The organism is Aurantiacibacter sp. MUD61 (assembly GCF_027912455.1).
GTDB lineage: Bacteria > Pseudomonadota > Alphaproteobacteria > Sphingomonadales > Sphingomonadaceae > Alteraurantiacibacter.
On sequence record NZ_CP115446.1, the window covers coordinates 283,440 to 341,110 of the forward strand.

35 protein-coding genes, 1 tRNA gene and 1 pseudogene (2 of these 37 cut by a window edge) are annotated in these 57,671 nt (G+C 58.6%); 19 read left to right on the forward strand and 18 right to left on the reverse strand.

Annotation, left to right across the window (positions count from 1 at the left end; genetic code table 11):
- The 3 genes in view from O2N64_RS01365 to O2N64_RS01375 are tightly spaced (at most 26 nt apart) and all read right to left on the reverse strand, a layout consistent with a single transcriptional unit that may run on beyond the window.
- On the reverse strand, positions 1–1,058 hold the 5' portion of the coding sequence (locus O2N64_RS01365; RefSeq protein WP_271078507.1) for a spinster family MFS transporter. 220 nt of this gene lie to the left of the window's left edge; the window shows 1,058 of its 1,278 coding nt (coding positions 1–1,058); its start codon is at positions 1,056–1,058; its stop codon lies beyond the left edge, outside the window.
- A complete protein-coding gene (locus O2N64_RS01370; protein ID WP_271078508.1) occupies positions 1,055–1,915 on the reverse strand; it encodes an alpha/beta fold hydrolase in 861 nt (286 codons plus the stop codon). The genes O2N64_RS01365 and O2N64_RS01370 overlap by 4 nt, the downstream gene beginning before the upstream one ends.
- A gap of 26 nt (positions 1,916–1,941) precedes the next feature.
- Positions 1,942–4,284 carry a TonB-dependent receptor gene (locus tag O2N64_RS01375; protein WP_442866737.1) on the reverse strand — a complete coding sequence of 781 codons (2,343 nt, stop codon included), beginning with the start codon at positions 4,282–4,284 and terminating at the stop codon, positions 1,942–1,944.
- Between the two features lie 100 nt (positions 4,285–4,384).
- Between O2N64_RS01375 and O2N64_RS01380 the strand changes: the two genes are divergently transcribed.
- Entirely contained in the window at positions 4,385–5,005 is a 621-nt protein-coding gene (locus O2N64_RS01380) for a TetR/AcrR family transcriptional regulator (RefSeq protein WP_271078510.1), read from the forward strand.
- Positions 5,006–5,035: 30 nt separating this feature from the next.
- On the opposite strand, the gene O2N64_RS01385 is transcribed toward O2N64_RS01380, so the two are convergent.
- The 7 genes from O2N64_RS01385 to O2N64_RS01415 form a co-directional block, all read right to left on the reverse strand.
- Complete coding sequence (locus tag O2N64_RS01385; RefSeq protein WP_271078511.1) at positions 5,036–7,690, reverse strand: hypothetical protein; 2,655 nt, start codon at positions 7,688–7,690, stop codon at positions 5,036–5,038.
- Entirely contained in the window at positions 7,690–13,296 is a 5,607-nt protein-coding gene (locus O2N64_RS01390; protein WP_271078512.1) for a hypothetical protein, read from the reverse strand. Before O2N64_RS01390 ends, O2N64_RS01385 begins: the two co-directional genes overlap by 1 nt.
- Entirely contained in the window at positions 13,293–16,622 is a 3,330-nt protein-coding gene (locus O2N64_RS01395; RefSeq protein ID WP_271078513.1) for a hypothetical protein, read from the reverse strand. The genes O2N64_RS01390 and O2N64_RS01395 overlap by 4 nt, the downstream gene beginning before the upstream one ends.
- On the reverse strand, positions 16,619–20,029 hold the full coding sequence (locus O2N64_RS01400) for a DUF6603 domain-containing protein (RefSeq protein WP_271078514.1): 3,411 nt from the start codon (positions 20,027–20,029) through the stop codon (positions 16,619–16,621). The genes O2N64_RS01395 and O2N64_RS01400 overlap by 4 nt, the downstream gene beginning before the upstream one ends.
- Positions 20,019–20,432, reverse strand: a complete 414-nt coding sequence (locus O2N64_RS01405) for a hypothetical protein (RefSeq protein ID WP_271078515.1) — start codon at positions 20,430–20,432, stop codon at positions 20,019–20,021. Before O2N64_RS01405 ends, O2N64_RS01400 begins: the two co-directional genes overlap by 11 nt.
- Positions 20,429–22,564 carry an aldehyde oxidase family protein gene (locus O2N64_RS01410; protein WP_271078516.1) on the reverse strand — a complete coding sequence of 712 codons (2,136 nt, stop codon included), beginning with the start codon at positions 22,562–22,564 and terminating at the stop codon, positions 20,429–20,431. The genes O2N64_RS01405 and O2N64_RS01410 overlap by 4 nt, the downstream gene beginning before the upstream one ends.
- 241 nt (positions 22,565–22,805) lie before the next feature.
- Positions 22,806–24,005 (reverse strand): nucleotidyltransferase domain-containing protein, encoded by a 1,200-nt coding sequence (locus O2N64_RS01415; protein WP_271078517.1) that lies wholly within the window; start codon positions 24,003–24,005, stop codon positions 22,806–22,808.
- A 392-nt stretch (positions 24,006–24,397) separates the two neighbouring features.
- On the opposite strand from O2N64_RS01415, the gene O2N64_RS01420 reads away from it, so the two are divergent.
- The 6 genes from O2N64_RS01420 (at position 24,398) to O2N64_RS01445 (ending at position 29,194) form a co-directional block, all read left to right on the forward strand.
- Complete coding sequence (locus tag O2N64_RS01420) at positions 24,398–25,330, forward strand: hypothetical protein (protein ID WP_271078518.1); 933 nt, start codon at positions 24,398–24,400, stop codon at positions 25,328–25,330.
- The gene (locus O2N64_RS01425) at positions 25,327–26,169 is read left to right on the forward strand and encodes a sulfotransferase domain-containing protein (protein ID WP_271078519.1); all 843 of its coding nucleotides are present in this window, start codon (positions 25,327–25,329) and stop codon (positions 26,167–26,169) included. The genes O2N64_RS01420 and O2N64_RS01425 overlap by 4 nt, the downstream gene beginning before the upstream one ends.
- A gap of 136 nt (positions 26,170–26,305) precedes the next feature.
- Entirely contained in the window at positions 26,306–27,298 is a 993-nt protein-coding gene (locus O2N64_RS01430; protein WP_271078520.1) for an ASPIC/UnbV domain-containing protein, read from the forward strand.
- Positions 27,295–27,906, forward strand: coding sequence for a 2OG-Fe(II) oxygenase (locus tag O2N64_RS01435; protein ID WP_271078521.1), 612 nt, complete (start codon positions 27,295–27,297; stop codon positions 27,904–27,906). Before O2N64_RS01430 ends, O2N64_RS01435 begins: the two co-directional genes overlap by 4 nt.
- 395 nt (positions 27,907–28,301) lie before the next feature.
- Positions 28,302–28,838 carry a hypothetical protein gene (locus O2N64_RS01440; protein ID WP_271078522.1) on the forward strand — a complete coding sequence of 179 codons (537 nt, stop codon included), beginning with the start codon at positions 28,302–28,304 and terminating at the stop codon, positions 28,836–28,838.
- A 62-nt stretch (positions 28,839–28,900) separates the two neighbouring features.
- Positions 28,901–29,194 (forward strand): PqqD family protein, encoded by a 294-nt coding sequence (locus O2N64_RS01445; protein ID WP_271078523.1) that lies wholly within the window; start codon positions 28,901–28,903, stop codon positions 29,192–29,194.
- Between the two features lie 82 nt (positions 29,195–29,276).
- Here the strand turns inward: O2N64_RS01445 and O2N64_RS01450 are convergent, their stop codons facing one another.
- The gene (locus O2N64_RS01450) at positions 29,277–29,438 is read right to left on the reverse strand and encodes a hypothetical protein (protein WP_271078524.1); all 162 of its coding nucleotides are present in this window, start codon (positions 29,436–29,438) and stop codon (positions 29,277–29,279) included.
- A gap of 226 nt (positions 29,439–29,664) precedes the next feature.
- Here O2N64_RS01450 and O2N64_RS01455 point away from each other — a divergent pair, with 226 nt between their 5' ends.
- The 3 genes from O2N64_RS01455 (at position 29,665) to O2N64_RS01465 (ending at position 33,648) form a co-directional block, all read left to right on the forward strand.
- Complete coding sequence (locus tag O2N64_RS01455; RefSeq protein ID WP_271078525.1) at positions 29,665–31,641, forward strand: asparagine synthase-related protein; 1,977 nt, start codon at positions 29,665–29,667, stop codon at positions 31,639–31,641.
- Positions 31,642–31,777: 136 nt separating this feature from the next.
- Entirely contained in the window at positions 31,778–32,524 is a 747-nt protein-coding gene (locus O2N64_RS01460; protein ID WP_271078526.1) for a 2OG-Fe(II) oxygenase family protein, read from the forward strand.
- Positions 32,521–33,648: a 50S ribosomal protein L11 methyltransferase gene (locus O2N64_RS01465; protein ID WP_271078527.1), complete on the forward strand. Its 1,128-nt coding sequence runs from the start codon at positions 32,521–32,523 to the stop codon at positions 33,646–33,648. Before O2N64_RS01460 ends, O2N64_RS01465 begins: the two co-directional genes overlap by 4 nt.
- Before the next feature lie 111 nt (positions 33,649–33,759).
- Here the strand turns inward: O2N64_RS01465 and O2N64_RS01470 are convergent, their stop codons facing one another.
- The 4 genes and pseudogenes from O2N64_RS01470 to O2N64_RS01485 form a co-directional block, all read right to left on the reverse strand.
- Entirely contained in the window at positions 33,760–33,936 is a 177-nt protein-coding gene (locus O2N64_RS01470) for a hypothetical protein (RefSeq protein ID WP_271078528.1), read from the reverse strand.
- Positions 33,937–34,124: 188 nt separating this feature from the next.
- Complete coding sequence (locus O2N64_RS01475) at positions 34,125–41,981, reverse strand: hypothetical protein (RefSeq protein ID WP_271078529.1); 7,857 nt, start codon at positions 41,979–41,981, stop codon at positions 34,125–34,127.
- A 233-nt stretch (positions 41,982–42,214) separates the two neighbouring features.
- A complete protein-coding gene (locus O2N64_RS01480) occupies positions 42,215–43,312 on the reverse strand; it encodes a TIGR03032 family protein (protein WP_333781569.1) in 1,098 nt (365 codons plus the stop codon).
- A gap of 146 nt (positions 43,313–43,458) precedes the next feature.
- A pseudogene (locus O2N64_RS01485) lies at positions 43,459–44,175 on the reverse strand (IS6 family transposase).
- 95 nt (positions 44,176–44,270) lie between these two features.
- Between O2N64_RS01485 and O2N64_RS01490 the strand changes: the two are divergent.
- Complete coding sequence (locus tag O2N64_RS01490; RefSeq protein ID WP_271078530.1) at positions 44,271–44,732, forward strand: hypothetical protein; 462 nt, start codon at positions 44,271–44,273, stop codon at positions 44,730–44,732.
- Between the two features lie 164 nt (positions 44,733–44,896).
- On the opposite strand, the gene rtcR is transcribed toward O2N64_RS01490, so the two are convergent.
- Positions 44,897–46,483: an RNA repair transcriptional activator RtcR gene (gene rtcR, locus O2N64_RS01495; protein ID WP_271078531.1), complete on the reverse strand. Its 1,587-nt coding sequence runs from the start codon at positions 46,481–46,483 to the stop codon at positions 44,897–44,899.
- Between the two features lie 268 nt (positions 46,484–46,751).
- On the opposite strand from rtcR, the gene O2N64_RS01500 reads away from it, so the two are divergent.
- The 7 genes from O2N64_RS01500 to O2N64_RS01525 all read left to right on the forward strand — a co-directional run bounded on the left by O2N64_RS01500 (position 46,752) and on the right by O2N64_RS01525 (position 54,617).
- The gene (locus O2N64_RS01500) at positions 46,752–48,311 is read left to right on the forward strand and encodes a vWA domain-containing protein (RefSeq protein WP_271078532.1); all 1,560 of its coding nucleotides are present in this window, start codon (positions 46,752–46,754) and stop codon (positions 48,309–48,311) included.
- A gap of 746 nt (positions 48,312–49,057) precedes the next feature.
- Positions 49,058–50,284, forward strand: coding sequence for an RtcB family protein (locus O2N64_RS01505; protein WP_271078533.1), 1,227 nt, complete (start codon positions 49,058–49,060; stop codon positions 50,282–50,284).
- Positions 50,285–50,327: 43 nt separating this feature from the next.
- Positions 50,328–51,122 (forward strand): nucleotidyltransferase domain-containing protein, encoded by a 795-nt coding sequence (locus O2N64_RS01510; RefSeq protein ID WP_271078534.1) that lies wholly within the window; start codon positions 50,328–50,330, stop codon positions 51,120–51,122.
- Positions 51,119–52,135 (forward strand): RNA 3'-terminal phosphate cyclase, encoded by a 1,017-nt coding sequence (gene rtcA, locus O2N64_RS01515; protein ID WP_271078535.1) that lies wholly within the window; start codon positions 51,119–51,121, stop codon positions 52,133–52,135. Before O2N64_RS01510 ends, rtcA begins: the two co-directional genes overlap by 4 nt.
- A gap of 220 nt (positions 52,136–52,355) precedes the next feature.
- Complete coding sequence (locus O2N64_RS01520; protein WP_271078536.1) at positions 52,356–53,942, forward strand: ABC-F family ATP-binding cassette domain-containing protein; 1,587 nt, start codon at positions 52,356–52,358, stop codon at positions 53,940–53,942.
- 248 nt (positions 53,943–54,190) lie between these two features.
- On the forward strand, positions 54,191–54,427 hold the full coding sequence (locus O2N64_RS14405; protein ID WP_442866738.1) for an AAA family ATPase: 237 nt from the start codon (positions 54,191–54,193) through the stop codon (positions 54,425–54,427).
- Positions 54,390–54,617, forward strand: a complete 228-nt coding sequence (locus tag O2N64_RS01525) for a hypothetical protein (protein ID WP_271078537.1) — start codon at positions 54,390–54,392, stop codon at positions 54,615–54,617. Before O2N64_RS14405 ends, O2N64_RS01525 begins: the two co-directional genes overlap by 38 nt.
- A 351-nt stretch (positions 54,618–54,968) precedes the next feature.
- Here the strand turns inward: O2N64_RS01525 and O2N64_RS01530 are convergent.
- Positions 54,969–55,059, reverse strand: a tRNA-Ser gene (locus O2N64_RS01530).
- A gap of 145 nt (positions 55,060–55,204) precedes the next feature.
- Between O2N64_RS01530 and O2N64_RS01535 the strand changes: the two genes are divergently transcribed.
- Complete coding sequence (locus O2N64_RS01535; RefSeq protein ID WP_271078538.1) at positions 55,205–56,167, forward strand: peptidylprolyl isomerase; 963 nt, start codon at positions 55,205–55,207, stop codon at positions 56,165–56,167.
- Between the two features lie 7 nt (positions 56,168–56,174).
- Here O2N64_RS01535 and O2N64_RS01540 read toward each other — a convergent pair whose 3' ends face one another.
- Positions 56,175–57,671, reverse strand: partial view of a RelA/SpoT family protein gene (locus O2N64_RS01540; protein ID WP_271078539.1) — the 3' portion only. The gene runs 585 nt beyond the window's last position; only the last 1,497 of its 2,082 coding nucleotides appear in the window; the start codon falls outside the window, past its right edge; it ends in the stop codon at positions 56,175–56,177.

Below are 57,671 nucleotides of genomic sequence, written 5' to 3' on the forward strand. Positions count from 1 at the left end.
GCAGCTGGCACAACAAGATGCTGGATTGCCGAGAGAACCGGACCGAGCCAGATATAGGCCAGCGCCTGTGGCAACAGGAATAGCACGAAGGCCAGTTTCCAGTCGGCGCTCGTAATTCCGGCAGCGAACAGCGGCGCGCCGAGGAAGAATGCGACGCCCGGCACCCAGGAGTAGAACGCCCGGTCGCGCCCGCCCAGCCGGTCCGCCAGAAAGCCACCTGCGAGCACACCAATCACGCCGCCGATCAGCAGGATGGCTCCGAAGAATTGCGAGGCCCCGACCAGGTCAAATCCGAAGCTGCGGATCAGCAGGCTCGGCAGCCAGAAGGCGATGCCATAACCGAGCATGGACGACATCGCCGCGCCGAAGGAGAGGAACCAGAAGCTCTTCTTGCGTGCGAGCACGCCTGCCGTTTCCTTCAACGCTGGCATGGGCGCGATATCGTTCGAATTTTCCGCGCTAACCTTGGGTTTCTGCTTGTCGCGCACCAGCCATTTGAAGATCGGAACAATCGCAACGCCCAGCAGGCCAACCGTGAAGAAGGCCGTGCGCCAGTCGACGGTCGACGCGATATAACCGCCGAGCAACACGCCGAGGCCGGAGCCAATGGGTATGCCGAGTGAGTAAACCGACAGCGCCCTCGCCCGCTGTTCGCTGGGAAAATAGTCGCCAATAAGTGCGTAAGATGGCGCGACGCCGCCCGCCTCGCCGATGCCGACACCAAGCCGCGCGAGGAAGATGTGCCAGAAATTCTGTGCCAATCCGCAAAGCGCGGTGAATCCGCTCCAAGCGGCGAGTGAGACGGCGATGACCCAGCTGCGGCTGGTGCGATCGGCAAGCGCAGCCAGCGGCACGGCCATGGTCGAATAGAGCAGCGCAAAGGCGAAACCGCCGAGGAGGCCCATCTGGCCATCGTCCAGCTGCAGGTCCGCCTGAATAGGCGCGGCGAGGATCGACAGGATCTGCCGGTCCACGAAATTGAAAATATAGACCACCAACAGCATCGCCAGCACGGTATTGCGATTGGGATCTGGCCTTACAGAGGCTTCCGCGCTCATGGCAGATGCTCGCCGAGAAACGCTGTAATCGCGGAGACCGCTTCGGGCTCATCAAGCAGAGGTGCATGGCCGCGCGAGGGAATTTCGGCACTAGAAAACGGGCCGCCATGCCGCTCTTCCATCAACGCGAGCGTCTCACGCGTTAGCAAATCCGACAGCGCGCCGCGGATTACGAGAACCGGTGTCTCATCAAGCATCTGCCAGAGCGGCCAAAGGTCAGGCTGCGGCGTGTCGCCCAAATTTGAAAAGCTGCTCGCAATAGCTGTGTCATAGGCGAATGCAATCCGGCCATCGGGTAGTTCACGACACGTGCGCCTCGCCCATTTCTGCCAGTCATCGCCTGTGAAATCCGGGAAGGCATCGCCATTGGTTTTGGCGCAAGCGGCCGCGGCCTCGTCCCAGTCCGCGAAAGTCGTATCATTCCCGACATAACCCGCAATCCGCTCCAGCCCTGGCAAGGACAATTCCGGCCCCACATCGTTGAAGACGATCGCCGGAAACGCGCCGGGCTGCATCGCATTCATCGTCATGGCGATCAGGCCGCCCATTGACGTGCCGATGACGCCGGGGGAGGCGATATCCAGCGATCCCAGAAGCGCGAACATATCCTGCGCATAGATGTCCGGCCGGTAATTAGACGGGTCCGGATCATAGTCGGACAAGCCGCGCCCCCGCTGATCGGGGACGATCAGACGGTATTCGGGCGCAAGATGCTCTGCCAATGGCCCGAAGTCGCCGCTATTGCGCGTCAGCCCATGCATCAGCAGCAGCGGCTTGCCCTGCCCGCCATAGTCGCGTGCGAACAGGCTGAGCTGCCCGCACGCGCTCTGGTATCGGTGTTCGCGATAATCGCGCATTGTTCCGGCCTGACCCTCAGGAGGGATCAGAATTCGATCGTCGCCGTCACATAGACCTGGCGCGGGTTGCCGTAGAATGCCGTCAGCGTGCCTTCGGTGCCGAGGTTCGGCGTAGGCTCACCATCGGTCAGGATCGGCGCACCCGTGGTCGGGTTGATGGCGATAAACGTATAACCCGATGTGCGATATTCGTGATCGGTCAGATTGCGTCCGTAAAGGCCGATGCTGAAGCCGCGATCATCATTGTAGACGATGCTGGCATCCCACAGCGCATAGCCACCCTGATCAAGAAACGGGTTGGCGATTTCGAACTGCGTCGTCGCGCTACGGAAGGACACTGTGTTGCCGAGATAGAGATCGCCATTGCCGACGGGCGTGGTGTAACCCAGCGTCGCACTCCCGCTCCATTCGGGCGTGTTCTGCACTTCGCGGAAGTCGGACACATCGGTGGGTACGCCGCCGATATTGGTGATGTACTCGGTGTATTCGGCATCAATCCAGCCGAGCGAGCCGATAAAGCGAAGCTCGTCGCCCGAGCCCAGCAGGTCTTCCGCAAGGCGGGCGTTCGTTTCGAATTCGACGCCCATGAACTCGGCCGAGCCAGCATTGGAAACCACCCCGCAGAAGGTCTGGATGCCGCCGACATTACAGGCGACCGAGCCGGGTATCTGGACATCGGTGTAATCGGCGTAGAAACCGGCGAGAGCGACATAGACCGCATCGCCAAACAGATTGCCCTTGTAGCCGATCTCGTAGCTATCGACCGATTCAGGAGCGAAGCTGAGGAAGTCGGCGACTTCGGCATCGGTCGGTGCGCCGGGCGTTGCCGCCGGAGCATTCACACCCACACCGCGCGGGTCGAAACCGCCGCCTTTGAAGCCCTGCGAATAGCTGGCGTAGATCGTGTGATCGGGAGTCGGCTGGAAGCTGAGCGACGCGCGCGGCGTGAATTTGTTGAAATTCTCGCTGCCCTGGAAATTTGTGCTCGGCGCGCCAAAGGCAATGCCTGCGCCGCCGAAAACCGGCGAACCGCCACCCAAATAGTTCTGACGAAGGATATCGGCAGAACGTTCATCCCAAGTATAGCGCCCGCCGAGCGACAGGCTCAGCTGTTCCGTAATGTCGTAGGTAAAATCGCCGAAGATCGCGAAGGTCTCCGTATCGACATCAGCCTGCGTGAAGGCGGTAAAGCCAGCGAAGGTGGTGAACAGGCGTACGTCGAATGCGGTATCGGCGCTCGCGTCGAGGTAATACCCGCCGAGCAGGCCGGTGAAAGGCCCGCCATCGTCCCAGATCAGCTGGATTTCCTGGCTGACCTGTTCATTCGAATAGAAAGCGGGCACGTCCAGATCAACCGCCGGAAGAGCATCGAAGTCGATCGGCGATGCGCTGTCATCGGTGCGGTATGCGGTGATCGAGCGGATCGTCAGCGCGTCCGACACGTCGAACCGCAGATTGGCTGCAAGGCCGTACGCCTCGACATCCTGCGCCGGATCGACAAGCCCACCGCGCGTATCGAAGACATTGTCGAGGATAGGCGCACCCGACGCGACGCCTTCGATCAGGCGATAGCCACCGCGCGCATTGCTGCGATCATGCGTATAGTCACCGGAGAAGCGCAGCAGGTATGGCGCGCCATTGCCGCCCACTTCCAGCGTGCCGCGCATGGCCCAGATATCTTTGTTGTAATTGTCCTCGCCCGTGGTCAGGTTTTCACCGAAACCACCACGCGACAAGCGAGCAACAGAAGCGCCCACGCGCACTTCATCGGTGATCGGCGTGGAGGCTGTGATTACACCCTCGGCGCGGTCGTAAGATCCGAACGTGCCGCGCAGACGCAGCGACGTTTCGTCCGGCAATTCGCGGGTCACATATTTCACCGCGCCGCCGATTGTGTTGCGACCATAGAGCGTGCCTTGCGGTCCACGCAGCACTTCGATCCGCTCCACATCATAGATGTCGAGCACGGCAGCCTGCGGGCGGTTCAGGTAAACATCGTCCAGGTAGATGCCGACGCCTTGTTCGAAGCCCGAAACCGGATCCTGCTGGCCGATGCCGCGGATGAATGCCGACAGGGTGGAGTTGGTGCCGCGCGATTCCTCGAGCGTGGTGTTCGGCGTGATCTGCGCGATATCGGTGATGTCGACCGTGCCGCGGCGCTGCAATTCCTCTTCGCCAAAGCTGCTGACAGCCACGGGAACATCGATCAGCCTTTCTTCGCGGCGGCGCGCGGTGACGAAAATCGTGCCGGGCTCGGCTTCTTCCGCCTCTTCATCCGACGGATCGGCCTGCTGCGCATGCGCAGGAATAGCCATGGCGCTGACGGCCAAAATGGAGGCAGCACAAAAAAGGTTGCGAGCGTTTGTCATGTTTTTCTCTCCCAAGAATTGTTGCCCGTATATTGAGAGTTGAACCACCTTTCAACTTTTTTCTTTGCCCCGTCCCCAATTTGCGGTTAGCGAGATGTCCATGGCTTTGACGCAACCAGCTTCGCCCGCAGCGCAGGACAAGACACCGCGCACCGAAAGAGGGCGCAAGACGCTGCGCAAATTGCTCGATGCGGCGGCCAAGGAATTCGGTGAGAAGGGATTTCACGAAGCGTCGATCAGCGGCATTACTCGCCGCGCCGGAACCGCTTTGGGCAGCTTTTACACCTATTTCGAAAGCAAGGATGCGATCTTTCGCGCGCTCGTGAACGACATGAGCGCACAGGTCGCCAGCCACGCACGTGAAGGTGTGGAAGGAAAAACCGATCCCTTCGAAGTGGAACAGGCAGCCCTACAGGCGTTCCTTGAATTCGCGAGCGATAACAAGGAAATATACCGCATCATCGACGAGGCCGAATTTGTCGATCCCAAGAGCTTCCGCCAGCACTACGAAACGACGGCCGCGCGCATTCTCGAACGGCTGAAAAGCGGCGAGGCCGAAGGCGTGTTCCGGGAAGGCATGGAGGAAGCCCACGCATGGGCCCTCATGGGAATGAACGTGTTCCTGGGCTTGCGCTATTCGGTCTGGGCCGAGAACAGCGACACCGAACGCGTCGCGAGCCTCGCGAATGCGATGCTGCGTAGCGGCATCGGCCGCGACTGACCCGATATCAGCTCTCCGGCACGCGGAAGGTCACGGGTGAACGTGCCCGCCGCCAACTGCCGGGCCGCCCTCACCCACGATGACTTCGACCTCTGACTCTACAGGGGTGCCATCTTTCACATAAGGACGATGATCGTTGGTGAAGAGCGCCACTTTGATTGTGTGCGTGCCGCCTGCGAGTTTCGGGAGGTAATGCCACTCGCCATAGACGCGCGCGGCTTTCACATCGTTGATATAGACATGCAGGTGACCCTCACCCGGAACATGGGCGCCGCCCGCATTTTCCGCACTGACAGTGAAATTCTCTGTCAACATGTGCAGGTTGAAGCCGGAAGCTGCATCGGGGTTGACCATCAGGGTGACCTTGGGAGCTCCAGGATCGCTCACGACCTCCTCGCCCATGGGATGCATGTGCGCAGGCACGGGCTGCTGTTCTATCTCGACGCTCGCAGAAATGCGCGCACCACCGGTTGCAAGCGCAGCATGCGTATTTGCACTCAGCTCGACAGCCACCTCATGCTTGCCTGGGATCAGCGCGGGAAGGTGGAACCAGCGCTCGTACAGCCGCGTGACTTTGATGCCGTTGAGATAGAGGTGCATATGCCCTTCTCCCTCAACATGTGCAGAAGACGCGTTCTCGGGGGTGACGACATGGCCTGTGGAGGTCACTTCCATATTCCAGCCGGACACCGGATCGGGATGCGCGGCGAGCGAGATCGTCGGCGGGGGATCGGCCGTCACTTCGATCGGAGCATGACCGACAGGCGGCACCGGCGCGTTTGTTACCGGCTTCTGCACCTTTTTCGGCACCAGCTCATCAAAGGCGAGGCCGCTTGATCCTTCGCCGCGCCCGGTCCGCTTTTGCACGCCTCTCCAAATGAATGTCGCGCCATTGTACCAGCGCGTCCGGCGGAAACCGTCAAACACCTGCAGTCCGCCGCGCGGCACTTCCTCGTTCTCGACAAACATCGGTTCACGCGGGATCTGGTCGAGCCCCTCCCGGATCAGTTGGGTACGTGGCCGGATCCGAAACGGCGGATTGGGATCGCCTTCGATGAGGCGTGGCATGGCGGCACGCTGCAATTTCGTGCGGCGATTATCGCCATCCTTGTGCACCGGCACGAACGGTATCCATTGCTCGGGAACGCGCGTCATCAGATCGTAGCGATACGCAGCATCGGTCGCTTGCGCCGCAGCTACGGGTGCGCCGATACGATCGACAAAATAGCGCCGCGTCTCCATCGCCAGCTCGGCGCCGCGCGCGAATGTGCCTGCCGCCGTGCAAACATGTTGCTCGATCGCCCAGACATTGTTCGCCATCTCGTCGCGAATGAACATCTGCGCTTCCTGCGACTGTGCATCCTGAATTTTGGGCGCGGTGGGCAACACGGTGACATGCCGATCGTTGTTGTCGAGGATGTCATCGGTCGCGCTGTTGGCGAAGAGGCCCCATCCCTGCCAATTCTCGCTGTCCTTCGCACCCGAAGCCTGCAGCCAGAAGCGCTCTCCGAACACATTGGTAACCGTCAGGCCGCGCACCAACGCATTCGAACCGGCGCGAACGGTGTAGGGGAACATGTACCAGTCATTGGCATAGAGCAGCACATGTTCGAGGAAGAGCAGCTTGCCGATATCGCTGGTCGCTGGGTCAATTGCGCCGAAATTGGTCGCTCCTTCTTCAAATTGCCACCAGCGCGGATGCGGCATGCCGCCAAATTCCAGCGGACTGGGAATAAACACGGTCGGGTCTACCGTCAGCTCCTCGGGGTTCGGCTGGACCGACGGCGGCTCTCGGTCGAAATGGTACCAATCGAGCCTGCCATCATAGATTTCATCGGCGACAAGATTTTCGTCTTCGAAATGTGCGGGGCCGCCTGGACTTTCGGTGCGAATTTCCGCCGCATACTCAAGACGTTCTTCACGCCAGCCATTCTGCTGCGCGTCGGGTTCGCCCACAAGAGCGCGCGCCCAGGCGACGAAATCGGGGCCGAGCAAGTCTATCGTGGTCGCGTCGGCGGCATCCAGTCCGGCAATTCCCGCCGATGCGACATGCGACGCGTCCCTCTCAAGGAAGGCAAGCAAAGCGGCGCCATCCATTAATCGCCCGGCAGCCATAGCCACGCGCTGATGCACCTTCGAATGTGCGGTGATATCCGCATCGGCCGGATCATCTGGATCGGGTCGGTCGACGGGATACGCGGTCACGAACTTTGCATATTCGGCGACCAGGCCATTTGCAGCGAGCAGTTTGCGCCACCGCCTGCCAAGCGCCAGACGCATGTCGAGATGCATCTTTCGGTCACCGTGTGACCAGTTGAGCGGCTGCCGCTCGACGCGATACTCCAGCGGTTCGCTGTCATCGAAAGGCTGCAGCGGATTGTCTCCGGCGGCGAACTGTTTGAAGCTCGATTGCTCGATATGGATGGATGCCTGCGCCGGACTGCCGGCATCTTCGCCGATGAATTCACCAACCTGCCACTGCTTGCACAAATTCCACAGCGGATCGCGCACTTCGGCACGGATCGCCTGGTCGAAATCGCGCGCGCGTGGGCGAACTTCAAGCCGGTTCCATCGGCGGATGAGCGGGATCTGCTGTGCTTCGAGACTGGCAGCCAGAGCGACAGGCGTATCATAGGCAAATGTCTGTCCCTGAATGGTGGCGACGAGATCATCACGTTTGGCCATCAGTTCACCTCCTGCGCTTCGACGCGGGCGAAATTGTTCACGACCGCATAGTTGAGCATGATCGACAGCGGGTGGTGCAAGGTCGAGGCGATCGTAGCCGGAACGAACAGCGCGTAAGGCGTCTGGTCGATATGCTCGGGCTCCACCGCACGGCGCTTGGCAGCATCAAGCGTTTCATTGAGACCGTCGATCACATCATCCCACGTCCATCCCCCGCGAAAATCGGTGGGTGTCATCAGCAGGAAGCTTTGCGGAGGCTCGCTATTGGGCTGATCGAAATGGAATGCGACACCGGTGGTGATATTCTCCGTCGGGATGACCTCGGTCCATTCGTCGATCAGAATGCCCACTTGCGCCGTGGCGGGTGCGAAGGGAACCGAATGCACCGCCTGGAAAAGCAATCGGTCGCCATTGATCGCATATTCGGGCGGGTACGATGCCCCCACCCAATGCGCATCGGGCTCGTGCGGCAATTGCCATGCATCGAGAGCGACATCGCTGCCGGTCAGCGCTTCTCTCGCCATCGACAGATATTCAAGGGATGCCATCTGATCGCGGACGCGCGCCACCCCATGCCACCATGTATCGATGGGGTCCGGGTCGCCGAGCGTATCGCGTTCATGGCGGATAAGACCAACCTTATCACCTTCACAGAGCGCCAATTCCGCCTGTTGTTCTGCCGTCAGCGTGAAACTCGGCAGCGCGACGAACTCTTCGCCAAACACAGCTTGCAGCGCCGCGATGACCAGCTTCGCCTGTGCATCGGGCTGGGCGCTTGCAAGCGAGTCCAGTTTTGCCTGTGCTGCACCTCGCCGCTTCGCAGCGGCAACCAGCAGCGCCTCAATCCCCGCTACCATTTCGCCAGTCGGCGCAGCAAAAGCCATTTGCGCCGCAGCTATGTCGAAATCTTCAGGCACGAAATCCGTCAGCGGGAGAGCGGCCTCCAGCTGGGTCAGATACTGATCCGCATCATCGGTGCCCAGTGCCACGACTGCTTCAAGCTCGGCCAGCTTCGCTTCGAACAGCTGTACGCGCGATGCCAGGTCTGCCCGCATGGTGGCCGGATCATCCGGCATGGGCGATGTGACAGTGGTCGAAATCTGCCGTTCGGCACGCTGTAGCGGCAGGAAGACATCATTGAATGCAGCACCCGGCGGGACAGCATCGAAGCGGGCAATATAGCCGTGAAAATCGTCGAGCCGGCGATGCCAATCGGCAATCAATTCCTGCAAGCGATTGTCGAGGTCGGTAAACCACTGGCGCTTCCAGCGGATACCGATCATCGCATCCAGCTCTTTGAAACCAAAGGCTCTCGCCCGCTGAGCGAGGGGTGCAAAATCCGACAGGCGCAATGCGAAGTTGGCGCGAAGGGATGCCTCATTGGCGACAGGATCATCCAGATCCGGCGTGATCGCAGCAGCAAAGGATTGCGCGTCGCTTTCCAGCGAAACGAGCGCAGAGAGGGCATCGTCGGCGCGCGCGCGCGGGAGTTCGGGCGCGCCGCCCTCGCGTTCCGCGCGGCTGTCGTTATTGAGCGCGATATCGCTGGAACGCAGCTCCCTCCCCTTCGTGACGAGCTGGCGCGCACTTTCGAACAGTGGTGCGAGTTCGAACAGGCTGATCTTGTCGGCAGGGGCCTGATCGTAATGGATAGTAACGCTATCGCGCGGCCCGACCGGAGCCTGCGTGCGGCGATAGTGCTCTTCGATCAGGACATCGAGCGTCGCAAGAGATTGCCGGTCATCCAGTTTCAAATCGTAGAACCAGTCGAGCGGCTGTAGGCCCAGATCAGCGAGCGAAATGTCCGTCTCACTCACCGCAGTTTCATTACGGACCCTGACGAACACGTCATCAGGTTGGGGGCAGAGGCTCGCGAGCCAATGACCGATTGCAGGTTCGGCTGCGCCGCGCACGGTTTGTGGAAGGCCCGGCCAGGCAGAGCCTGCGGCTGGCGCGGGATCGAGGAAGATCGCAGTGCGCGATGTGATCGCTATGCCTTCGCGCGGAGTAGCCACGAATTCGGACACCGGCGGGAACAGTCCAGATCCGTGCGCATCGAGCGTGGCGGCGGCACTATCGGGCTTGCCTTTCAGTGCCTGATGCACGCTTTCCGCCATCGCCAGGTCTGCGACCGCGTCGGCAACGTTGCGCAGCCGGTCAACCGCGCCATCAATCTTGGCAAGCTGGGCTGCGCTGGCGGCAGGCATATCGGACAGGCCGAAGGGATAGCTCTCATCACCGCTATCCTCGATGTGCTGGATCAACCTCTCGCCATCGACGACATTGCGCGCCTCGATCGTTTCGATGCTCTCGCCCGGCTGAAGATCTTGATACGACTTGGTATTGCGATTGGCGACCAGCGGGAAGTGGCGCCGCAATGCGAAGATATACTCGTCGGTCTCGGCGAGTTCGAAATTGTCGTGCAGCTCGCGTTCCAGGCGGTATCCGAGCAGTTCGCCAAGGCTCTGATCATTGCGCAAACCTTCGAGCACGGTCATCGCCTGCCGCACCCGCCAGGATGTGAGATTGACCCCGGTGGTCTTGGCATTCTCAGGATCGGCATTGTTCACATAGGTGCTGCGCAAAATCGCCGCAGTCTGGGCCTGATCGAGCGAAGGGGCGTGAATATAGCCGAGGTTGTCTGGGTCATCGACCACGGGGCGATTTGCGATATCGAACGCAGTTCTCAGCTCAGGTGGCACATTGGCCGGTGCCAGCTGCGCTTCGCGCGGTCGCACATTTTCCAGCCAGCCATATGCGCCGAGATAAATGCCGCGCGACGTATCCCCAGCCCGGTTCGTTGCGGGAACATTGCCTGCATTCGTCGCGACCGGTGCGGGTCGCGAGCCAAGCTGCGTCCGCATGAATTCCAGCTGCATCTGGAAAACGCCCTGCCGCCATGCATCGAGGCGATAGGTGCACAAGTCGAGATGCTCGATCAGCAGCCGCTCAAGGCGTGCCGTCGGCGTATCGACAAGCATGCGCAGGCCATCCAATACTCCGCGATATTCCTGCGCTTCGCTCGCATGATTCCAGACACTTGCGATGTGATCGAGCAGGAATGTATTGGGATTACCCGTGATAGCAGGCGCCGGGCTGTAGAGTTCCCGGTAACGGCTTGGGCTTTGCGCGTCCGATTGCGCAATATGCAGAAAGCTAGGCTCTCGCCGGGACAGATTGGCCGCCTCTGCCGGGCCGCTTGCACTCGCCTGCAAGCGCATGCCGACATCCCAATAGCTCAGCTGCAGAGAGTGGCGTGCGAGATGATACAGCAGCGCGCGGGGCAATTCGTCATCGGTAAAGCCATCCTGTCGGCGCAGCGCCTCCAGTGAATCCTCACCCGCGTCGAGCAGCCATTTCAGGTAATTCTCACCACTATCGGTATAGGCGCGGATCGGCAGCGTTTCACTCAGATCGACATCGTCGACCAGAATGTGGCTTAGCGGTTCTTGTCCGTCGTGAAAGATGAATTTCAAGATTTCGGGAGTGTCGCCGCTTTTCCAGCCGAAGCTCTGCAACAATTGTCGTCCGGCCTCGGTGGCCAGATGGACACGGAACATCTCGAACAATCCGCCCAGCCCCTGCGCCCGCAGGAGATTGAAATACTGATCGTGCGAGTCTGCATTGCGGCGGTAAAACTCGAGCGAATTTGGTGCGAGACCCAGAATATCGAGAAGCGTCTGATGCAGATCGCCTTCCCGCTCGACATGGGCCGTCTGGCTGACCAGTTCGGCAAATTGCTCATCTGCCTGCTTCATTATTCCGACCAGTCGCAGGAGAAAGAACCGGTCACCCGTCCGGCTTTCAAGGAATTGGAAAATCTCCCTGCCCAAGCGGCCAGCGTTGTCATCATCCGTGTCGTGACGGGGCCGATACCAGCGCTGTTTCGACCATGCGCCTGCGGGCAGGATGCCATAGGGCTGATCATCGATGCGGATCTGCGGTATGCAATCGCGCGCCTGTACGTAATTCTCGAAATATCGGCGCGTCTGGTCGACCGTGTTCTTGCTGAGAATATCGTCCATCAGCGTATCGAGCGAATAGCCGATTGTGGCAGGCCACAGCAGCTTGTTCATCGCCCGCGCCTCTGCCTGGTCCTTCCCGCCTGCGAAAGGCAAATGCGCGATCGTGGCGGTATCCATTCCAAGCCATTCTGCCAGCCATTGCCCGTCGCATTTCTCCAGATCGTCGGACTTGCCAAGGTCTGTCTGATCGCTGCCGAACATCCGCTCGAAGGCTTCTTCAACCTCGTCACGGTCGGAATACCCACTTGGCTTGTTGCTATTGTTCGTGGGGGTGCCCTGCGGAAGAAGCGAAATGCCGCTGCCGCTGTAATGATGGTGCAAAAACAGGGTCTCGAGTGCCTGACGGCTTTCATCTTCATCGTCACGCAGCGATACGCCGCACACGAGGATCCGGTCGAAGCCGGTCTGGCGCTCGCCATCGCTCAGCGCGATCTTGAAGCCCAGCCCCATGGCGACCGCCTTGTCGAAATCGAAAATCCACTCCATCGCCTCGGGCAGTTTGAGAACGCCGTCCACCTGCTCGATCTGTTCCGCATCCGGCGCACTGGGATCGAAGCCGAGCGTAACCGTGCTGGGGATCACATTGCCGATTTCGCTGCGAGCGGTGCCCCCGTCGATCAGAGTGACGACCAGCCGCTCCGGCAGGATGTCGCTGCGCGCTGCCTCGGTCCAACTCGCTGCCTTGAGATCGTCATCACTCAGGTTCGGCCATTCGATCCAATGAAGAACCAGGAGTGTGCTGCTGCGATCGACGTCCGGTCGTGGTTCGAGAAGGCGACGTGGCTGCGCCTCCGCAGCTTCATCTGCCGCCGCATCGCCGATAGCTGTCTTCAAATCCGCCAGAGCCGACTGCGCGGCAGCAGCATCGTCGGGCTTGCTCCAGACGGTCTGCCAATAGGCGGTGATGGCATCCACTTCGGCCTGCGGTGGCTTCGTGCCTTCAACAATCAGCAGCAGCTCGTCAGCCGCAGGCGGCGCGGGCTCCTCGCCTTCATTTGCGGGGCGAAAACTCGTCGCAATCCATTGCGCGCGGCCCGTGCCGTGACTGGCAACCAGATTACGCCACGCTGCAACCTGCCGATCGCGATTACCCGCAGCGCCCCAGAAATCGGCCCAGAAGGTTTGTCCGCTTGCGAGTTCTTTCTCGCTTAGCTTTTCCTCGAAACCGTCGACAGCCCAGGCATCGGGATAGACCCGCACCCACAGCTCATCGGCATCGGGCGCAAAGCGGGTCTCGATGCGCAAAGGCATCATCAGGATGGGATAGGAATCGTCGAATTGATCGATGTGATTGCGCGGATCGAGCTGCGGACCAAGCGCAGCGAGCAATCGCATTTGCTCTGCGTGCCGTTGGCCGAATGCGCTCCAGGCCTGCCCGGCCTGGGCGCCCGCAATATCGATCTGCTGGTCGATCTGCCCTGCTGTCGCGGCGTCAACTGTGCGCTTGGAGCGCGTTTTTTCGCGGCCAAGTTTCTGGCGGTCCTGCGTTGCGGCATAGGCCTCGCGCCGCGCCTGATCAGCTTCGGAACGGGCCTGCTTGAGCGGCGCCAGTTGCGCCGTAAATTCTGGTGTGCGGCTCACGATGAATTTCTCGGCAACATATCGGCGGCGTGGACTGCGACCATCACCGGCAATTGATAGAGAACATAGGCGAGGTCGCCTGCATGCGTGGTCGGCGTCCAACTGACGTGCTGGTCGTCCTCCCACTGCTCATGGCGCTCATCGGTCGCCGCAGGCTCGGTCAGGGAATGAGTCTGTTCTGCGGTGAGATAGCGAGAGCCTGTTTCCAGCGAGACGTCGGTCCATGCAAGATCGCTCCAGTTCGCCACCGTCACGCCAGCATCACGCTCAATGTCGAGGCCGAAGCGCGGCTCGCCGGGGCGCTCCTTGATGACGAAGAACCACCCCGGATCATCGCCCGCATTGTCACCGCTCTCGCCCTGAGCCTCCAGCGCGGTAAGATCGAAGCCGAAGAAGTAGATATCGGGTCGCGCCTTGGCTTCGTAAATCGGGGTCTTGATCAGGCTTTCGGGCGGATCGTCTTCCTGCGCCGGGGTCAGCTGCACCGGCATGCGCTCAACCTTGTTATTGATGCTGCCATCCGTGTTGGTCTGCCATTCGGCCCGTTGGGCGTAAATCACGGCGTTGGGATAGCGTTTCAGAAGATCCCCGCGGATGACCAGAACGAGCTCATTCTCCGCTGCTCCCCCCTTGTCGCGGTGATCGTGATCGCCCAGTTTGAACGCGCGCGGCCAGATGTGAATGGGCGGAATATCGCGCAATTCTTCGCGTAGCGTTTCAGGATCCTTGCCTTCCTGATCGAGATAGGAACTCACGTCCCAGAACTGCCGGAAGGACGTTGCGCAATTGTCCGTCGGATAGCTGCGCCATTGCATTTCGCGGCAGAATTCGTGGTTGATGCCCAGCATATAGGCTTCGATGAAGGGCTGGTTGGTTTCGAGCAGGCTTATCGAGTTCTGCTGCACAAATTGCAGATTGGGGACGAAATGCTCGTCTGAAATTTCGAGCAGATATTTGTACATCGGTGTGTCGAATTCAGGATAGGCCATGACCGGAGCGAAGGTCTCGATCTGGATGTCCGCAATCCGGTCTGGGATCTGGATCAGCGGCTTGAACTTGGCGGGCAGGACCACGCCCGGGTTCGTCGCTTCGAACACTTGCCCCGCAAAGGCCCCGATATCGATGGGCTTGTTGGGTCGCACTGGCTTGAGCTCGGCTGCCGTTGCCTCGTCCGCATAGACGCCGCGCAGTGCATCTTTGTAGCGGGCAAGCTCGGCGCTGTCCGAACCTGAGCCCGTCACTTGAATGGTCGGTTCCGGCGCAAGCGTGGGTGCGTATGGATTGGCGAGAGCGAAATCCGGGCTGGCGGGCATGTCATCGACGTCTGACGGCGTTTGCGCAGGCGGGCCTACTGTATCCCCTGTCACGGGATCGGTTGTAACGTCGCCTCCGACGCCGACCACTTCGGATCGCCGTGTGAACAGCTGGTAGCCAAACACCACGGCTACGATCAGTAATAGCAGCGCAATGGGCCAATATCCGGCGGCAAACAGCGCCAGGATCACCAGCATGAGGGCGGTCAGGCCCAGCAGGACGTTGCGGCTTGGCTTGGTCGACGTGTCGAGCTCGCTTTGCGGAATATCGGAAGGCTTGGGAACGCTGGCAGGCGGTGTCTTGGGCGGAGCGGGCTGGACTTCGCCATCAGCGATCCGGGTGACGATATCTTTCGCCGGCACAGCTCGTCCGCGCGACACACGCTTCAGCATGGGAGAGCGTGGCCGCGTTGCCCGGCGCATGGCGCTGCTGAGCATGACCTGCGGGACCACGCTGTCGCGAATGGTCGCTGCCGCAGTGGTTGGCCCCACCATCAGGCGGCGTGCTATGGGATACATCGTCTGGGTGAAAGTGCCCGCCGCTTTGCTGAGCAAGCCTTGCAGATGCACCCTGTGGAAGACCATGCTCGTCGCGAGGCCCAGCCGCACGAGCCGCATGCGGCGGTTGGCGGCGAGCACGTCCCCCACCTGCTCCCACGCGCCTTTCATGAAAGCTTCCTGATGGCGCTGGATCACCTTTGTGCCGAAGTTCGCCGTGCTGCGATGACGCGGATCGAGGTTGGCCTCGTGCAGCCAATTGTCATTATTGGGGAGCGCACTGCCATCTTCCGCCGTAAGCACGCGAGGGCTCCGCGCGTGCCATTGGCCATAGATGGGCGGCACGATCAATGGATCGTCGATCTCTTCCGGCTCGATGGCAACGCCCGATTGGCTGTTTGCCGTGCCCGCCGTGGCACGCGTGTAATCATCGCCGAGATTGAGGAAGGCGGCCAGCTCGCTTTGAAATCCGACCGGATAAGGATTGTCCCATTCCTCATAGGCGGTTGCAATGTTCTGCTCTGCCTGGCTCAGCGTGTCGAATGGTACCTGCAAAGCGCCGCCCAGTCGCAGCACCCCTTCCAGCCCGGGAACATCGACCCCGCTGATATTGCTGCCGGGCGCAGTGACATCGATATTGCGCCTGCCGATACGCGAGTCCGCCGGGCGGGGTTTGAGGAGGCGCACCAGATATTCGAAATCGCCGCGTTCCGAGGTCTCGAATTGCCACCTGTGGTAGACCGGAATGGATTGCGGTTCCTGCGCTGTCGTACCGCCCGGATAGGGCGCGCGCCATGCCGGGTGACCCGCTGCGGGAGCCTGCGCGATGTCGAGCCCCAATCCCGCCAGCCGTCCAGTCTCGAAAGTCGGCACCAGATAGGCGTGATATTGGGTTTTCGGCTCCAGACGCCGTCCGCACACAATCCGCGCGTATGCAAGGTCCGGATCACGATCGATCAGGTCTGACAGCGCGTCCGAAGTGGCAGGCGACGGCCCGGCCTGTACGTCGTCGCCAGACACGGATTCATTCGCGTGGACATGCGCCCAGGCCCAGCTTTCTGAGAGGTCAGGCAGGCTGTCGTCAGGGTTTTCGACATGGACGAACGGCAGCGGCCGCCCGGCTTGCGATCGAAAATCGTGTTCGTCTGCCTTCAGGACGATCAGCGCGAGCCATGGGCGGAGCCGTTCGCCGACAGGAGCCTCGGGCGAATAGGCCCACGGCAATCCGGGATCGTAGAGCTCAATATAGGGCAGATAGTTGGGCTCGAAATCAGTGACCCAATGGCGCGGTTCTGTGCGGATGATCTGGCCCTGATCCAGCCCGACGATATCGCCCGGGCCATACAGCTCCACTTTCTGGTCTATCACGCCGGACACAGGTGCATCGCCGCCCGAACCGCTGACTGTCAGCCTGACATTGGTGGTCGCGCGCAGAGTACCCGCAGCAGGATTGTCGAGCGCATTGGCCAGTCCCTGACGGACCCATGGAATGAAGGAATAGCGACCCAGGCTCATGCTGCGATCCTCGCTTCAAACGCTTCGACAACATGCAGTTCATTGGCATTGGCCGCGCCGCTCGCCACCTGATCGCTCATGAACGCCTCGGCCTCAGCCTGGCTGGCGAAATTCATGTATGTGGGGCTGCTCACCAGATTCGTATCGACGTTCGCGACCGCATAGGCCCCTGGCGCAACCTTCACTCCGTCCTCGAAAGGATTGACCCGCTTCTTGGCGGCGTTCGACACGGCCAATTGCGCAACCGCTCCACCCTTGATGAAGTGGCTGAAGAGCTTGCTGGCCATGCCCCAGAATTTGCGAATTTTGCTGCGATAGGCGCTATCTATGACCGACAGTTCATAGCGCGTCGTGCGCGTCGTCGCTCCGCCTGCCTTCAACTCACCATCGGCAATACCAAGTTCAAGGCCGCTGGGCTGCGATTCATAGCCCTTGCTCGACAATTTCTGGCTATCGCTCAGATCCTTATATTGCCCGGTGGCAAAGCTGTCCCGCGTTCCCCCAAGCTTCGCGAACAGCGCACTGTCGCTTTCAATGGCGAACCGTTTCGCATCGCTCACCGTCTGATTGCCGACCTTGTCGATATCGATGTCCAGCGGAACCGCACGCTGCGCCACCTTGAGTGATCCCAGCGGATGCAGAACCAGCGATTCCGTCGCCTCGAGTTCGCGCAGGGTCGTCGAGAGGGTTTGCGATGGCGGCAATTGCGCCGTCCAGTTTTCCAGCTTGGCAAATTCGACTTCGAGGATCGGCAAAGCCGGGATGCTCGGCAGGCTGGTATCTTCGCGGTCGCCCCAGGTTTCATCGAAATTGGCGCTGATCTTGAAGAACAGGATCTTGACCGAACCCTTGCCCTTGGCGCGCCACGGGGTCGGCCCTTCCAGCGTGAATTTGAGATGCACGGAAAGCAGGTCAATGCCCGCCACCTTGAGCGAGAGACCGCCAGCGATCTCCACGATCATGTAGAAAGGCGAGAATTGGAACAGTGCGTCCAGCGACAAGTAGCCGCTGATCTGGAACTCGCTGAAACCGAAGAAGATATCGAGCTTGGCGCCGAACTGGACCGTGTTCGAAGTGACGGCGAAATAGCCCTCTACGCGGATGCGGCCCCAGCTCTCATTGAGAATGCTGACCGCGATCCGGCGCGGTGTCGGGAATGGCAGCGGCGGCGGCTGGTAACTCGGATGAAAGCCTCCGCAAGACACCACGAAATTGGGATCGCTGCCCCAGGCAATGACGAGACCCATTTCGCCTTCCAGCGTCATCATCAGCACACGTGATCCGAACAATGACGCGAAAAACCACGCACGTTCCTTGTCGAATTCGATCGCTCCGATGAAGCTTACCTGGATGACAAGCAGCGCAGCGTCCTCATCGGGCAGGGCGACCTTGAGCACGCCCAGGATTGCGATATTGCCCGGCGGAATTTCGATAACGACGCCCAATGAGAGCGAGACCAGCGTCGGAGTGCCCCAGCCGATCTTGGCGAGCGGGCCGATCACGAAGGTGTCGGCTTCGATCGGGAAATACTTCTTCAGATCCGCAATGATGCTTTGCGCATTCGCAACCACATCTGTCGGGAACATGATGTTATCGAGCGTGCCTTCGCGCACGCCTTCTGCCAGCGCATCGAGCGACATGCCGCGATTGAGGCCAAGTATCCCGCCAACGCCTAGCAATGTGAAGCCGAAACCGAGCTGGATGCCTGTGCCAAATTCGGCGGTTATGACGATCAGCAGCGAGAAGCCATCGCTGCCATCCGGCATTTTGGTTGCGATAATGCCGATCGCCTTGACTGCCACGATATTGGCGAGATTGAGCTCCAGCGCGCCCGCATATTCGCCATTCTCGTAATCGAAATAGAGATAGCCGCCGCCGCTGACCGCGCCTGCATCGAGCGCGAGCCCGGCCCCGACCGGCGGTTTGAACTTACCGGTAATATTGACCGGCCCGGCATTGCCGCCCTGCCCCGGGAATTCGAGCTCGATGATGCCGCCGATCTGTTCCACGCTGGCGCTGAGTGGGCCGAGTTGCGCATTGATATTCGTCGCCAGCGCAATCGGGAATTTCCCGCCATCGATGCCGAGTTTCAGCGTCAGCGCGTCGAGCTCTATCGGCCCCAGATCGATATGCGCGGGAAGCTGGATCGTGAGAGCGTGACTGCCCGTAAAGCGGATGCCGTTCCCGGCAGTCCAGCTGACACCGACATCGAAATCGGCTTCCAGATTTACGCCGGACAGCAGGTCGGCAAGAAATCCGTCCGCCCCATCGGCGCTGATCTTGAGCTTGCCGCCTTCAAGCTGCGCTTCAAACCCGACATCGCCTTCCGCCTGACCGCCAGCCCATGCGAAATCGGCCAGAATGCCTGCGCGGAATTTTTCGATGAACAGACCCGTACCGCCGGTGATACCGAGCAGGGTGAGCTGCTCTGCCGGAGCTACGGGCACGAAGCTGAAGCCCATGCCGAACTGGCCGCCAACGTCGCCCGACGGCGGGATCAGGACGATATCGGCAGGGGGGCGGATCGAAATTCCCGTCGCCGCAGACATGGCCGCGCGTGCATTGATATCCGCCACCATCCCGTCCACCACGGGAATTTCCAGCGCGAAGCCTTCGGATAGGCCCATCGTAATCTGCGCGTCGAGACCCGGCGGCGTGACACCTTGTGAAGGCATTAGCGAGAACATCGAGACTTCGAGCCGCGGCCGGTCGTCAATGCGCACCCGTGAAGCAGGCAATCCTAATGTTTGGAGCAGAGCAGCAAGGCGCGAAATCAGCGCTTCACCGTCGATCGAATTGGTACCCCAGCCGTAAATGTCGGCGACCAAATCTCCGGGGCTGGTGAATAGCGTTTCGATCCGATCAAAGCGGAAGCGCTTGCGATCGAATTCGACCAATTGCAAATTGGGCTCACCGGTATTTGCGCGCTCAATCTCCACGATGCCGAAGAAATGAAGAATGGCGAAAACAACCGGTGCGTAGTTCTGCAAATGCTCGATCAACACCAATTCGCTGGTGCGAACCGCGACATCGCCCATAAATGCGCTCAGCTCAGCTCCCGATAGGCCCGGCAAGCCCATCGTCTCGATTTCGGTTACGATCGTCTCGACCGCCACGACGATCGAACGAACCTGCTCGACAATTTCGACGGCCTTGGCGATTGTCTCTCCGGTGTTGCCCTCATCGATAACCGCGATCAGTTCCGGCAAAATTTCGCCCAAGACAGCCGCGGATGAAGCGGTTGAGGCAAACGCGGTCTCGAGCTCGGGCGTAAATGTTTCCACCGGGACATCGACGCCGAGCATGAAGAAGAAGCGGCGCGCGTACCCACCCTGCATGCGCGATGTAATCGGCTGCGTCGCAACCGCGAGAAGGCGCCCGATCTGTGCAAGTGTGCTATCGTCCATCGCCGACCTCCTGTTCGCTGCTCAATGCAAAAACGGCCCAGCGCATCATCACCAGACAAAGAAGTATGGGAGATGCGAGCATCCCAGCGATGCCGAGGCTCGCAAGCATGGCTGCGAAGATAGCGCCGTTCGTGCCATCCGGTTTGAAGCCGCTTATCTTGCGGGTGCGATCGATGATTCCGACCGAAGGCTTCACAAGCACGTCGCGGATCGCCCATTTCAGACCGGGGTATTTGCGCATCTGCCAGACAAGTTTCGGCGAAACGCTGTAGTAGAGGCCATTAACCGCACGAATGAAGCCAGCCCCGGCCGGTCCACTCTTCCTAAGCTCACGGCGCAGACGTTGAAGGAATTGCACCTCAACCGCCTGGCTTGAGCCGGATGCAGCGATGACCACTATCATTGGGGATCGCTTTCTACGGTCGGGGGCTGGAGGTAGCTGCCAACCTTTATGAACATGGCTTCTTCGCAAGGCTTGCCGTCCTTGACGATCCACAACATGTAATAGCCGGGCGGAATCAGATTACGATCATCGGGGATCGTGACGCTCAGCTCATTTCCGCTGATGTCTGTCGGATTAAGAGCCACATATCGTTGCTCTGTATCGGTATGATGGGTCGCAGCTCCCGGCCGGATCAGTGCGACTTCTGTATCTGCAGCGGCTAGCGAAGATCTGATACGGAGCGTTTCGCCATACTCAGCAAAGGTTGTACTAGCGCCCTCATTTTGTATCGCTTCGATGGTCGGCCGCGTTCCCGGAGTAAACATGTAGGGCGGCTCGTAAATCTCGTAGTCTTTGCGATTATACGGAATGCTGACGATGTCTCCGAACCTGTTCTCCCCTCCAACGATCGGACCCTGCCACATATCCGGTGGTGTGCCCTCCGGGTTCGGCGGAACACCCGGATATGAAAACGAGTCTGCCGCAAAATGGATCGGGAATTCTCCATCTATATGCTGTTCAAAAATGTGGTTCTTGTCATCATCCGCATCTGCCCCACCCGCGATCAGGACCGTACCGTTGGGAAGCAGAACCGCGGCCGAATGATACATCCGGGCATGATTGAGCGGCGCGGCAGGAGAGAAACTTCCCACAGGGCCATCGAATGGGTCGTAAAGCTCAGAATAATGCGACTGCGCGTTATTCTCTGCAATCACTTCATCTGCTGTATTCGGATAGCCTGCAGCCCGCGTATCTCCCGGATAAACAGCATTCCATTTGTGGCTGTTGTGTCCGCCACAAATCAACACCTTCTTGTCGGGTAGAATGACGGCGTGGCCATTGATCCTACCGTGCGTAAGATCGGGGCCTTTAGTCCAAGAGGGCGTCCCGCCACCGGTCTGGAGTATTGCGGTCGACTTGGCATCTCGCTCGTCTCTTACCCGTGCATAGGGTGCGCCCTGCCTCACGCGAACGTTAGCCTGGAGAATGTTACCCATGTTATCGCGGATATCGCCCAGAGCTTCGCCACCGCCAAAAAGTAGAATCTTGCCATCCTGCGCGGGGGGCAACAGCACGCTCATGCCCTCCTCACGACGAGGTACTGCCGTCGGGGGCGAATTCGCTGGCGGTGGCGATGTCAGTTCAGGCGGACGCACACCAGAGTGCTCTTCCCAGCTCGCCGAAGTGCCAAGATTGGGGATCGCCAGCGAATGCGTATTCAACGGTGGATCAGTTTCTAGGCCCCAGGTTGTATGAGTGTAATAAATGCGTCCGTCAGGAGCGAGATGCAGGCCTGGGTAAATCGGCAAAGTCAGTTTGGCGCTGCCAGTTGCACCGTCAGTCAGTGTCGTGACTGAATAATTATTACTACCGCTGCCTGGCGTCAGTATTTCAACCGTATCTGATATCCGGCCCGACGCGCCGAGCTGATATTCGCGCCGACCTGAGAACACCGCGATACGGCCGTCGCCCAGCATTACCGCTGTCGGATACCAGCGCCCATGAGCCAACCGTGCTACGCTCGAGCCGTCCATCACCGTTTGCCAGTGCCCTTGGCCAGCAGGCGGCTCGGGATCGAACAGATAGATGTATTCTTCGCCCACGCTGCGATGGCCGGCGTTCACCCCAATTCCGCGCCCTTGCACGAAATACTCAGGGTCGGACCCGCCGACCACAATCACCTTGCCATCATGGGTGTGGACAAAGTGACAGCAGAACAAGTCAGCATGGAAATGGCCAGTCGCCGGATCGTTCGGGAGCTGGTTGGGCTCTCCCCCGCGGGCCAGAGCTGGATTATGCAGAGGAAAGTTTTGCGATTCGAGAGTGTTTAGAGGTTGAGAATAGGTTTCCTTATAATCGAAGAGGTAGCTTTTCAGCGCATAGTGCCCATCTTCAACATGGCCGCAGAACCACAGCACTTTTCCGGTGTACAGCATGACGGCGTGGATGACGAACAGGCCGCGCTTGTCCAAAATAAGGTGGGGATCGGTGCTCGCGTCAGGCGGACTCGTCGTGTGCTGACCATCAGTAATGATGACGTCCGCGACCTCGATCTTGTCGCCGTCAACCCATCTTCCTTCGGTCGCGCTCACAATACCGCCTCCGTCAAAAACACGGATTCAATGAAGAATCGAATTGTCGCGATTTTCCCGAAGGTTTGGAAATGCTACGCCTCTTGAAAACGAGAGTCAAAAAAGCGGGCAAATATTAACTATAATTAATCGTGACCTACTCGCTTCTCTTGAGAAAAGGCCGATCGGCAGACTGAGCTTGATCTTTTCTCAGTCGGGTCAAAGGTGAGCGGCAATATGGGCACTGGCCTTATTACCGGGATCATCGGTTGTTTCGCTCTGACCTTCGTTGATTGCCACTTGTAGTGTGAGCAATCGGTGCGCGAATGCGCTCCAAGATCCAGTCGAACATTCTGGCGGGCCCGTAGAGGTAGCGTAGCGCGTTCGGCAGCGGGAGACGCGACACCAGTGACTGATGGTAGATGTGGAGGGCGAGCACCGAGCGCTTGAAAGCAAAGCCTTCCCGAAGAGCGAAGCCAGCGCCAAGTTCTCTGGTCCTGCCGGCCAGCGGCAAGCGCGGTCCGGATGCGAGCAATTTTTGCAGGGATTGGTGTTCCAAAGTCCGCAGCCACGGGTCTTCGGCCTGCAACTCAGCCACACGATCCGGCAGTATTTGACCCCAGAGGTGGTGACACAGCAGCATGGCGAGCGCGCCGCAGCGCTCCACCCCGTGAAAGCGGCAGTGTTCGAGCAACTTTTCCAATTCCGGCGAGCTCAATCCGGCCAGCATGGCGCGCATGTCGGCTAGCCATTTGAGCCGGTGCCAGCGACTGTTCGCACCGTGGGCCGCGAGATAAGCGAACTGGTCTGGTTGTCGGAATGTTCGGAAGCGCGTTCCTCCGATCGAAACCCAATGGTCTGCATCCGCCACGCCAAGGCCCGTGATAAACGCTTCCGGTGCGAGCAGGCGATGATGCAGCTCGATCAGATGCCCGGTCTCGGGGTGAGACAGCGTGACATCCTTCGTCCCGCGTCGCCAGATGTTCACTCGCGAAGATCCGAAAGGCGGCCTTTCCTGTTTCAGAACGTATCCGTCCGCTTCGAGACAAACGATGGCTCCTTCAAAAGCGGACCACTCAACCAGCAGATCGATATCCTTGCTTTGGCGAAGCGTGGGATCGTCATACAGCAGCTGGGACAGCACCGGCCCCTTCAAAATGATCGCTTCGATCGTCGCTTTTCGAAACACTTCCAGCAAACGCTTGCTCTCGGCAATACTGACGAACGTTTCGAGCGTGTCGGATTGCGCGAGCGCTTTCAATTGCGCGGGGGGCATCACACCTGCGGAGACGAGACCACGCAAGGCGAGAGGAGACATCCGGTGGCGCTTCACGCAGTCGAGGAAACTCTTCCAATCATCGCCCAACACAGACGCCGTTGCGCGGATTCTATCCTTGGCCGCAGCGTCCGACGGGAAGTCGGTGCATGCCAGCAAGAGCGCGAAGGCCGGATCCTGGCCCATAGGATGCGCTCCCTCGACGAGGGGAGCTTTTGCTGAAGGCGATCTTTTGGTGGACAGCGGTTTGCTCCCCCTCGGTTCTCTTGTGGATGTTTAAAAGCTTACCGATGGAAGCGATATCTTTGAGATTACAGGAAAAGCGAGCCCCGACTACCCTCCTGTTTCAAAAGAACCGCAAAGAACCGCAGCACCGCCGATTAATCTGCAGCTTACGAGCGATCAAAAGGCACTCGATCTTGAGGGACCATGGCTCAAGCAAGATGGGTTTGCCTTGCGGTGGAGAAATCTTGTGATAACAACCTTTTCCAGCCGGGGGGATTATCCATCATGTCGAGTCTTATAGCAGGTACCGCAGACGCGGTGTTTCCGGCCGTTGAGACGACGCTGATGAACGAATGAAAGCTCCGGTGCCCAACTACCCCTTCACCGTATCGGCCGATATCGATCTTGATGCGCGACTGACTGTTCCTACAGTTCCCGGTGATGCCGACGTCGTCGTCCGCGAGGGGCCTGTCCCGTCAACGCTGGGTGATAATGACGCGGAATTCGGCTTTGAAATCGGTGTAGGCGAGGTCCTGCTCCGCGTGCCGGATGGCAGCGCGCTGCACATCCGTGAGGGTCGCGAAATCATCTACCGACGCGGGCCCGAGACTACCGACCGCGATCTGTCGCTCTTTATTCACGGGACTGCCTGGGGCGTGCTTTGTTATCAGCGCGGCTTGATCGTCATCCATGCCAGCGGAAACATCGTCGACGGCCAGATTACCGCATTCAGCGGTTTTTCGGGAAGTGGCAAATCGACCTTCGCTGCCAATCTGGCGCTGAAAGGCTTTCCGTTTTTCACTGACGACACGCTGGTTTTCGATCCGTCAGGTCCTGCAGACAGGGTCATCTGTCACGCAGGGCAACGACGCATGAAACTATGGAAGGATGCGATCGAAAGGACCGGTACGAAGCCTATTGAACGCGTGCGGGATGCAGGCGACATCGACAAGCATTTCGTCGCCCCGCCCCTTGCCGAACCGGAATTCTCTGCGACGCTTGCCCGTCTTGTCGTCCTGCACCGGGCAAGGGGCAATGCGACGACGGACAATGCGCTGGAGCGGTTGCGCGGCCCCGAAGCGTTACAGGCGCTGACAAGCAACCTCTACCGGCCCCAATTCGCCGAAGAAATTCTCGGCAAAAAGGTACTGTACTCCGCTCTCAAACAACTGCTCGAGCAAGTGCAAATCTTCCGCTTTACGCGCCTCATGACCCCGGAAAATTACGAAGCCAGTTTCGATTATTTCATCGACGAGCTGGTATGCGAAGAAGCGGCGAGCGAGTGAACACGGACGGCAAAATCGTCTGGCTGGCCAGCTACCCCAAATCTGGCAACACCTGGCTGCGCTTTCTCTTGGGTTTCGCACTGGGATTAAGCGATGAGGATGAAGATGCCTTCTCGCCTGTGAGCGGAATAAGCAGCAGTCGCCATTACTTCGACTCGGTCCTGGCATTGGATACTCACGAGCTCACGCGAAACGAAATCGACCGTGCCAGACCCGGCGTCTACGGTTTTTTGCACCAGCACGCACAGAGCCTGCAGTTTGTGAAGGCCCACGACCGATATCGTGTCCTCCCCGATGGTCGCGCGATCTTTCCGGCACGCTGCTCACGCGCGGCCATCTACATCGTTCGAAATCCGCTCGACGTTGCGGTATCCTACGCCCATCACCTTTCGAACGAAGACCATGCAGATGTTGTTGATGCAATGAGCACGCCGAACCGAATAATCGGCGGCGGTACGAAGGAGCAGATAGAGCAGGATTTGGGGGACTGGTCAGGGCACTTCCGCAGTTGGACCCTGCAGGGGAAAATTCCGGTCCTCGTCATTCGCTATGAAGATATGAAGGAAAACACCGAGCTCGAGTTGCGGCGGATCTTTCGCTTTCTAGAAATTAGCGAAGACGCATTCGCAATGCCCCTTTCGCAGGCGGTGGAAAAGGCCGATTTCACGCGCCTGCAAGAACTGGAGCGCGAACGCGGCTTCGCTGAAAAGCCCGTAAGGGCGCGCAGCTTCTTCAGGTCAGGCCGGGTTGGCGACGGGTGCCGTGTCCTACCTGCGGAACTGATTGCACGCATAGTCGACGAGCACGGCGAAGTGATGCGCGAGCTCGGATATTCATGAGCGGGAAAAATCTTCATCTTTCCCATCGGGCGGCGGCGATGTCCGCCAAACTATTGGTGCATGCGATTTGCCCGTGTGTTGACACCGGAGCCATCGGTTAGGAAGCAGAAGGCCGATGCACATTCCTGCTAGCTCCATGATCTCTATGCGAGAAGCTGGCTCTGAAAAGAGAAGCAACAGTCGCATCTGGCTGAGCGTTGCAGTCATCGCTGTGCTTGTCTGCATTTTCTGGAAGGGATCACGCTATCCGGCGCTGAACGAAAAGGCGATGATGGGCGGCGATACACCGCTCTCCGGACTATCATTCGACATCATTTTCGATTTTTTCCCGGACAGCCCACTGTACTGGGCCTTCGCGGCGAACGTAGGCAGTTGGATCGTCACGAACTGGAAGGGAATGACCTTCGGCGTCCTTTTCGGGGCCGCCATCCTCACCTTGCTGTCCGTAATCAGGACGCGCTCATTCAAGAACGGGTTCGCCAATGCGGCGCTGGGTGCGACGATCGGCGCCCCGCTGGGAGTGTGCGTGAACTGCGCCGCACCTATAGCGCTTGGCCTCCACATGGGCCGGATGCGTCTCGAAACGACACTCGCCGCGTTGATCGCATCACTTACGCTGAACGTTATTGTGGTGACGATGAGCTTCGCGCTCCTTCCTCTGCATGTCGCGGCGACGAAGCTCCTGCTGTCACTGCTGCTAATTCTCCTGATCGCGCCGCTGCTGTGCCGGTCCTACGACTATGTCAGCTTCGATTATGACCGGGATGGCGACATCGACATCGTGCGCGACAATGGTGCAATCCGCATGATCGTCCATCGCAACGACAGGCCAGCGGGCAATGGTCTGTGGGTTTCGCTACGCGACGCAATGGGCAACAGCATGGGGATCGGCGCACGCGTTATCATCTGCACAGGAGAGCCGGAAATCGCGCCCGGCAACGGATGCCAGATGCGACAAATCAAGGCGAGCGGAGGCTACCAGTCCTTCGACCCGATCGCGGCGCATTTCGGCATTGGCGAGGCGCGAGAAGCGACCCTCATCGCCGTCACATGGCCCGATGGGAAGATCACCGAAATACGCGGTGAAGAGGCGCTTTCCGGCGAAATTATCATGCCCCGAGCCTCATGACCTTTCCCCCGACCTCCAGCCTGCCGCCGCTTTTCATCAAGGGCGACTGGCTGCCAGAGAGCCTGTGCACCCGCCTTTTCGAGGAAAGCCTTGCGAGCGAAAACGACTATGTCGAAGCCAAGGTGGCGTACAACAGGAAACGCGGCATTTTAAAACCCAGCATCGTGGAGCCGAGAATTCGGCAGGCGTCCAAACGCAAATTGCCCGGAGAGTGGACGAAAATCTTTGCAGATCGCGTGCTGGCAGAGAAAGACGATATCGCAGAGGCACTGGGGTTCCGCTTTCCGGCGCAACCACATTTTCAGGTCGAGGCAGTCCACACGGGCGACGGTGGGCGTTTCGATATTCATATCGACACACTGCGCGGGCGTGAAAAAGCGCGCGTTATCACGGGGGTCTACTATTATTCGCGCGCGCCCCTGCCCTTCACTGGCGGCGAGTTGAACCTCTTCTCGCTGGACCGTCGGTCGAGCCGAGGTGTCGCGCCGACGCGCAATTCGATAGTCTTCTTCTCGTCGATTTTCCCTCACGAGATTGCGCCTGTGCGCGTACCGACCGGAGAGTTTGCGGATGGTCGATTCTCCGTGAACATCTGGCTGTCCGTGTGACGCTGCCATTCCCCTTCACCGTCTCGTGCGACATCGACCTCTCATCGCAAGTGACGTTTCCGTTTGTCAGAGAGGGTGCAGACGTCTCCGTTGCGGAAGGAGAGGTGCCCGCAACGCTTCTCGAAAGCCCCACGCAATCGCCATACGAAATCGTCGATGGACAGTTCCTGCACCGCTTGCCTGACGGATCGCGTATACTCGTGCGAAACGGGACGCAGATCACCTACAGCCGCGGTTCGCTCACAACGGACCGGGATCTCCTGCTCGCGCTGACCGGGCCGGCATGGAGCGCGCTTTGCTACCAGCGAGGGCTGATACCCCTGCATGCGAGTGCCAACATTTTCGGCCGAAGGGTGGTCGCTTTCGCCGGCCATTCGGGAGCAGGAAAATCGACGTTGGCAGCCGAGCTTGCGGCGCGTGGCCATAGGTTCTTCACCGATGATACGCTGATCTTCCCCGCGACCTCGAGCGAAGAGAACCTCCTCTGCTACCCGGGACAAAGGAGGCTCAGGCTCTGGCGCGATGCCTTGGACCGAATGGGATTGCCCGTGGGCGAGGCCGTGAGGGAAAATCGAAACACGAACAAACACTACGCCGATGCTGAAAATCGGGCTCCGGTGAGCATGGCCCCGCTAGCCACTTTAGTGATACTGCGGAAAGCGGAGGAGAAACAGGCCGCGCCAAATTCCTGGCGGACGCTATCCGGGCCAGAGGCCGTGCTGGCCGTCGCCGAACATCTGAGCAAGCCGGAATTCGCAGAAGAATTGCTCGGGAAGGAGCGATTACTCTCCGCGCTGAAACGGCTGCTGGAGAAGGTGACAGTCTGCGAATTTACGACGCGGCGCAGCGAAAACGATCATGATGCAGCAATTGAATTCGTCCTAGACCACGTGCAAGATCATCAATCGGAGCAAATCCTTGAAGAAGATTAGAAAACACATAAGAGTCGACAGTGCGCGGAACAAATCCTGACGCTGCCGGAGAGGAACTACAAATGGATAATGCCGCAATCGAGAAAGACAAAGCAAGCTACCGAAAAACGGATGTGTTCGTCGAAAGCAATGTCGATGACACCCTCATTCTCATGCATCTCGAAGACAGCAAGTTCCTCACGCTCGAGAAGAGTGCGCGCCGGATCTGGGAACTGTTGGACGAAAATCCGACGGTATCGGAAATCTGCGACAAGTTAACCGACGAGTTCAATGTCGAGGGATCGACATGCCGCGATCAAACGAGTGAATTTCTGGAGTCTTTAGCAGCGCGCGGACTTGTTGAACGCTGCACATAACGCCACGAGCCGCCCGCTGACAGCAGGACCGGGAGAACAATTCTATCAAGCGGCAATAGGCGCGCTGTAAAGAAAGCTAATCTTAGCTGAGGGAGGTATCAGGCGGTCCCGGAAGATCACCATCCGATCCGGGAGCATAACCATTCTTCACATCCGAAAGGTTCAGCTCAAATTCGGAGAACTCAGGCTTGGACCAATTCTCTTTCGAGGCGTTGTCACCTTTGCCATTCGCCATCTGATCCATGCCCTACTCCATCAATGTCATACTGGCGTTTTGCCAATAGGCTTGTCGTATTATACAGAAATTCAAAACTTATCAATCGCTAATGATGCGTCGGGCTTGAGCGATTAGCCGAGGATATGTTTTAAGGTTTCGCACAGCTTGCCGCGTCGATTTCTTGTTACAGGCATGATGATCACCGCCAATTAAGAAATGTCGGAACGAACCAGGGCGGATTTGGGATGCGGAAGTGAGCGCCTTTGCGATCGAATTCAGGAGGGATGGTTCAAACGCTCGTGCCGAGGATGCCGAGCGAATGTGCCGCGCAATGCGCGAGCTTGGCCTGCGCAACCAGTCGACGCTGGTGACGGGGCCCTTCGCACTGGCCTTTGTCGAGAGTGCCGGTTGCCTGGACTACGATGAATACGAAAGTCAGCCCGCTCTGCTCGATGAGCGTTGGGTCGGACTGTTCCTTGGCCGCCTGAACCACCGGGAGGATTTGCACGCCGGGCTGAACCTGTCCTCAGCCGAGGGCAGGCGACTACCGGACAGCGCCCTTGCCCTCCGTGCGTGGGGCAAATGGGGCTCGGACTGCGTCGATCACCTGTACGGCCCTTACAGCTTCGCGGTTTGCGACAAACGCACGAACAGCATCGACATTATGCGCAGCTTCGAGGGCTCACAGCACATCTATTTGCACGAGGGGCGTGAACGGATTGTAGTGGCCAGTTCGGTCAAGGCGATTTTCGCTTTCCCCGATATCGAACAGGAACTCGATGATGTGAAACTGGCCGACTGGCTGGTCCTGAACCACGAGGATCACACCCGATCCTTTTTCAAAGGCGTCAGTATTCTCGGTCAATCGCGTTCGCAGCAAATAGATCGTGGCGGGATAAAGACCTCGGTCTTCCGCGACTTCCTTTCAGCAGAACAGCTAGATCGAAACTCCAGTACTCAATCGGTGATCGAAGCCGTTCGAGAGGTTCTCAACAGCTCGATCAAGCAATGCTACGGCAGCTCTTCAGCGCCCGCAATTGCGCTCAGCTCAGGGCTCGACTCAACGCTGCTGGCGGTTTTGATGATCGAACACTTGCGTGAGGGCGAGAACCCCGCAGGATCAAGCCTGTCTAGCTACACCGGCGTGCCGGGAGCGGATTGGGACGGCCTCGTTCGCGAAGGCTGGACCGGAGATGAAAGAGCACCGGTGGAGGCTCTTGCATCCATGTATCCGGAATTGCGGCCAAACTTTGTAAGCGATCAATCCATTTCGCTCGCCCATCATGTTGATGAATTCCAGAAACTGGGCGATATGCCCGTGCGCGGAGTGAACAATATCGGCTGGGGAATGGCGATAAGGCGCAAGGCGAAAAGCGATGGCCATACTGCCGTAGTGAATGGTTCCGGCGGGAACTATTGCGTGAGCTTTGCCGCCGCGAGAAGCCTGTTCGGCCAATGGATGCGGCAGGGCCGATGGGGCAAACTTACTAGAGAGACGCATCAATTCGCCAGCAATTTGCCGAATACCTCTCAAACACAGGTGATAGGGCAAGCCGCTATCACGAACCTGCCTAGCGCGCTTTTCGACCTGTACATGCAGGCTCGGGGACACCAGCAAACAGTCGGCTTCGGCTTCTTCTCCGCGATCAATCCCGACTATGCTCGGCGCATGCACTCTGCTGAACGGATCGATGACTTGGGGTGGGACGATCGCTATCGCATGCTGCCCAACCGTCGGGACATGATGCGCCTGATGATGGAGCGCGGGGCGCGGAACGACAATGGCGGAATGGCGGAAGCAGCCAAAGTCGTGACCGGCACCGAAACGTTTTCACCGCTTGCGGATCGCAAGCTTTTCGCCCTGTGCCTCAATCTGCCGGACGAAACCTTTTACGCCAATGGCCGTGACCGACTGCTCGTGAGGCGTCTGCTCGAAGGCAAGGTTCCGTCTGTATATGAAAGGCGGATAAAGGGCGAGCAATCTGCCGATTGGCACACCCGTCTGAAAGCGAGCTCCGGCAATCTTCTCGAAGAGATCGACCGCTTGGAAGACCTCCCCGACGTAGCGGAAAAAATCGATCTGCCACGCATGCGCAGGGCATTGGAAACACTTCCTGAAAAGACGCCGGTTTCGGCGAAAGAATATCCCGATTACGCCATTGCGCGCTATGGAATTGGAAGGGCCATCGCCGCCGCGCGCTTCATCAATCACGTGAAGAAAAGAAATTGATCTTCGTGTTGCTTTTCACCAGCCTCAACGAACTAATGGATCAGCGGCCTATGGGCAGTTTTTGCACCTCAGCTTGCGCAGTGTTTAGGGCACTGTGGAACTGTAGATTTTTCCGATAGGCGGATTGCAGCAACTCATGGCCCTCAGCCCGATCCATCGCGTTCAACTCGCCACAGCAATTAATCCCAGCTATCTCGCTCCGCCACGCATTGGCGAGATCAAGCAGGCGCTCGATCGCGATCCGAACCGGCACGTCGTTCTCGACGATTTCCTTTTAACAAATCATATTTCCGCATTGAACGAGCTGATTACCCGGACTGGCGAGTTCGAACCCAATCTAAAAATCACGCCAGGTGCAAAGCGCGCTGAACACCTCACCGAAGCGCAACGCCGGTCGACAGTCGACCGCGACACTTTCGAACGCGTTGCGCCGGCTGACAGGTTTATCTCGCAGGAAACTTATGTCGGCGCGCCCTCCGCCACGTCGCAAACCCGCCCTGCGCGGACCGATGCGTTGGTTCGCTCGGTTTTTGCCTCCGAAGCGTTTCATTCGCTGATGGGAGAGCTATCGGGCATCCCCGTTCAGGAAACCCTCCCAATCAAATTGAAGAGGCACCGGAAAGGGCACTTCCTTCGCAGGCACAGCGACTCAACAGGGGGGCGGAAATTGTGCAGCGTTCTGTATGTCCATGAGCGATGGCTTCCCGAATTCGGAGGCAGGTTCGAGCTCTTCCGGCCGGATGGAACTCGCTATGAAATCGATCCGCTTCCCAACCGCCTGATCCTGTTCGATGTGACAATCGGGAATGAGCACGCAGTCCAGGATTTGGAACAAGTGCCGGATGACTGGTACCGCGCGAACTACAGTGTCTGGTTCCGATGATCGACGACGCAGCAACCAAAGGAATTGAGATGCCGCACGGCTTGTCCCCCTCATCGGTCCTCGAAGCCATGGCAAAAGCTGCTCATGGCGATGTAGCCAAGTCATTATCTGTCGCTCGCGCCTGCCTTTCAGCGGGGAACACGCAACTGGCCCATTCCCTCTTGGGAGATGCGCGAGAGCTTGCTCCTGAACACCCTGAAATCCGACTGTTGCAGAGGCAGATCGAGAGCCAGACGGCTCCGGCATGGCATTTCCGTATCGTTCAGGACACCGCGCGCAACGAAATCTACCAGCAGGCCATTGAACGCGCAGTCACTCCGTCCACGCGCGTCCTCGATATCGGAGCGGGCAGCGGCCTGCTGTCGATGATGGCTGCCCGCGCCGGAGCGAAAGAGGTCATCGCGTGCGAGCAGGATCCGATCGTCGCCGAAGCAGCGCGCTCGGTTATCCGTGCCAACGGCCTTGCAGACCGAATACGTGTCGTTGCGAAGTCGTCAAAGGACCTCGACGTTGACGCTGATTTGGGCGGCCCGGTCGACCTGATCGTATCCGAAATTTTGACAAACGATCTGCTCGGCCAGGATGTGCTGGCGGTCATGGACGACGTGCGGACCCGATTATTGGCACCGGGCGGTGCCATGATACCCCGGTCAGCCAAGGTGCTTGCAGCGCCCGTCTACTGGCCTGGCCTTTCATCACGGCAAATGGATATGATCAGCGGTTTCGATCTTTCCGCGTTCAATCACCTGATGAGTGCACCAATCGCCTTCCGTGCGAACGAGCCGTTTGAAATGAAAAGCGTGCCGATCGAGACCCTCGCTTTCGACTTCGAGCGCTCCGATGGAGTGCCTCCCCGCAAAGTGCAATTCGATGTAGGATCCAAAGGCGGCTCGATAGATGGCGTTCTTCAGTGGATGCGCATCGTCCTCGACGGAGACTCCACCTACGACGTGCTGGATGAGCACAAGGGAAGAGGCGCGTGGACACCTCAGTTCTTTCCCTGCATCCCGCAGCTTTCCAGCGAGCCGGGCGACATCGTGCGACTCTACTCGCTTCACGACAATTCGAGCGCCAGCAGCTGGGTACTGAGTGACACTGCTACCAACGAGAGCCTTCAGGATTGAGTTTAGCTTGCGTCGAACCGATTGCTGAAAATGAGCATTGGAATGGCGGTGCTGTCAGTCCAACTACAACTCGTCTCCGATTGGCGTAGCTGTATCCTTCCCCGGCGAGGTTCAGGCCATGAGGTTTTGCCACTCGGCCAGGGCGGCCGAGCGGTTTGCTTCGTAGGTTTTGGGGTCGGTGAGGTGGCGATCGAGGTTGAAGTGGTTATGGACTTTGACGTGAAGTGAGGTAAAGTTCTGTAAGCTCTTCACATGGCGGAACCGCAGCATCGCCTTTCCCCAGTTCAATGCGTCTGCTTGTTCAGCGGGCTCGCGCCGAAGCCCTGATAACAGAGACGAGTGCTGCGGGTGAATTGCGGTGCTGTCAGGCCAACAGGAATTCAGCTCCACACAGGCTGGCTTAGCTCGCCCTTACCTATGAGCGCCAACTTGCGAAAAGGTACTCTTGTGTCTGCCCAAACTCGCTAGGATCGCAATCAGAAGCGCAGTCTAATCCCGATGCTTCCACCCAAGCTGGAATACTCGCCCGAGAAATCGCCATCCAATTGGATAAACCCGTTCAAGGGTCCACTGCCGATGATGTTCAAACCAGCCTCAATGCGCGCATAGGTGTCTATCGAGTCATTCGTGAGGGCGAAGCTATCGCCTCCAGACACGAACAGCACCTGACCTTCACCCTGGAACTCATGGACAGCGCTTGCGCTCGCATAGTAGACAAGTCTCGTACCGCTTCCAATGTCACTTTGGCCGCCGATCCTGAGGCCCGCTTGGCCCCTGAGGCCATCAAAACTGTCCAATTCAAACTGACTTGAAGCAAGTTCGATCGTGTCCAAGTCGGTGGCTTGATATTCAATACTGACCTGTGGTTCGACGAAGAATTCAGTACCGGATGTCCGGTATCCAAATTGGCTACGCGCACCAAAGGCGCTGCCATCCGTACTTCCGTTCAACCCCTCAGCCGCAGTATCGCTCAGGTTTCCAGAAATAAAATCGTATTTGACCAGAACATCTGCGTAAAAGCCACCGGTACGATAGGTTATCGATGCCCCGACATTAAAGACGTCATAATCTGCTTCGTTTTCGCGCGCATCGAAGCTGACACTTGATGTCAGATAACCAGCAGTCAGGCCGAGGCCGAGCCCCTCGTTGTCAGCGCCCGCCCAGTCATAACCAAGTTGCAGACCAAAGAAGTCCTGCTCGTAATCCAACAGCGCATTTTGCGTCGCTGACGCGGTTGTGAATTCGACAGTGTTCTCGCGGTCAGCGACACTACCCGAAAGCGTCATCCAAAGCGGATTTGCAGCTTCTGGCGAAAAACGTGTGGCCTCGCGTTGCTGGGCCCAGATATCGGAACTGCGATACCAGAGAGACTGCGCAGTTTCACCAAGCTTGGATGCCTCAAACACGGCTGCCTCGACTTCGCTGCTCAAGGAGAAATCACCGTCTGCCGCATCAAACGCCAAGGTAACGGCCACAAATGGTGAGCTGTCGAGATCATCGACGCCCAAGGTGAATGCCCCTGCATCACTGCCAGCTCCAGCATCGACAAGCAGGATCGATTGGCCCAACCGTAGCCGCGTCATGGTATCAGAGACGGCAATTGTCGTCGCACCGGTGGCAGCGCCCTCGACTACCAGCAGATCACTTGCTCCCGTAAGATCAACGTCCAAGGCGAGGACGCCGCCTTCGCCAAGAAAATCGCCTGAGAGATTTAGCTGATCGCCGACAGTTCCATTCGCCATATCGATCAAGCCAGCATTTCTGGTCTGTTCAAGCGCGACAAAATCAACCTCTCCTGACACCGCCAATATGCCGGCATCAGCGATGGTGAATACGTCAGTGCCGCCGCCAAAGTCACTTGTACCGCTGGCAAGGAAAATTCCGAGATTCGTCAGAGTGTCGTCGCTGTCGGCGAAAGCCAGACGTCCTGCCAGCATTCCGCTATTGGTGAACGAAATGGGTCCCGTGGTGGTCGAAGTTGCTTCGAACGCTAGCGCTCCGCCGGTAAGCGTACCGGAACTGGTGACGTTCACCGCTCCACCATCGGTTGCCACTGAAACGCCATTCTCGACGCCGTAGGTCGTGCCAGCCAAATCGAGAGTAATGATCCCAGCGCCGCTTGTGGTGACGGCAATACCGGAGCCCGAGCCCATGATATCGCCGTTGCCTGCTACGGTTATGTCGCCGCCCGCAGCATCTGCAAGGATGCCATTCCCGCCAATGCCCATGATGGCATCGACGTCAGAAACAGTGATCGCTCCGCCCGACGATTCAAGGTCCAGGCCGTCGCCGGCGTTGCCCTGAACCAGATCGAGGTTTTGAATGACAATAGCTCCGCCGCCAGATCGGACATAGGCACCATCGGTAGCTCCAATGATCGTCCCAGACTGGCCTACGATCGTAATGTCACCCCCGCTCGACATTGACGCGATACCAGGACCACCGGTGCCCGTAACGACGGCGCTTGAGGCCAACGAGATACTGGTCGGGCCGGCTTCTGCCATTGTCACGATGCCAATGTCGCCAGTCACCTGATCGACAAATAGTGACAGAGTGCCCGTTCCATTCTGGTCAGCAAAAATCCCGCGACTGAACCCAGTGACCTCGCCAGCGCTCGTATCAATAAGTAAATCTGTGCCGGAGTTCTGTGCGAAGACGCCGTCATTCGCAGTTCCAGTCACATCAACCGCTGTGATGCTCAGCGCCCCGGCACCATTGTTGATGGCCACAATGCCCGAGAGGCCCGTGACAGTGCCCGTGGTGGTGACCGAAAGATCTGTGCCCGTCGGCGCAGAAAGCAATGCATTCGCCGCGAAAATGCCGGCATTATTCGCGCCGCTCACGTCACCGGCGATGATTGTCAAAGCGCCAGTTCCATAATTGCGCGCATCAATACCAGTGTTGAAACCAGAGATCAGTCCCTCTGTCGTTATCGTCAGGCCACTTCCGGAAGTGTTGGCGAAAATCCCGGCATTTGCTGTTGCAGTGATGTCGCCTGCCACAGTTATATTTTGCGCTCCCGCCCCGTACTGACGCGTGAGAATTCCGTACTGCGTTGCGAAGACGTCTTGGGCGGCAATTGAGACGTCGCCATCGCCATTTTGCTCAACTACAATACCCCGGCTCCCGCCAGTGATTGTTCCGGCATTGGTATCGATCGCAATGTCGCCGCCTTCTGACATGGCGACAATGCCATAATCCATGCCGCCGGTATTCGTAACATCGGCCGTGGAGATCGTTATTGCGTTACTACCAGACGCAGTTGCGACTATCCCGCTCAATGCGCTGATGACTGTTCCTGCAGTGCTATCGATCACAATGTCGGCAATTGAGCTATTCGCAACAACCCCGCTACCATCCGACGAAGCAACATCGCCTGCGGTGATCTGCAGCAGTCCTGTGCCGACAGAATTCGCGATAATCGCATTGCCTACACTGGTGACTGTGCCGAGGCTGGTGTCGATGGAAGTGCCGGCTCCCGCACTGTAAGCGCTTATGGTTCCATTCACATCCGCCGTGACAATGCTGAGCGCACCCAGGCCCAGGTTGGACGCGTAAATACCATAGTTTGCGCCGGAAACGGTGCCGGCGCTGGTGTCAATCGCGAGTACACCGCTGACAGCGCTGCTTGTAGCGACAATACCTGCTGAATTGGCGCTCGTTACGCTCGCAGTCGTAATCGAGAGATCTCCCGATCCCTGCTGGACCGCTTGGATGCCCTCACTGGCGGCGGCTATCTCCCCAGCCGTGCTGTCAATTGTCAGAGATGTGCCGGAGTTCTGAGCGTAAATGCCGTCATCGGTTATCGCAGTAACGTCTCCTGCGATGATTGATGCCGAACCAGTTCCGCCGTTGAAGACTTCTATTCCGTCTACTTGAGCGGTGACTTCGCCTGCGCTGGTATCGATTGCTACGCCGGTGCCAGATCGCAAGCGTGCAAAAACCCCATCCCCTTGAATGGCAGTGACGTTGGACGTTGTGATAGCGACTGCGCCAGCTGCCTCATGCACAACCAAAATGCCGCGAGCGTCTCCTGTTACATCAGAGGTGAGTACGGTTGTATCGCCGTCGCCGAAATTGCCGACCTCGATTCCATCATCGCCGCCGATAACCGTTCCGGCACGGGTATCAATAAAGATGCTACCAGCCGTTGGAGCAGCTCCTGCAGCGATGCCTTCCTGACTGCCGCCAGTGACATCGCCGGTTATAATAGAGGTAGACCCCGACCCAAAATTGTTGACGACCATTCCGGTAAGACCGCCGGTTACCGCACCAGCTACGCTATCGATTGAAATGTCAGTGCCGAAATGAATGACCGAAATACCGTGACCGTTGCTACCAGCTACCGCGCTCGTGCTAATCGAGGTTAAGCCGCTGCCCGTGTTGGCCAATTGTATTCCATCGTCACCACCAGAGATCGATCCCGCGGTCGAATTGACGAACATATCTCTTCCAGAGCCGGAAACGCTTAACCCGTCAACATTCGTCCCTGTGACGTTAGCCGTAGTGAGCATCAGCGAACCACTGCCGGAATTGCCTGCAACTATCCCGTTTCTATCGCCGAGAACCTCACCCGCCGAAGTATTGACGATCAGGTCAGTGCCAGCCGAAGAGTTGCTCGCAAATATCCCGTCGGATGACTGCCCGGTCACGTTGCCGCTGATAATCTCGAGGACACCGTTTCCCGCATTGGAAGCGAAAATTCCACCGAATGTTCCAACGACACTGCCCATCGACGTATTAATCGTGAGGTTGCTTGTAGACGCCCCTCTATTCTCCGCCCTTATACCTCTGCCATTGACCCCTCTCACAGCTCCGAGAGACGTAATCTCGAGTGCATCCCCGTCGAAATTGAGGGCCACAATTCCATCGTTGCCATTTCCAACAACATCGGCCGTCGTGATGCTCAAATCACCGCTGCCATATTGGCGCGCGTCAATGCCGAAGTCGGCACCAGATACGCTCCCTGCGCTCGTGTCGACAGCAAGCGTCGTTCCATAGTTCTGTGCAAAAATGCCTGAGGCACCCATCGCGACAACATCCGCAGTGGTTATCGAAAGAGCTCCGCTGCCGCGATTTCGCGCATCGATACCTTCGCTACCGCCTGTCACCGTGCCTGCTGTGCTGTCTATTGTAAGGCTGGTTCCACTAGTAGTCGCAAATATACCGTCAAATCTTGTACCAGTTACGTCAGCGCTGGTGATGATGAGGGAGCCAGACCCGCGATTCTGCGCATCAATCCCTTCATTTCCGCCGACAACCGTACCGGATGTTGTGTCGATGGCGATGCTGCCAGCACCATCGGTCAAGGCAAGGATACCGTCGCCCGTCCCGGTGACATCTCCAGTCACATCGCCAAGCGGCGTGACTGTCCCGATTGCGATATCACCGCCAGCACCACCGCGTGCATCCGCCAGGATACCTGCAGCACCTGTACCGGTAACTCCGCCAACCAGGCCAACCCCTTGGATCGAGATATCACCGCCATCACTGTCGGCCAGAATGCCGTTGCCGCCTGTACCGGTGATTGTCCCAATACCAGCGACTGTAATCGCGCCGCCAGCCGAACCCAAATCAAGCCCATCGCCAGCATTGCCGGTTACGCTGTCGAGATTTTGGACTGTGAGCTCAGCTCCCGCGGAGCGCGAGTAGATGCCGTCTGTCGCTCCGACGATATCGCCAGAAGAGCCCTGAATCAGGATATCGGCGCTGGCTTGTGTACTGGTCGCAACAATGCCGAAGCCTGCCAACCCGGTGACATCATTCACTGTAATCGAAACCTGGCCGCTGCCGTACTGCAGCGCTTGAATGCCGTCCCCGCCACCAGACACGGCGCCTGCGCTACTGTCTATCGAAAGCCCAGTGCCGTCATTGCGCGCGTAGATGCCGTCATCCGTCGCCGCCGACACATCCGCTGTAGTGATCGATACTGCGCCACTGCTATAATTAAACACTTCGACGCCATCGACTTCGGCTTCGACGACGCCCGCGCTAGTATCGACGGCTACGCCGGTGCCAGACCTCAGGCGCGCAAAAACGCCGTCTCCACGGACCGCGTTGACGTTGGACGTCGTAATTGCGACGGCACCCGCTGCATCGTGTAAAACCAAAATACCGCGAGAAACGCCCGAGACATCGGCGGCCAGTACAGTGGTATCGCCATCGCCGTAGTTGCCGACCTGAATACCATTATTCCCGCCATTCACGCTGCCTGCGCGAGAATCGATTAGAACGTTGCCTGTGCCTAGGAATGTCGAGACAAATACACCATTCGATCTGACGCCAGTAACATCACCGGTAATGAGCGAAAGCGATCCGCTTCCACCGTGAAAGATGTCAATCCCTACCAATCCACCACTGACGGTCCCAGAAGTGGTGTCAATGTCGATATCGGAGCCGCGATGAAACAACGAGATTCCATCACCAGAGGTGCCTGTAATATCAGCCGCTTCGATTGACGTAATCCCAGTGCCTTGTTGGCTCAATTGAATACCATCATTGCCGCCAGAAATTGATCCTGCCGTCGAATTGACGAACATATCTGTTCCCGAGCCGGAAACGCTTAAACCGTCAACATTCGTCCCTTTGACGTTAGCCGTAGTGAGCATCAGCGAACCACTGCCGGAATTGCCTGCAACGATCCCGTTTCTATCGCCCAGAGCCTCACCCGCCGAAGTATTGACGATCAGGTCAGTGCCAGCCGACGAGTTACTCGCAGATATCCCGTCGTATGACTGCCCGGTCACGTTGCCGCTGATAATCTCGAGGACACCGTTTCCCGCATTGGAAGCGAAAATTCCGCCAGATGTCCCGACGACACTACCTAACGAGGTATCAATCGTAAGATCAGTTGTAGAAGACCCCAGGTTCTGCGCCCTAATCCCTCTACCATTGAGCCCTCTAACTGTACCGGTAGATGTAATCTCCAATGCACCTGTGCCGCCATTGCGGGCGAGAATCCCGTCATTGCCATTCCCGACGACATCAGCAGTTGTTATGATCAAATCGCCATCACCATTTTGGCGCGCGTCGATACCGTAGTTTGCGCCAGATACGCTGCCTGCGCTCGTATCGACAGTAAGCGTGGTTCCGGAGACATAGTTGTAGGCAAAAATGCCTGAGCCGCCCGTTGCTGTAACATCCGCGGTGGTTATCGACAGCGCTCCACTGCCAAAATTGCGCGCATCCAACGCTTGGTAAGCTCCCGTGACAGTGCCACGGGTGCTATCAATTGTAAGGTTGGTCCCAAGATTTCTCGCATAAATGCCAGCGAGCATAGACCCCGCTGCATCAGCGCTGGTGATCTCAAGAGAACCGGACCCATTATTGCGCGCAAAAATGCCTCCAGCGCCCCCAGCAACACCGCCTGCGCTGGTGTCTAAATCCAGCGTTGTGCCATCGTTTCTTGCGTAGATGCCAGAGAAGCTGGAACTCGTTACATCGGCGCTGGTGATCGCGAGAGAGCCAGACCCGTAATTTCGGGCATCGATCCCTTCCGCGCCGCCCGAAACCGTGCCTGAACTTGAGTCGATGGCAATGCTGCCAGCACCACCGGTAACTGCAAGGATACCTTCACCAAAACCACTGACGTTACCGGTTACATCGCCGATCGGCGTGATGGTCCCGATCGCAATAACACCGCCACCGCGGGCGTTGGCCGAGATCCCGGCCGCACCAGTCCCGGTGACTCCACCAACAAGGCCAACGCCCTGAATTGAGATATCGCCGCCGTCGCTATCGGCCAAAATACCAAAGCCGGTTGCACCAGTGATAGTACCGATATCAGCAACCGTAATCGCACCGCCGAAAGAACGCAGATCAAGCCCGTCTCGGGAATTACCGGTGACGCTATCGAGACCTTCGACACGAATAGGACCACCAATAGCACTCAGGCGAAGTCCATCGGCCGACCCGATTACAGTCCCTGAGATGCCTTCAACAGATACCCCCAATGCACCAGCCGACGCTTGAATGCCTGAGCCCGTAAGATTGTTGATCGTCGTCGGGGTAGCCACTTCGCCGACAACAATCGTCAGGTCATCAGCCGTAGTAGAGACGCCATCAATCTCCGCCGGCGCTGCGGCCACGCAGGTGATCGTTTCACCGTCTTCGGCGATGCCATTGCCGTTTGTATCTTCACATTCTGCCGGGATTGCTTGTGCGAAAGCCGGGCTGCTTGCCGCGAGCAAGGCGACGGGCGCCACTCCCCACCGAAGCAATGCCATCGCGTGTTTGGCAATGACCGAACCGGTGCCCGGCTTTTCCGCAACCACATGTTCGGTGATCGCGAGATCGGGCGAATAACTTGCGGCCTGACCTTGCACCTTGGTCATCCGCCCACCACGCAGAAGAGCAAACTGCTGCAAACGCGATTGGTCATGATCTACATCAATGCGCCGTGCCTGTGTTACCTGTAGTTCCGAAGCCTTTGCCCGATTGCCCAAAATTTGCCCCCATCGCTCGCCTCAATCAGGCGCGATTCAATGAATCCGCGCGAGCCAATCTCAGCGCGGTGCATTTAGAATGCTGGCAGGATTCAATTATCAATGCAATGCAATAGCTTAGATTAAAGTGGCTCATGGGTAATCAGAGTTGCAGCATCGGCTGAATTTGGTGAAACTGTCATCGGACAAAGAAAGCCTTCGACCAGCTCCACATCGTATAATTCGCCGATATCTCCATCGATCCGGAACCAGTCGACGCAAGCTCCGCTTTCCAGATCGATTACCTGTACGCCGCACCAAGGCTCGCTGTCCGTATCCTTGAGCCGCTGCTCCAGCTCCAGCCCTTCAAACCGATCATAGCGAGGCCGAGAAAGGCCAACAAACGCGGATTTGCCGTGAAAAACCATGCCGCGAAGGAACCCCGGGCAAAATGTGAGCGGCTTGAAGGAGCCGAGGCCTTGCTGTTCGTCGGAAAATTCGACGCTGCCAAGCTCACCGGTACCGGCGTTAAGGACCCACAATTTGCCCTCATGCCAACGCGGTGAATGCGGCATCGAAAGCCCTTCGCAAACCACAGTATTCTTTTCGACATCGATCACAACACCGCCATTTGCGCGCCGATCGCGCCAGCCGTCGATCGTGTCGGACTTGGAAACAGCCGTTACAAAGGCAGGCTTGCCATCTCGCATCGCAAGGCCATTCAAATGACAACGATCCTCATCGACGATGTCACTTATGAAGTGGGGCTTCCAGATGGGCGCAAAAGAATGCCGCTGCGACGGCTTGGACAAGCAATTGAACCGTGTGTTGACGAAAACGATCTCACCTGAAGAGTCGATTCCAACATCATGCGCATCGAGCAATCCGGTTACCACTTGTGTGCGCGGCATGAAGCAAGCGTCATACAATTGATTGATGCGTTGATCAGGCTCCAGCACATTCTCAAGCCGAATGATCTGAGCTCCGGCAGACAGCACGAATCGACCTCTGCCGTCAGAACACAGCCCCATAGGCTTGGGCATGGCAGACTGATGCAGCTGTGGCTTTCCCTGAGGGCCGGCGCCCAGCATGTAAAGAAAGCCAGATTGGTAAGACGTGAAAGCAAGCGACACGTTCATCTGTGCCAAGCGCGAAACGATCCCACCTGAAAGCGAGTAACTAACCTTCGGCGGTGCGGCACCGGCTTGGCTGGCGGCGACCTGCTGAGCATCGACTGACATTGGAGTGGCACCTTTAACTTGAATCGCTTGGGCTTAGGGCGGTGTCAGGCCAATCGCAACTCGTCTTTAATTGGCATAGAAGAGTGCTGTCAGTCTAACTGCAACTTGTCTCTGATCGGCGCGGCAATCCCTTACCCGCTGTCAGCTTAGGCCATAACATTCTGCCACTCAGCCAGTGCGGCTGAGCGGCGGGCCTTGTAGGTTTCTCTGTCGATCAGGTGGCGTTCGAGGCTAAAGTGGTTGTGGACATTGGCATGGACCGAGGCGAACTTCTAAAGAGACCGCATCTGCCGGAACCGCAGCATCGCCCGTTCCCGTCGTCGGAACGGAAGGTGGCTGTTCTCGACCCTGTTGTTGGCCCAGCGACCTACCTCCTGCTTCTCTTGGTTGCCAAGCTCACTCATCGCCGCCCTGTACGAGCGCAGGCCATCGGTGGTGATCTCCGCCGGCGAACCGTGACGCTTCAGCGCCTTCTTCATGAACCTGAGCGCTGCTTTCTCGTCTCTCGTCTTCGTGACGTAGCTCTCGAGAACCTCGCCCTCCTGGTCGACTGCTCGCCACAGATAATGCATCTCGCCGTTGATCTTCACATACACCTCATCGAGGTGCCATTTCCAGTGGCGGAAGCCCTTCATCCGGCTCACTCGCTGGCGCCTGACATCAGCGGCGAACAGCGGCCCGAACCTGTTCCACCAGTGCCGCACGGTCTCGTGGCAGATGTCGATCCCACGTTCGGCCAGCAGGTCTTCCACGTTTCGCAGGCTCAGTGGAAAACGAACGTACATCATCACCACCAAGCGGATCACCTCCGGTGACGAATTGAAATAGCGGAACGGGCTGGCTGGTTTTCTAGGACGAGGCACCGCCCTGCCCTACCCCGCGCTCTTCATTCGTCAATCAGGTGCATTTGGTCTGACAAGGCCATCGAGAGGGTTTTGGCGCAGCGGAGGCAGAGTTTATGCTAAAGCTCGCCCCGCAAGCCGGCCCCTTGCCGCAGAGCAACACCGACACGATGGCTTGGGTCAGCGAAATCCGTATCGGTATCGAAGTTGCCTCTTCACCCTACCCTGGCATCAACACCGACGGGCCTTGGGTTACTGTTTCCGATCACGGGAACAATGCCGGCATCGTGCTAGGTGCCGTCGTCAAGCCTGCAAACTGGGGTGAGCTCGATGAAATCATGGTCGAGATGTTCATAGACGGTCATTCTGTTGGCAAAGCAAGTACGGCGTCGATGCTCGACGGTCCATTCGGCGCAGTGCGTTTTGCTCTCGCCAATCTCAAATCGCGCGGGATCGCACCGCAAAATGGCTTATGGATCTCGACCGGCGCCATCACGGGCGTTCATGAAATCGCTTTGGGACAGAGCGCAACCGCGAGATTCGCGGGGCTCGGAGCAATCAGCGTCAACATTGATTGAGAAAAAGCCGCAAAGTTTCTCTCGTACGATACATTGGAATGCGTTCGGTTTCACGAAAAGCATATGCCCTGCGATCATCAGGCATGTCGCAGGTTTCAGAGCCGCAATTGGGCCGGTAGCGGACTGTCCGGTTTTGGCGATGAAAGTGCGGATAGCTGACTCTGCTATCTTGCGACTATGTCCCAATCCAATCCAAACTTGGCTAGGTATTTCCGCAGTCGATCAGAGTCATTGGTCGATTTGCGTTTTTCTCGAGAAGCAGCGAACAATGTGCGTCCTGCGTCAGAAAGGCTGGCTGAGCGTCGGCACACTTCAACCACATATTCCAGCTGTACCCGGTCGAAAGGGTCGATCGCCTCCACGCGATCCTTTCTGAGCAAGTCGGTCAACACGCCTATCTCTCCCTTGTCGCCCGACCAGAGCCGTGCGAGGCGACCAGTTTCGAACTCCACAGCCTCGCGGTCGATCCTGCCGGTCGGGCAAAGTGTCGCCATGCGGGTTACGCTGGCGGCGAGGTCGCGGAAATTGCCTTGCCACCGTGCAGACGGGCTCTCGGCAAAAGCGAGATAGCGGTCGCGCGCTTCCTTGTTGAATGTAACGCGCGTGCCTTCGCGTTCTGCGAAGCGTTCGAGTTCGTAGTCGAGGTTGGGTTCGATATCTTCGCGCCGCTCGGCGAGCCCGGGCAATGCGAAGGTCCAAAGATTCAAGCGTGCGAACAGGTCTTCGCGGAAATTTCCGGCGGCAACTTCATCCATGAGGTTGCGGTTGGTCCCGGCGATCAGTTGGAACTCGCTCTTGGCCTCGCTGTCCGCACCAACCGGAAGGAAGCGCCCTTCCTCGATCGCGCGCAGGATCATCGCCTGTTCGTCAAGGCCTAGCTCACCAATCTCGTCGAGGAACAGGAGGCCCTTGTCGGCACTCTTGAGCAGGCCGGGCCGGTCCTGCACCGCACCCGTGAAAGCTCCCTTCTTGTGGCCGAACAGGGCTGACATTGCGCTGTCGCCCTTCACGGTTGCGCAGTTTACCTCCACAAATGGCCCTTCGACCTGATGGCGCAGTTTCTTGAGCTCGTAGACCTTGCGCGCGAGCTGGCTTTTGCCTGCGCCGGTCGGGCCCATCAGCAGGATCGGCGCGCGGCTGCGGACAGCGACCTGTTCGATCTCCTCGATCATGCGGTTGAAGGCCGCGTTGCGGGTTTCGATCCCGCTCTTGAGGAAGCTGGTGCTTTCCGCGCTCGCCTCGGCAAAGCGACTGGCGATGGAATCGTAGCGGGAAAGGTCGAGATCTATCGAGGCCCAAGTGCCGATCGGCTGCGGCGCTCCCTTGTGAGGCTGTGTCTGCAAGAGCTTACCGGGCAGATAGCGCGCCTCTGTAAGCAAGAAGAGGCAGATCTGCGCCACATGCGTGCCGGTGGTGATGTGTATCAGGTAATCATGGGCGTCTGGATCGAATTCGAACTCACGCGCGAAATCGAGCAGCTTTCCATAAACCTCCTCGAAGTCCCATGCGTCTTCAAAATCCATGACGTGGGGGACGACCTCGGTCTCGGGTGAGACGTCGCGGATATCCTGCATCACGAATTCTGCGAGGCGGCGGTGATAGCTGCCGTGAATCAACACAAACCGATCCACCCGCAGGTCCTCCTGCATGCAGATGCTGACCGTGGGGCGCCACTTGTTCCAGCGTGACGGACCAAACTTTGCGGCATCGAGCGTTGAGCCGAGAAAACCAATGACAGTGGTGGGCCTCATGCTCTCGGTGATAAATTTTTATCATAAGCGATACAAGAGAATAGATTTCTCGCAACTTCACGATGTGCTGTCGAGAAGATCGAGCCCAAAGAATCGTATATATTTCAGTGTACTATGCGAAATTCGCAGCGCGCGACTCAAAATTGGCACGCCTCATGCTCTATCCAAACCGTCGGGTAAGTCGAACACCCGGCGAGACGCGGGAAACGGGCGGTCGGAATGGGCCGGCCGCCCAAAGCCCGATGAAGTTTCATGATGGAGTTGGACTATGGCCAACAAAACGCTTTTTTCCTCGGCGCTGGCGAATTTCCGGCCGCGCACGGACACTGTAAACCAGGCAGGCGGCAACGCCTATGCCTATGGCCCCGAAGCCCTGCTCGCGCAGCTAGCCGCAACCGGCACGTTGTCGGACGGTTTCTACGCCGATGCGCAGGACCAGCTTGCCAAGGCGCTTGAAGCAGCCTGGGCGGTGGACGCCGAATGGGTTGCCAAGTGTGCGATGTACGCTCGCCAGTCGGGCGCGATGAAGGATATGCCAGCATTGCTGACTGCAGTGCTATCGATGTCCGATCCGGACCTGATGGTCCCGGTGTTCAAGCGCGTGATCGATAATGGCCGCATGCTGCGCAACTTTGTGCAGATCATGCGTTCAGGCCAGACTGGGCGCACTTCGCTCGGCTCGCGTCCGAAGCGGCTGGTGCGCGAATGGCTGGAAAATGCCTCGCCCCGCCAGCTGATGCAGGCGGCGACGGGCAATGATCCGAGCCTGGCGGATATCGTGAAGATGGTTCACCCGGCTCCGGCTTCGGCCGAACGGCGTGCCTTCTACGGCTGGCTGATCGGCAAGCCCTACGATGTAGCGGCGCTGCCGAAGGAGATCGCCGATTTCGAAGCATGGAAGGCGGACCGTTCGCGGCCCCTGCCCGATGTGCCCTTTGAATGGCTGACCGCCTTCGAGCTGACCGCAAAGCAGTGGGCTGTGCTGGCAGAGCGCATCGGGTGGCAGGCGTTGCGGATGAACCTCAACACGCTGTCGCGTAAGGGAGTGTTCCAGATCGACGGAGTGACCGAGATGGTTGCTGCGCGGCTGGCCGATCCCGATGCAATCGCCCGCGTGAAGCCGATGCCCTACCAGTTGATGACTGCACTGACCCAAGTCGGTGACGGCGTCCCGCTGGCGGTGCAGGCTGCGCTTGAGAGGGCTCTGGACCTGTCGCTTGCGAAGGTCCCGGTGCTGGAAGGCAATGTCGTAGTGTGTCCGGACGTGTCGGGCTCGATGGGCTCGCCCGCGACCGGCTACCGCAAGGGCGCGACTTCGGTTGTGCGCTGCATCGACATCGCCGCGCTGGCTTCAGCCGCGATGCTGCGGAGCAATTCGCAGACCCGTGTGCTCCCGTTCGAAGTGAACGTGGTGGAGCTCAAGCTTGATCCCAAGGCTCGCGTAGCGGTGAATGCCGCAAAGCTGGCGGGGGTTGGCGGTGGCGGAACCAACGTCTCGGCCCCGCTTGCCTTGCTGAATCGCGAGAAGGCGATGGTCGATTGTGTAGTCATCGTTTCGGACAATGAGTCCTGGTTCGATGCGCCGCGTCCGTGGTCCTATGGCGATGCTTCGGCGACGATGAAGGAGTGGAACAAGCTGAAGGCCCGTAACCCGGGTGCGAAGCTGATCTGCATCGACATCCAGCCTTACGGCTCGACGCAGGCGAAAGATCGCAAGGACATCATGAGTGTCGGTGGTTTCACCGACGCGGTGTTCGACGCAATGGCACGCTTCGCAAATGGCGATGCGAAGGATTGGGTCGAGATCGTCAACGAAGTGGAGGTTTGAAACATCAAAGGTCGCGGCGAATGCCGGGAAGGACTACATCCTGTCACGATGGTGGTCTCTGAAAAGGGGCGCCGGTCTTTCCCAAGCCTCGTCGCCGCGACCTTTGAATAGATTGATTTTGGAAAGGGCCGGGGCAAATGCCGGTGGGACTACATCTCCCACATGATAGGCCCGACGAGTAAAGCGCCCCATGGGAGCAATCCTGCGGGGAGATGTGGGTTCGAATCCCGCCGCTGGAGCGTTGCTTAAGGGTCGATTGTCTCACCAACACTCGTTGCCCCGACCTTTTCCAAATTCACGGCGAATGCCGGAAGGACTACATCGAATTGTAATCGCCAGGTCGCGGGTTCGAATCCCGCCAGGTCCACCAACTATGGGCCTGTAGCTCAGCAGGTAGAGCAGGAACGTCTTTCCAAAACCTCGTCGCCGTGAACCTGAATACAAATCGCTGGCGGATGCCGGTGGGACTACATGGATAGAGCGCCTTCGAAAGAAGGAGGTCGGCGGTCCAAATCCGCCCCCGGGCAACCGGAGTAGCTCAGTAAAACGTCTCATCAATCACTCGCCGCCGGCACCCTGCGCTCACGCAGCGAAGCGATAGAGCAGAATTACATCAGCGCTGGCGAATGCCGGTCGGGACTACATCGGTAACCAGGCGGTTCGAACCCGCCCCTGCATGGCAACATGCGGAGAAGTCTCGCCAAAACTTGTCGCCAGCACCTATGAAGAAGCATGAGGAGGTCGCCATGACCCAGACGACGTATGAATATCAGGACGTGGAGGGCGGGTCGCCGATCAAGATGTGGACCCGCGGCGTTCCCGTTGACGACAAGGCGCGTGAGCAGCTGACCAAGGCGGCGAAGATGCCGTTCATCTTCAAGCATGTTGCGGCCATGCCCGACGTACATGTGGGGATCGGCGCGACCGTGGGTTCGGTAATCCCGACCAAGGGCGCCGTGATCCCGGCTGCGGTCGGCGTCGACATTGGCTGCGGCATGATGGCCGCGCGTACCTCGCTCGTGGCGAGCGACCTGCCGGACAACCTTGCCGGTATTCGCTCCGCGATAGAGGCGGCGGTGCCGCATGGCCGCGATGTCGGCCGGGGTAAGCGCGACAAGGGTTCGTGGGGCGATCCGCCTCCGGCCGTGGTCGATGCCTGGGCAAAGCTCGCCGAACGCTTCGGACAGATCGTCGCCAAGTATCCGCGGCTCAAGAACACGAACAACCTCGTGCATCTGGGGACGCTGGGAACCGGCAACCACTTCATCGAGCTGTGCCTCGATACCGAGCAGCGGGTGTGGGTCATGCTCCACTCGGGCTCGCGCGGGGTGGGCAACGCGATCGGCACGTTCTTCATCGAGCTGGCCAAGCAAGACATGCGCAAGTGGCATATCAACCTGCCTGACCAGGACCTCGCCTATTTCCCCGAAGGGACCGACCATTTCGACGACTATGTCGAAGCGGTCGAATGGGCGCAGGACTTCGCAGCGCTCAACCGGCGGGTGATGATGACGCATGTGCTCGACGCGGTGCGCAACCAGATCGCCAAGCCATTCGATGCCGAATGCGAAGCGGTGAACTGCCATCACAACTATGTGACGCGGGAAAACCACTTCGGCGAAAACGTGCTCGTTACCCGGAAGGGTGCGGTGCGGGCGGCGAAGGGCACGATGGGCATCATCCCCGGATCGATGGGGGCGAAGAGCTTTATCGTACGCGGGCTCGGCAATGCCGAGAGCTTCGACAGCTGCTCGCACGGTGCGGGTCGGGTCATGTCCCGGACGCAGGCGAAGAAGCTGGTGACGCTCGACGAGCATATCGCCGATACCGCTGGTGTCGAATGCCGCAAGGACGAGGGCGTGATCGATGAAACGCCCAAGGCCTACAAGCCGATCGAAGCCGTGATGGCCGCGCAGGCCGATCTGGTTGAGATCGTCCATACGCTGAAACAGGTGGTGTGCGTGAAGGGGTAGCACCCTTCACGCCGCTACCTCCAAGAGACCAAAGATAATTTCTATGCAGGATACACGAACCATCGCGCCCGATGTGCGCGCCGATATCGAAGCTCGTCTCGCCCGTGTGGCGAGCGAGGATGGCGTGCGCCTGCTGATGGCAGTGGAATCCGGTTCCCGCGCATGGGGTTTTCCTTCGCCTGACAGCGATTACGACGTGCGCTTTCTCCATATACGGCCTCGACGTGACTATCTCGCGCTCAAGCCGGTCCGCGATGTGGTCGAACGGCCCATTGTCGATGAGATCGATCTGAACGGCTGGGATCTTCGCAAGGCGCTTGGCCTCATGCTCAAGCACAACGCAGTGCTGTCGGAGTGGATCGAAAGCCCGATCCGATACATTGCCGATGATCCGGTGGTGGAGCAGCTTGCAGCCCTTGCAAACCGCCACTTTAATCCTCGTGGGTACGCGTTGCATTACGCGAGCCTTGGCAAGGGTACAGTGGGACGCTGGCTTGGCCCGGACGGCGAGATCGCCGTGAAGCGCTATTTCTATGCGCTGCGACCGGCGCTGTCCGTTCGTGCGCTGCGCCTCGATCCGTCGAGGCGCCCGCCGATGAGCATGGTGCCGCTGATGCAGGCGGCTGACTTGGATCGGGTTCTGGTGGATCAGGTCGATGAACTGATCGCCCGAAAGGCGATAACCAAGGAAGCGGGAAACACCATCAGGCTGCCCGATATCGAGCGACTGGTAGTAGGTGAGCTCGAACGCGCTGGCGAAGTGCCAGAGCGCAAGGAGAACACGAACTTTGCGGAAGAGGCGGAAGCGCTCTTCATTGAATTGGTAGAGAAAGAATGATCACAATTGACGGCTCTGAAGGCGAAGGCGGTGGGCAGGTCTTGCGGTATTCCGCAGCCCTGTCGCTGCTGACCGGCGAGCCATTCACCATCCAGAACATCCGCGGGGGCAGGGCCAAGCCCGGCCTGATGCGCCAGCATGTTACCGCGCTGGAAGCGGCCTGCGCCATCGGCGGAGCGGAATGCTCCGGGCTGACTGTTGGTGCCAGCGAGCTAATCTTTCGGCCCGGCAGCGTTACGCCCGGCGAATACCATTTCGCGGTCGGCACCGCCGGTTCTACCGGGCTGGTCCTGCAGGCCGTATTGGTTCCACTGATGCTGGCCGATGCGCCGTCGCGGCTGGTGATTGAGGGCGGTACCCACGCGATGGCCGCGCCGCCTTTTGAGTTCCTCCAAAAAACGCTGCTGCCGGTCATGGAGCGGATGGGACCACAGATTTCCATCACGCTCGAGCGTCACGGCTTCTACCCGCGCGGCGGCGGGCGCATTGTCGTGGACATCGATCCAGCGCCGCTGCGCCCGATCGAATGCGTGACGCGCGGCGAGTTCAAGTCTGGCAAGGTAGAAGCACTAGTTGCCGGAATTCCGTTCGACATCGCTGACCGCGAACTGAAGGCGGCGCGCAAGGTGCTGGCCGATTGGCCCGACGAGGTCTTCGCGCCCGTGCAACTCCCGGCTGAAAATGGCCCGGGGAATGCCCTGCTCATGGTAGCCGAATTCGAACATGTTACCGAAGTCACGTCTGGCTTCGGCAAGCTTGGCGTGCCTGCAGAACGCCTGGCAAAGACAGCGGCGAAGCGGATGGCTGGCTATCTGGCGTCGCAAGCCTTTGCCGGGCCTTACCTGCAGGACCAGCTCTTGCTGCCGTTCGCGATGGCAGGCCGTGGAGCGTTCACAACAGTCAAGCTCAGTGAGCACACCCGCACCGCAGTGAACCTGATCGAACGATTTTCGGGAAGAGGTTTTCGCTTCTCGGAAACCACTGATGGAGCGCATCTTGCAGAGGTTTGCTGACCGGCGCGAATTGGGCCGGAAGCGGACAGTCCGCTTATAGAAGAAAATCACGGGAAGCTGCTCTGAGTTGTCAGGCTGCAAGCTACTGCCAATCAGAAGTTAGAGCTTGCGAAAACCGTAGACCTAACCCACATGGACAACCTGCTAAGGGAGCAAGACAACAATGAACAACTGAGCAACCAGCGCGTCTCTTCCGACAACTGATTGCCATGGTGTTCTCATGCCACATCTTACGCTGGATGCCCTGTCGTTTACGACACCCGACGGTACTCCACGTTTTTCCGATCTTTCCCTGTCCGTTGAACATGAAGCCGTCGGTCTCTTCGGTCGTAACGGATCGGGTAAGACCACGCTCTTGAAAGCTATTGCAGGCCATGCGCATCTTCCGTTGGGCGGAACGATCGTCACGGATGGCAAGGTCGGCCTGCTGCGCCAGGACGGATCGACGCCAAGTTCCACGGTTGGCGACATGCTTGGGGTCGCGGACCATCTGGCACGCATTGCGCGCATCGAGGCAGGTTCGCCTGTTGGAGACGACCTCGATCTTGCGGACTGGACTCTCGCTTCCAGGCTGGAGAACCTGTTGGCCCGGTTCGGCCTGGCATCAATGGAAACGTCACGCGCAATTTCCAGCCTGAGCGGTGGAGAGCGGATGCGCTTGAAGCTTGCGGCGCTACTCTTGCCCGCGCCCGATATCTTGCTGCTCGACGAGCCGACGAACAATCTCGACTCCGACGGACGCGAAGGCGTGGCCGATCTGATCGAGGGCTGGAACGGTCCGCTGCTTGTCGCCAGCCACGACCGCTGGCTGCTTGAACGGGTCGAAAGAATTGTCGAACTTTCGCCCGCAGGCGTTACCATCGTCGGCGGGAACTGGTCTTCATTCAAGGCCGAACGGGACGCAAACCGCGCACGCGCGATCGAAGCGCTTGAAAAGGCGCGCGAGGGCCTCGATGCGGCAAAGCGATCTAAGCAACGCGAAATGGAAAAGCAGGCGAGACGGGACAAGCGCGGGCGCGCCGTCGCGGCCAAGGGGGCCGATCCGAAACCATATCTTTTCCAACAACAGCAGCGGGCGGAAAAGACCGCCGCGCGATATGGCGTAGTTGGGCAGGAGATCGTCGATCAGGCCGATGCAATGCTACGCTCGGCCCGGGCGGACGTCGAGCGGATCGTGCCGATACGCATCGCACTTCCCCGATCTGGCCTGTCGTCCCGCCATACCTTGGTGGATGCGCATGACCTTGTCTGCGAACGGAATGGGCGTGTGCTTTTCGATTCTATGGATCTCGTCGTTCGCGGACCAGAGCGCATCGCAATCACCGGGCCGAACGGCTCCGGCAAGACCAGCCTGGTCAGACTGCTGCTCGGGCTCGACACGCCGGCATCCGGCAAGATAGCCTCCGATCAAAAGAGTATGGCCGTGCTCGACCAGCATCTGGCGATGCTCGATAAATCCGAAACTCTCCTCGACACGATGAAGCGACACAATCCAGCGCTTGATCAACAGTCGGTCCACGCATCGCTTGCCGCATACGGCTTTCGTGGACAGTGGGCAGACAGGACCGTGACCGGCATTTCTGGTGGCGAACAAGTGCGACTTGCACTCGCCTGCCTGTTCTCGCGGCCGGAACCTCCACAAATGCTGATCTTAGACGAGCCAACAAATCACCTCGATATCGAGGCGATCGAACTTCTAGAGAACGCGCTCACCCACTATGATGGCGCGATAATCTGCATCAGTCATGACGAAGCGTTTCGCAATGCACTCGGATTGACGCGTGAGATCACGATGGGTGACACATAAATGCCAATGCCGCGGACGGCGGCGAAAGCTTAAATCCGCTTTCAGTTTCATTCGTTCAGCAACTGGGCCGATTGCAGACTGTCAGCTCGTGGGCCCTGAAGTGAAGAATGCAGACGGCATCTCCACTCAAGTCTACCACCTAGGGTTGCACGAAGTTTCAATCATTTAGTCGCCGTCTGGCTAGGGCCTTCTATCCGAGCTAAAGAAACACCGAAGCGGTCGGCATTGTTGGAGCCAGTTTGCAACTCATGATCATTTACCTGACGGGAAGTCCAGCGAGCGGGAAGACTACTATTGCGGAGCGGCTAGCCGAACGAGAGCATTGCTTAGTGCATTTTCGATTTGGACGAGTCCTCACCGAACTTATTCAGCAGAACTGCACATCCGGACAACACGCTCATCGCTGCACTCCGCAAAGCCCACACCATGCTTGCGACCGAGCACGGAATGCCGCTAATGCGCTCCGCTCCGGTCTCGCCATATGATCGCATGATCCTGAGACTTGCCTTCCTTGCACCCGAGATCCAGCGCGACATCCTGCACGGGCGCCAGCCGCCAGGGTTCCATCTCGAGACTTTCCGCAAGGTCGAGGTCCCGCTAGCGTGGTCCCGTCAGCGAAAAGCGCTTGGCTGGGACCAGACAAACCTTCCCTGTTCTGCTGAAAAACAGGCCTGATCACGTCGATATCGGCCCCTGTTATGGCGATTAAGGTCCCTGTTCCGTCGAATAACAGGGAAACCGCGAAAATGAGGGTTATTATCGCGTGATTACAGAATATTAGCTGCACGCACGAGGCATTCTAATAGTGATTTTTTCCTGTTTTCGTGTTCAAATTGATGTTTTTCCCTGTTCTTACCTGTTTTACAGGGAAACCGGACCGATGCGGGTACGCCAAGAGACTGGCGCCTGAAATGGCGCTGGAGACGCGACATATGATGCGCCTGTTACGGTATAGCAGCCGCAAGCGCGCCCGTTCAGCGGGCTTGCGGCGAAGCCCTGATAACAGAGACAAGTGCTGGGGGTGAGTGGCGGAGACGGAGGGATTCGAACCCTCGATACGGGGTTACCGTATACACACTTTCCAGGCGTGCGCCTTCGACCACTCGGCCACGTCTCCGCACTCCATCTGCGCTAGCGCTTTGATGCTTTAGCGCGACAGACCCTGCCTGACAGGAAGCGCGCATCTAGCGAGGGTTGTTGCTTATGACAAGCGTGGCATGCAGAGCGTTTGCACGCAGTGTTTTGTGTGGCATCTCACGATCATGAAAAAGCTGCTCTTTCTCACCCTCTGCTCGCTACTGTGCACCGCGCCGACCAGCGCGCAGCAAGGCGAGCCTGAATATGTGACGCCCACATCAATCGTCGCAGCTTCTTCGGCTGACGAATGGGTGGCGATCGATCCTGACGATCTGCTTGTCATGCAACTGGCGCCGGACGGAGCGGGCAATCCGCGCACCGTCGTCATCCAGCTCATCCCTGCTCCCTTCAGCCAGCCCTGGGTCGCAAACATCCGCACCCTTGCCCGCGCAGAGTGGTGGGACGGAACAAGCGTCAACCGCGTGCAAGACAATTACGTCACGCAATGGGGCGATGTGACCGAAGAGAAGCCGCTGCCCGAGGGGGTGACGGCGCCTGAAGCGAGTTACGCCGTGGGCGCCAGAGATAGTTGTAATTTCAGCAGTGAGCGGGGGCACAGAGTTTTCGCTGATTGCCCCATTGGACAGTTCATTTTACCAGATGTCGCGGTTGTCGGCGGACATGTCGGCTTTGAAAAAGGGTGGCCTTTGGCGCGCGCCGAGCATTCTCTCTGGCCCATCCATTGCTACGGCTACGTTGGCGTCGGACGCGGTTATGCTCCCGATACGGGCACCGGCGCAGAACTCTACACCGTCATCGGACAGCCCCAGCGCCATATGGATCGAAACCTTGCCGTCATCGGGCGCGTGATCGAGGGTATGCAGCATCTCTCCAGCCTGCCCCGGGGATCGGGCGAACTCGGTTTCTATACTGAGGAGGAGGCGCATCTGCGCGTGCCAATCATTTCCATACGGCTTGGTAGTGAGCTGGCAGATGCTCCGTCTTCTGAATATCTTTCGACCGATAGCGAGAGCTTCGCACAATATGTGCATGTCCGCGCCAACCGGAATGACAGCTTTTATCGCAGCCCAGCAGGCGGTGTCGACATTTGCAATGTAGAGGTGCCGGTGCGGCGGGTGGGCGAGTGAACCGTCCCTAGATCCGATCCGCCTGTGCCACGGCATCGCTTGCGCGCAGAGCGCTCATGATCCGGGTGAGGTGTGCGAGATCCTGCACTTCGATGTCCAGCTCATAGGTATGAAACGGATCGTCGCGCTGGGTCAGCTCAAGGTTCATGACATTGGCATTGCTGCGCGCGAAAACGCTCGCCATGTCAGCCAAGGTTCCGGGCCGGTTATACAGAACTACATTCAGCCGCCCGACCGCACCATGTGAGCGTTCGCCCCATGACAGGTCTACCCAATCGGCATCCACGCCATTGGCAAGCTCAAGACAATCGATTGTGTGAACTTCCACGCCTACCCTCGGACGGCGGAGACCGACGATGCGATCGCCCGGCACGGGGTGGCAGCATTCGGCAAGGTCGAAAGCGACGCCTGCGGTCAGCCCCTTGATCGAGATTGCGCGCTCCAGCTGGGGTTCTTCCGGCATATCGGCCGTGCTGCCCGGAACGATGGCTTCCATCACTTCACGGTCGGTGACTTTGGAAGAGCCGATCGCATACATCAGGTCCTCTTCGTCCTCCAATTCCAGCGCCTGAGCAGCCTGCCGGATCGCTTTCTTGCCCACCTTCGTTGGCAAGCGATCGCCGATTTCCTCGAAAAGCTTGCGGCCGATCTCGGCCACTTCCTCGCGCTCTTTCAGGCGGACCGCACGGCGGATGGAGGCACGCGCCTTTCCAGTGACGACAAAGCTCAGCCAGCTTAGCTGCGGCTCTGCATTGGCGCCTTTGATGATTTCGACCACATCGCCATTATGCAGCTGGGTGCGCAGCGGCATGTGCCGCCCGTTGATTTTGGCGCCCACCGTTTGCGCGCCAAGATCGGTATGGACGGCGAAGGCGAAATCGACCGGCGTTGCTCCCTTGGGCAATTGAAACAGCGCGCCCTTCGGCGTAAAGGCGAATATGCGATCCTGATAGATCGCCAGCTTTGTGTGTTCGAGCAATTCCTCGGCATCGTGGCTCGCATCGACGATCTCGATCAGGTCGCGTAGCCAGCCGACCGCCCCATCGGCCTTGTCATGCTGTTTATAGGCCCAGTGAGCGGCGAGGCCGAATTCATTGGTCTCATTCATTTCGCGCGTGCGGATCTGCACCTCCACACGCATCGACTTGTCGTAAAACAGCGTTGTGTGCAGCGATTTGTAGCCGTTGTTCTTGGGGGTGGAGATGTAATCCTTGAACCGCCCCGGCACGAACTGGAATGCCGTGTGCAAGATACCGAGCGCGCGGTAGCAATCCTCGACATTGTCGGTCAGCACGCGAAAGGCCATGATGTCGGACACCTGCTCGAACGGCAGGTGGCGTTCGGCCATCTTCTTCCAGATCGAATAGGGATGCTTCTCGCGGCCCCAGACTTCGACTTCGATCCCCGCTTCCGAAAGCGCCTGTTTGATATCGAGCGCAATCCGATCGACCTGTCCATTGTCGGACTGGCGTAACTGCTCCAGCCGCTTGGTGATCGTGGCGTA

Bases quoted from the DNA above. Each gene is read 5' to 3' on its own strand.
- O2N64_RS01525 (WP_271078537.1), top strand. From the start codon at position 54,390: ATGCCGCTAATGCGCTCCGCTCCGGTCTCGCCATATGATCGCATGATC.
- O2N64_RS01460 (WP_271078526.1), top strand. From the start codon at position 31,778: ATGGCCCTCAGCCCGATCCATCGCGTTCAACTCGCCACAGCAATTAAT.
- O2N64_RS01430 (WP_271078520.1), top strand. From the start codon at position 26,306: ATGATCTCTATGCGAGAAGCTGGCTCTGAAAAGAGAAGCAACAGTCGC.
- O2N64_RS01450 (WP_271078524.1), bottom strand. From the start codon at position 29,438: ATGGATCAGATGGCGAATGGCAAAGGTGACAACGCCTCGAAAGAGAAT.
- O2N64_RS01535 (WP_271078538.1), top strand. From the start codon at position 55,205: ATGAAAAAGCTGCTCTTTCTCACCCTCTGCTCGCTACTGTGCACCGCG.
- O2N64_RS01395 (WP_271078513.1), bottom strand. From the start codon at position 16,622: ATGAGCCTGGGTCGCTATTCCTTCATTCCATGGGTCCGTCAGGGACTG.
- O2N64_RS01400 (WP_271078514.1), bottom strand. From the start codon at position 20,029: ATGGACGATAGCACACTTGCACAGATCGGGCGCCTTCTCGCGGTTGCG.
- O2N64_RS01505 (WP_271078533.1), top strand. From the start codon at position 49,058: ATGACCCAGACGACGTATGAATATCAGGACGTGGAGGGCGGGTCGCCG.
- O2N64_RS01480 (WP_333781569.1), bottom strand. From the start codon at position 43,312: ATGTCAGTCGATGCTCAGCAGGTCGCCGCCAGCCAAGCCGGTGCCGCA.
- rtcR (WP_271078531.1), bottom strand. From the start codon at position 46,483: ATGAGGCCCACCACTGTCATTGGTTTTCTCGGCTCAACGCTCGATGCC.
- O2N64_RS01380 (WP_271078510.1), top strand. From the start codon at position 4,385: ATGGCTTTGACGCAACCAGCTTCGCCCGCAGCGCAGGACAAGACACCG.
- O2N64_RS01370 (WP_271078508.1), bottom strand. From the start codon at position 1,915: ATGCGCGATTATCGCGAACACCGATACCAGAGCGCGTGCGGGCAGCTC.
- rtcA (WP_271078535.1), top strand. From the start codon at position 51,119: ATGATCACAATTGACGGCTCTGAAGGCGAAGGCGGTGGGCAGGTCTTG.
- O2N64_RS01520 (WP_271078536.1), top strand. From the start codon at position 52,356: ATGCCACATCTTACGCTGGATGCCCTGTCGTTTACGACACCCGACGGT.
- O2N64_RS01510 (WP_271078534.1), top strand. From the start codon at position 50,328: ATGCAGGATACACGAACCATCGCGCCCGATGTGCGCGCCGATATCGAA.
- O2N64_RS01445 (WP_271078523.1), top strand. From the start codon at position 28,901: ATGGATAATGCCGCAATCGAGAAAGACAAAGCAAGCTACCGAAAAACG.
- O2N64_RS01405 (WP_271078515.1), bottom strand. From the start codon at position 20,432: ATGATAGTGGTCATCGCTGCATCCGGCTCAAGCCAGGCGGTTGAGGTG.
- O2N64_RS14405 (WP_442866738.1), top strand. From the start codon at position 54,191: ATGATCATTTACCTGACGGGAAGTCCAGCGAGCGGGAAGACTACTATT.
- O2N64_RS01385 (WP_271078511.1), bottom strand. From the start codon at position 7,690: ATGGCCAAACGTGATGATCTCGTCGCCACCATTCAGGGACAGACATTT.
- O2N64_RS01475 (WP_271078529.1), bottom strand. From the start codon at position 41,981: ATGACCAAGGTGCAAGGTCAGGCCGCAAGTTATTCGCCCGATCTCGCG.
- O2N64_RS01435 (WP_271078521.1), top strand. From the start codon at position 27,295: ATGACCTTTCCCCCGACCTCCAGCCTGCCGCCGCTTTTCATCAAGGGC.
- O2N64_RS01465 (WP_271078527.1), top strand. From the start codon at position 32,521: ATGATCGACGACGCAGCAACCAAAGGAATTGAGATGCCGCACGGCTTG.
- O2N64_RS01415 (WP_271078517.1), bottom strand. From the start codon at position 24,005: ATGGGCCAGGATCCGGCCTTCGCGCTCTTGCTGGCATGCACCGACTTC.
- O2N64_RS01500 (WP_271078532.1), top strand. From the start codon at position 46,752: ATGGCCAACAAAACGCTTTTTTCCTCGGCGCTGGCGAATTTCCGGCCG.
- O2N64_RS01420 (WP_271078518.1), top strand. From the start codon at position 24,398: ATGAAAGCTCCGGTGCCCAACTACCCCTTCACCGTATCGGCCGATATC.
- O2N64_RS01490 (WP_271078530.1), top strand. From the start codon at position 44,271: ATGCTAAAGCTCGCCCCGCAAGCCGGCCCCTTGCCGCAGAGCAACACC.
- O2N64_RS01375 (WP_442866737.1), bottom strand. From the start codon at position 4,284: ATGACAAACGCTCGCAACCTTTTTTGTGCTGCCTCCATTTTGGCCGTC.